Source organism: Vibrio sp. 10N.261.55.A7 (genome assembly GCF_002877365.1).
Lineage (GTDB): Bacteria > Pseudomonadota > Gammaproteobacteria > Enterobacterales > Vibrionaceae > Vibrio.
The window spans coordinates 1-48,825 of the sequence record NZ_MCWZ01000113.1 but is presented as its reverse complement, the minus strand read 5'-3'; the positions used below and the strand labels follow the sequence as shown (position 1 = coordinate 48,825).

The 48,825-nt window shown below is 43.0% G+C and carries 55 protein-coding genes and 2 pseudogenes; 12 read left to right on the top strand and 45 right to left on the bottom strand.

Translation table 11 applies throughout. From position 1 onward, the window contains the following. The 9 genes and pseudogenes from BCU12_RS23105 to nadE form a co-directional block, all read right to left on the bottom strand. Window positions 1-448: pseudogene (locus tag BCU12_RS23105) on the bottom strand (O-antigen ligase family protein); the annotation flags it as partial. A 28-nt stretch (window positions 449-476) separates the two neighbouring features. Then, window positions 477-1,448, bottom strand: coding sequence for an NAD(P)-dependent oxidoreductase (locus tag BCU12_RS08395; protein WP_102403887.1), 972 nt, complete (start codon window positions 1,446-1,448; stop codon window positions 477-479). Window positions 1,449-1,454: 6 nt separating this feature from the next. Next, window positions 1,455-3,683: a polysaccharide biosynthesis tyrosine autokinase gene (locus BCU12_RS08390; RefSeq protein WP_102403886.1), complete on the bottom strand. Its 2,229-nt coding sequence runs from the start codon at window positions 3,681-3,683 to the stop codon at window positions 1,455-1,457. 11 nt (window positions 3,684-3,694) lie between these two features. Further along, window positions 3,695-4,225, bottom strand: a complete 531-nt coding sequence (locus tag BCU12_RS08385; RefSeq protein WP_102403885.1) for a polysaccharide biosynthesis/export family protein — start codon at window positions 4,223-4,225, stop codon at window positions 3,695-3,697. A gap of 2 nt (window positions 4,226-4,227) precedes the next feature. Then, a complete protein-coding gene (locus BCU12_RS08380; protein WP_206748375.1) occupies window positions 4,228-5,460 on the bottom strand; it encodes an outer membrane beta-barrel protein in 1,233 nt (410 codons plus the stop codon). 36 nt (window positions 5,461-5,496) lie between these two features. Beyond that, on the bottom strand, window positions 5,497-6,897 hold the full coding sequence (locus BCU12_RS08375) for an undecaprenyl-phosphate glucose phosphotransferase (RefSeq protein ID WP_102403883.1): 1,401 nt from the start codon (window positions 6,895-6,897) through the stop codon (window positions 5,497-5,499). Between the two features lie 532 nt (window positions 6,898-7,429). Next, on the bottom strand, window positions 7,430-8,434 hold the full coding sequence (locus tag BCU12_RS08370; protein WP_133153834.1) for an acyltransferase family protein: 1,005 nt from the start codon (window positions 8,432-8,434) through the stop codon (window positions 7,430-7,432). A 123-nt stretch (window positions 8,435-8,557) separates the two neighbouring features. After that, on the bottom strand, window positions 8,558-9,613 hold the full coding sequence (locus tag BCU12_RS08365; RefSeq protein ID WP_102403881.1) for a glycosyltransferase: 1,056 nt from the start codon (window positions 9,611-9,613) through the stop codon (window positions 8,558-8,560). A gap of 224 nt (window positions 9,614-9,837) precedes the next feature. Continuing rightward, window positions 9,838-10,668 (bottom strand): ammonia-dependent NAD(+) synthetase, encoded by an 831-nt coding sequence (nadE, locus tag BCU12_RS08360; RefSeq protein WP_102403880.1) that lies wholly within the window; start codon window positions 10,666-10,668, stop codon window positions 9,838-9,840. Between the two features lie 133 nt (window positions 10,669-10,801). Between nadE and BCU12_RS08355 the strand changes: the two genes are divergently transcribed. Beyond that, window positions 10,802-11,314, top strand: coding sequence for a nicotinate-nicotinamide nucleotide adenylyltransferase (locus tag BCU12_RS08355; RefSeq protein WP_102403879.1), 513 nt, complete (start codon window positions 10,802-10,804; stop codon window positions 11,312-11,314). A gap of 38 nt (window positions 11,315-11,352) precedes the next feature. After that, entirely contained in the window at window positions 11,353-11,847 is a 495-nt protein-coding gene (locus BCU12_RS08350) for a hypothetical protein (RefSeq protein ID WP_102403878.1), read from the top strand. A gap of 113 nt (window positions 11,848-11,960) precedes the next feature. Here the strand turns inward: BCU12_RS08350 and BCU12_RS08345 are convergent, their stop codons facing one another. From BCU12_RS08345 to BCU12_RS08330, 4 genes are all read right to left on the bottom strand, one after another. Then, window positions 11,961-13,238, bottom strand: a complete 1,278-nt coding sequence (locus BCU12_RS08345; protein ID WP_102403877.1) for a cytosine deaminase — start codon at window positions 13,236-13,238, stop codon at window positions 11,961-11,963. A 9-nt stretch (window positions 13,239-13,247) separates the two neighbouring features. Further along, window positions 13,248-14,489 carry a cytosine permease gene (gene codB / locus BCU12_RS08340; protein WP_102403876.1) on the bottom strand — a complete coding sequence of 414 codons (1,242 nt, stop codon included), beginning with the start codon at window positions 14,487-14,489 and terminating at the stop codon, window positions 13,248-13,250. A gap of 388 nt (window positions 14,490-14,877) precedes the next feature. Beyond that, complete coding sequence (locus tag BCU12_RS08335; RefSeq protein WP_102403875.1) at window positions 14,878-15,792, bottom strand: AraC family transcriptional regulator; 915 nt, start codon at window positions 15,790-15,792, stop codon at window positions 14,878-14,880. Window positions 15,793-16,198: 406 nt separating this feature from the next. Further along, entirely contained in the window at window positions 16,199-16,984 is a 786-nt protein-coding gene (locus tag BCU12_RS08330; RefSeq protein WP_102403874.1) for a TOBE domain-containing protein, read from the bottom strand. 307 nt (window positions 16,985-17,291) lie between these two features. Between BCU12_RS08330 and modA the strand changes: the two genes are divergently transcribed. The 3 genes from modA to modC are packed head-to-tail and all read left to right on the top strand — an operon-like array spanning window position 17,292 to window position 19,875. Next, window positions 17,292-18,083, top strand: a complete 792-nt coding sequence (gene modA / locus BCU12_RS08325; protein ID WP_102403873.1) for a molybdate ABC transporter substrate-binding protein — start codon at window positions 17,292-17,294, stop codon at window positions 18,081-18,083. Further along, window positions 18,083-18,775 carry a molybdate ABC transporter permease subunit gene (gene modB / locus BCU12_RS08320; RefSeq protein ID WP_102403872.1) on the top strand — a complete coding sequence of 231 codons (693 nt, stop codon included), beginning with the start codon at window positions 18,083-18,085 and terminating at the stop codon, window positions 18,773-18,775. Before modA ends, modB begins: the two co-directional genes overlap by 1 nt. Continuing rightward, a complete protein-coding gene (modC, locus tag BCU12_RS08315; protein WP_102403871.1) occupies window positions 18,769-19,875 on the top strand; it encodes a molybdenum ABC transporter ATP-binding protein ModC in 1,107 nt (368 codons plus the stop codon). Before modB ends, modC begins: the two co-directional genes overlap by 7 nt. A gap of 73 nt (window positions 19,876-19,948) precedes the next feature. Here the strand turns inward: modC and yjeH are convergent, their stop codons facing one another. Together yjeH and BCU12_RS08305 are read right to left on the bottom strand one after the other, a co-directional pair. Continuing rightward, the gene (gene yjeH, locus BCU12_RS08310) at window positions 19,949-21,208 is read right to left on the bottom strand and encodes an L-methionine/branched-chain amino acid transporter (RefSeq protein WP_102403870.1); all 1,260 of its coding nucleotides are present in this window, start codon (window positions 21,206-21,208) and stop codon (window positions 19,949-19,951) included. Between the two features lie 196 nt (window positions 21,209-21,404). After that, window positions 21,405-22,088 carry a pyridoxamine 5'-phosphate oxidase family protein gene (locus BCU12_RS08305; protein WP_102403869.1) on the bottom strand — a complete coding sequence of 228 codons (684 nt, stop codon included), beginning with the start codon at window positions 22,086-22,088 and terminating at the stop codon, window positions 21,405-21,407. Between the two features lie 164 nt (window positions 22,089-22,252). Here BCU12_RS08305 and BCU12_RS08300 point away from each other — a divergent pair, with 164 nt between their 5' ends. Together BCU12_RS08300 and BCU12_RS08295 are read left to right on the top strand one after the other, a co-directional pair. After that, window positions 22,253-23,680, top strand: a complete 1,428-nt coding sequence (locus tag BCU12_RS08300; protein ID WP_102403868.1) for a PLP-dependent aminotransferase family protein — start codon at window positions 22,253-22,255, stop codon at window positions 23,678-23,680. A gap of 112 nt (window positions 23,681-23,792) precedes the next feature. Beyond that, window positions 23,793-24,239, top strand: coding sequence for an Lrp/AsnC family transcriptional regulator (locus tag BCU12_RS08295; protein ID WP_102403867.1), 447 nt, complete (start codon window positions 23,793-23,795; stop codon window positions 24,237-24,239). Between the two features lie 213 nt (window positions 24,240-24,452). Here BCU12_RS08295 and BCU12_RS08290 read toward each other — a convergent pair whose 3' ends face one another. The 17 genes and pseudogenes from BCU12_RS08290 to BCU12_RS08210 all read right to left on the bottom strand — a co-directional run bounded on the left by BCU12_RS08290 (window position 24,453) and on the right by BCU12_RS08210 (window position 33,851). Further along, the gene (locus BCU12_RS08290; RefSeq protein WP_102403866.1) at window positions 24,453-24,992 is read right to left on the bottom strand and encodes a DUF924 family protein; all 540 of its coding nucleotides are present in this window, start codon (window positions 24,990-24,992) and stop codon (window positions 24,453-24,455) included. A 264-nt stretch (window positions 24,993-25,256) separates the two neighbouring features. Further along, entirely contained in the window at window positions 25,257-25,607 is a 351-nt protein-coding gene (locus BCU12_RS08285; RefSeq protein ID WP_102403865.1) for an antibiotic biosynthesis monooxygenase, read from the bottom strand. Window positions 25,608-25,740: 133 nt separating this feature from the next. After that, on the bottom strand, window positions 25,741-26,358 hold the full coding sequence (locus tag BCU12_RS08280) for a LysE family translocator (protein ID WP_102403864.1): 618 nt from the start codon (window positions 26,356-26,358) through the stop codon (window positions 25,741-25,743). Window positions 26,359-26,437: 79 nt separating this feature from the next. Then, window positions 26,438-26,881 carry a GNAT family N-acetyltransferase gene (locus tag BCU12_RS08275; RefSeq protein WP_102403863.1) on the bottom strand — a complete coding sequence of 148 codons (444 nt, stop codon included), beginning with the start codon at window positions 26,879-26,881 and terminating at the stop codon, window positions 26,438-26,440. Window positions 26,882-26,892: 11 nt separating this feature from the next. Beyond that, complete coding sequence (locus BCU12_RS08270) at window positions 26,893-27,354, bottom strand: RidA family protein (protein WP_102403862.1); 462 nt, start codon at window positions 27,352-27,354, stop codon at window positions 26,893-26,895. A 33-nt stretch (window positions 27,355-27,387) separates the two neighbouring features. Beyond that, window positions 27,388-27,786 (bottom strand): hypothetical protein, encoded by a 399-nt coding sequence (locus tag BCU12_RS08265; RefSeq protein ID WP_102403861.1) that lies wholly within the window; start codon window positions 27,784-27,786, stop codon window positions 27,388-27,390. Between the two features lie 226 nt (window positions 27,787-28,012). Then, window positions 28,013-28,414, bottom strand: coding sequence for a GFA family protein (locus BCU12_RS08260; RefSeq protein ID WP_102403860.1), 402 nt, complete (start codon window positions 28,412-28,414; stop codon window positions 28,013-28,015). 61 nt (window positions 28,415-28,475) lie between these two features. Next, window positions 28,476-28,825 (bottom strand): annotated as a pseudogene (locus BCU12_RS23690) (cupin domain-containing protein). A 47-nt stretch (window positions 28,826-28,872) separates the two neighbouring features. Continuing rightward, complete coding sequence (locus BCU12_RS08250; RefSeq protein ID WP_102403859.1) at window positions 28,873-29,160, bottom strand: carboxymuconolactone decarboxylase family protein; 288 nt, start codon at window positions 29,158-29,160, stop codon at window positions 28,873-28,875. A 160-nt stretch (window positions 29,161-29,320) separates the two neighbouring features. After that, window positions 29,321-29,701 (bottom strand): hypothetical protein, encoded by a 381-nt coding sequence (locus tag BCU12_RS08245; RefSeq protein ID WP_102403858.1) that lies wholly within the window; start codon window positions 29,699-29,701, stop codon window positions 29,321-29,323. Window positions 29,702-29,817: 116 nt separating this feature from the next. Continuing rightward, on the bottom strand, window positions 29,818-30,138 hold the full coding sequence (locus tag BCU12_RS08240; protein ID WP_102403857.1) for a DUF4144 family protein: 321 nt from the start codon (window positions 30,136-30,138) through the stop codon (window positions 29,818-29,820). 151 nt (window positions 30,139-30,289) lie between these two features. Continuing rightward, complete coding sequence (locus BCU12_RS08235) at window positions 30,290-30,757, bottom strand: hypothetical protein (protein ID WP_102403856.1); 468 nt, start codon at window positions 30,755-30,757, stop codon at window positions 30,290-30,292. Between the two features lie 47 nt (window positions 30,758-30,804). Continuing rightward, window positions 30,805-31,263 carry a GNAT family N-acetyltransferase gene (locus BCU12_RS08230; protein ID WP_102403855.1) on the bottom strand — a complete coding sequence of 153 codons (459 nt, stop codon included), beginning with the start codon at window positions 31,261-31,263 and terminating at the stop codon, window positions 30,805-30,807. Between the two features lie 94 nt (window positions 31,264-31,357). After that, window positions 31,358-32,293, bottom strand: a complete 936-nt coding sequence (locus BCU12_RS08225; protein WP_241909778.1) for an alpha/beta hydrolase — start codon at window positions 32,291-32,293, stop codon at window positions 31,358-31,360. A gap of 98 nt (window positions 32,294-32,391) precedes the next feature. After that, window positions 32,392-32,844 (bottom strand): DUF3465 domain-containing protein, encoded by a 453-nt coding sequence (locus tag BCU12_RS08220; protein ID WP_102403854.1) that lies wholly within the window; start codon window positions 32,842-32,844, stop codon window positions 32,392-32,394. Window positions 32,845-32,863: 19 nt separating this feature from the next. After that, complete coding sequence (locus tag BCU12_RS08215; RefSeq protein WP_102403853.1) at window positions 32,864-33,172, bottom strand: DUF2834 domain-containing protein; 309 nt, start codon at window positions 33,170-33,172, stop codon at window positions 32,864-32,866. A 220-nt stretch (window positions 33,173-33,392) separates the two neighbouring features. Then, window positions 33,393-33,851: a GNAT family N-acetyltransferase gene (locus BCU12_RS08210; RefSeq protein ID WP_198599284.1), complete on the bottom strand. Its 459-nt coding sequence runs from the start codon at window positions 33,849-33,851 to the stop codon at window positions 33,393-33,395. 233 nt (window positions 33,852-34,084) lie between these two features. On the opposite strand from BCU12_RS08210, the gene BCU12_RS08205 reads away from it, so the two are divergent. Further along, window positions 34,085-34,804: an SDR family NAD(P)-dependent oxidoreductase gene (locus tag BCU12_RS08205; RefSeq protein ID WP_102403852.1), complete on the top strand. Its 720-nt coding sequence runs from the start codon at window positions 34,085-34,087 to the stop codon at window positions 34,802-34,804. A gap of 9 nt (window positions 34,805-34,813) precedes the next feature. Here the strand turns inward: BCU12_RS08205 and BCU12_RS08200 are convergent, their stop codons facing one another. Together BCU12_RS08200 and BCU12_RS08195 are read right to left on the bottom strand one after the other, a co-directional pair. Then, entirely contained in the window at window positions 34,814-35,119 is a 306-nt protein-coding gene (locus BCU12_RS08200; RefSeq protein WP_102403851.1) for an NIPSNAP family protein, read from the bottom strand. A 123-nt stretch (window positions 35,120-35,242) separates the two neighbouring features. Beyond that, window positions 35,243-35,458 (bottom strand): TIGR02450 family Trp-rich protein, encoded by a 216-nt coding sequence (locus BCU12_RS08195; RefSeq protein WP_102403889.1) that lies wholly within the window; start codon window positions 35,456-35,458, stop codon window positions 35,243-35,245. A 231-nt stretch (window positions 35,459-35,689) separates the two neighbouring features. On the opposite strand from BCU12_RS08195, the gene BCU12_RS08190 reads away from it, so the two are divergent. Beyond that, window positions 35,690-36,481, top strand: a complete 792-nt coding sequence (locus BCU12_RS08190) for a ferredoxin--NADP reductase (protein WP_102403850.1) — start codon at window positions 35,690-35,692, stop codon at window positions 36,479-36,481. Window positions 36,482-36,553: 72 nt separating this feature from the next. On the opposite strand, the gene BCU12_RS08185 is transcribed toward BCU12_RS08190, so the two are convergent. From BCU12_RS08185 to BCU12_RS08170, 3 genes are all read right to left on the bottom strand, one after another. Continuing rightward, window positions 36,554-37,171, bottom strand: a complete 618-nt coding sequence (locus BCU12_RS08185; protein ID WP_102403849.1) for an HAD family phosphatase — start codon at window positions 37,169-37,171, stop codon at window positions 36,554-36,556. A gap of 198 nt (window positions 37,172-37,369) precedes the next feature. After that, window positions 37,370-37,864, bottom strand: coding sequence for an ATP-binding protein (locus tag BCU12_RS08180; protein ID WP_102403848.1), 495 nt, complete (start codon window positions 37,862-37,864; stop codon window positions 37,370-37,372). A 679-nt stretch (window positions 37,865-38,543) separates the two neighbouring features. Beyond that, on the bottom strand, window positions 38,544-39,353 hold the full coding sequence (locus BCU12_RS08170) for a sulfite exporter TauE/SafE family protein (RefSeq protein ID WP_102403847.1): 810 nt from the start codon (window positions 39,351-39,353) through the stop codon (window positions 38,544-38,546). Between the two features lie 322 nt (window positions 39,354-39,675). On the opposite strand from BCU12_RS08170, the gene BCU12_RS08165 reads away from it, so the two are divergent. Next, window positions 39,676-40,650, top strand: a complete 975-nt coding sequence (locus BCU12_RS08165; RefSeq protein ID WP_102403846.1) for a DUF1852 domain-containing protein — start codon at window positions 39,676-39,678, stop codon at window positions 40,648-40,650. 31 nt (window positions 40,651-40,681) lie between these two features. Further along, entirely contained in the window at window positions 40,682-41,716 is a 1,035-nt protein-coding gene (locus BCU12_RS08160) for a methionine synthase (protein ID WP_102403845.1), read from the top strand. Between the two features lie 232 nt (window positions 41,717-41,948). Here BCU12_RS08160 and BCU12_RS08155 read toward each other — a convergent pair whose 3' ends face one another. From BCU12_RS08155 to BCU12_RS08120, 8 genes are all read right to left on the bottom strand, one after another. After that, a complete protein-coding gene (locus tag BCU12_RS08155) occupies window positions 41,949-42,818 on the bottom strand; it encodes a PhzF family phenazine biosynthesis protein (RefSeq protein WP_102403844.1) in 870 nt (289 codons plus the stop codon). A 66-nt stretch (window positions 42,819-42,884) separates the two neighbouring features. Beyond that, window positions 42,885-43,187, bottom strand: coding sequence for a hypothetical protein (locus BCU12_RS08150; RefSeq protein WP_102403843.1), 303 nt, complete (start codon window positions 43,185-43,187; stop codon window positions 42,885-42,887). Between the two features lie 323 nt (window positions 43,188-43,510). Next, the gene (locus BCU12_RS08145; protein ID WP_102403842.1) at window positions 43,511-43,918 is read right to left on the bottom strand and encodes a GFA family protein; all 408 of its coding nucleotides are present in this window, start codon (window positions 43,916-43,918) and stop codon (window positions 43,511-43,513) included. Window positions 43,919-44,021: 103 nt separating this feature from the next. Continuing rightward, window positions 44,022-44,645 carry a class I SAM-dependent methyltransferase gene (locus BCU12_RS08140; RefSeq protein WP_102403841.1) on the bottom strand — a complete coding sequence of 208 codons (624 nt, stop codon included), beginning with the start codon at window positions 44,643-44,645 and terminating at the stop codon, window positions 44,022-44,024. An 80-nt stretch (window positions 44,646-44,725) separates the two neighbouring features. Next, a complete protein-coding gene (locus BCU12_RS08135; RefSeq protein ID WP_102403840.1) occupies window positions 44,726-45,016 on the bottom strand; it encodes a hypothetical protein in 291 nt (96 codons plus the stop codon). 121 nt (window positions 45,017-45,137) lie between these two features. Beyond that, window positions 45,138-46,106, bottom strand: a complete 969-nt coding sequence (locus BCU12_RS08130) for a serine hydrolase (protein WP_198599283.1) — start codon at window positions 46,104-46,106, stop codon at window positions 45,138-45,140. Between the two features lie 165 nt (window positions 46,107-46,271). Next, the gene (locus BCU12_RS08125) at window positions 46,272-46,703 is read right to left on the bottom strand and encodes a hydrogenase (protein ID WP_102403838.1); all 432 of its coding nucleotides are present in this window, start codon (window positions 46,701-46,703) and stop codon (window positions 46,272-46,274) included. 172 nt (window positions 46,704-46,875) lie between these two features. Continuing rightward, entirely contained in the window at window positions 46,876-47,469 is a 594-nt protein-coding gene (locus BCU12_RS08120; protein ID WP_102403837.1) for a Crp/Fnr family transcriptional regulator, read from the bottom strand. 618 nt (window positions 47,470-48,087) lie between these two features. On the opposite strand from BCU12_RS08120, the gene BCU12_RS08115 reads away from it, so the two are divergent. Next, window positions 48,088-48,825: IS110 family transposase (locus tag BCU12_RS08115; RefSeq protein ID WP_102403836.1), on the top strand; the 738-nt coding region annotated here is incomplete at its 3' end.

Genomic DNA, 48,825 nt, shown 5'->3' with positions numbered 1-48,825 from the left:
CTTCCCCAGTATATGAAATCACTACCGTTTTATCAGAGCTTAGTGCCCATAAAATCACGAGTATTAGGCTAATTGTTAACGTTGAAACAATCACTTCTTTTTTAACACTGTATAGAAGTGAGACACAGATCAATGTGGTGAGGAACATTTGAATGCCACGCTTAAGTGACATCATTGGAAAATCAGACCATAGTGTCGATAGAATGGCAATAAGAGAGAATAAGAAAAGTGGATAACACTGTTGTATTGCGGCTAGCGTATACCTCAATCGAAAAACGGAATGAAAAAGACCTGCCATTAAAAAAATGAGTACAGCAATGTAACCATATAGGCCACACAATAGGAGGGAAAGCATGATTACTGTAGAAATAAAGTAATCATAGCGGACAGCCATTGGATGATGCTTATATTTCTGATCCAAATTGAGCATGTCTTGGCTAGTATCCACTATATTCATCTTCTATAGTTTGTACGATTTAATCGTACTTACCCGACGTATGTTCAGACCAATCGTTCAATGACGTTTTTAGGGTGTAGCGATAGGTGTAGCCGTTACTTGCCAAATAGTCAGCATCTATATTAGTCGAGCGAACGAGTTTAGTGATTCGTTCTGGGTTTATTCCAAGACCAAAGCCTTTAAAGCAGGCAATCAACTTTGCAGCCCCAAAGATAACCTGTTTAGGAATACAGATTTTTTTAACGCTGGGAAAAGAAACTTCAGTAAAGGTGTCAACGATTTGCTCAATATTGTACTTTGTTGGAAACGCACCGTTAAACGTCGCTACGTTTTGTTGAGCCATCTCAGAGAAGTGTGATGCGTGGACAAATTCAATTGCAGCTAATAGTTCTTTTACGTAGATGCATGCTTTGATCGTGTCTTTTCGTCCTGGGAATGGGAAATAACCCTTGCGTAAAACCGTTGCTAGTCGAGTAAAGTTGCCACCTTCTCCCTCACCAAATACGACGGCAGGTCTCACAATAGTGAGCTTACGTTCTTGATCATCATGTGCCCACGTCTGATGGATGACTTCTGCTTGAGCTTTAGAGAATCCATAGGCGGAATTGGGAGTGAGTGGTGAGTCTTCACTGCGACTCTCTTCATTTGGCCCATAAACGGAGATAGAACTGGTGAATATGATCTCTTTAACATCATTGCGTTTCGCGTATTTGGTCACTTCCAATGCACCAAACACGTTAGTATCAAAGTACTCTATGTCTTCATGACCAGGCGTTGTATGAACGGCTGCGAAATTGTAAACGCGTTCTATTTTATCGTTTATCGATAATTGAGATAAGTCACGGACATCAGCGGTAATGTACTCAACATCTGCATGTGTTTCACGAGGTGGCAAGATATCTAAAGCAAAGACTTTGTGCTTCTCTTCAACGAGCTGGCGAATTAAGTGAGTACCGATGAAGCCACTCGCTCCGGTGATTAATATGTTCATAGAGGCCTATGCTCCCTGCTTAGTAGACTTAGAATTCGCTTTGTACGCGTAGCTAGCGTAATAGGCGGTTGATTTACGAGAGCTTGGCTCTTTACTTTGATTTAAAATAACACCGTCAATTTTAATATCGTGGTTCAAGATGTCTGAGAGTGTTTTTCTTACATGTTTTGTTTTGGTTGAGCCAGCTTTAACAACAAGCATCAATGCCTGAGTTAAGTGACCAATGAGCAAGGCATCACTGACGACCATTGCTGGAGGGCAATCGATAATGATTTTGTCAAAGTGCTGCTCAAGTTTGGCTAATAGCTGCTCAAATTTCTTACTGCCTAACAGCTCTTGAGGATTAGGGGGAATAAAACCAGCAGGCAATACCGACAAGCCCGTTTCTTTATCGTAATAAATACAAGCATCAAGCTCTTCATCGAGCAATAGATGATTACTGAGACCGCTGCGACTCATGGATAAACCAAATAGTTTACCTAGAGAAGGTCGGCGAAGATCGGCATCAATTATGATGACGCGCTCCATCTTTGTTAGAGATAGTGCTAAATTGGTTGCCATTGTGCTTTTACCTTCAGCAGGAAGCGGAGAAGTAATGGCAAATAATTTACGTCCGGTATTTGCTGCGTTGAGCAATAGTCTGGTACGAAGGGAGCGAATGGCCTCAGAAAAAGCGCTGTTTTCAGTCATGGCAAAGCGTTCAACTTCTCGATTGGGTTTAGAAAACCATGAGCGTTTGAGTTTTGGCACCGATCCAATAGGTGATAACCCAATTTTCTCTTCTATATCACTAGCAAGCTCTAGGTCGTTACGCACAGACTCTCTTAAAATAACGATAGAACAGAGAACGATAACAGTCAGTATCGTGGCGATTAGAACGATTTTGAGTTTGCTAGGCTTAGTGGGTTTAAGCGGCATCAATGCATGGTCAGTAATACGAGCAACAGCTGCTTGGTAGTCACTTGTGACAGAGGTTTCTTTCTGGCGAGTGAGGAACAGGTCGTAGAGTTTTCTATCATTAAGAACTTCTCGCTCAAGCTTTTCAAACTCAGTGCGCTTTAAGGAAAGGTCTTGGAAATCGAGCTTCTTACTGTCAAGCTCTGAGAGCAGAGCTTGCTCTTGCTGTTTGGCAGCCGAATATTCTTTTTCTATTCCTTTTGCTAACTGAGATAGTACAAGAAGTGAACGATCTCTAATTGATTTAAGCTCGGCTTTTGCTTGAATCATCTTGTCATGCTTAGGGCCGTAACGCTTTGCTAATTGAGATACTTGTTTTTCTTGATCCGCTTCATTAAGCCTGAGATCGCGAATTTGAGGGTGGTTAGATATCTCAGTGATAGCGTATAAGTTAGCAATATCTTGGTTTCTATTTTGCTTTAGGACTGTATACAAAGATTCTGCTGCTAGACGACGATCTCGAGCATTTGCAATTTGAGTGGTAAGGTAGGTCAACTCGTTTGTTTGTAGTGAGTCGATGCCTCTTGCATCAACAAGGCCTTGCTCTTTTTGGAAGCGAGTCAGTTTAGCTTCAGAAATATTCAAGCTATAAGCGAGCTCTTCCAGTTTTTCGGTTATCCAATTCGTCGCTTCTTGGTTAATGAGTAATCTAGCTTCGATATTACTGTCTATGTAGGCTTGTCCAACTGCGTTTGCCAACGTTGCTGATGTAACCGGGCTGTATGACTCAAAAGAGATGTTGACCAATTGAGTTTTACGAATAGGGATGATCGAAAGTTTACTTTTAAAGTTTTTAAGAACTAAGCGTTGAGTCTGTATTGACTGGTTGTAGTCATCAGCCTTATCGGCAGTGTTATCTTGTGGGATAAGCAAGTTACGAAATGCGTAAATGTAGTGGAATACAAACCCTCGGATGCTAAAGTAACTGGCTTCTCCATTGAATTCTGGATTATTACCCAGCTGGAATTGCTTAATCACTTTTTCAGCAATGTGATTAGAACGCATGATCTCGTACTGCGTTTGATAATACTCTTGTTTGCTAGAATCGATACCGACTATCTCTTCAATCGATACCGCTTTGCTCGCTTTTGCTTCAATCAGAATTGTCGCTGTAGCGGTATAAATGGGAGACATTTGCTTGGTTACAAAATATGTGAATGCTCCAACAATCAGCGCTAGCGTTAGAATGACGACAGAATGTCTTTTCAATGCCGAGATATAGCGGCTGATATCAATGACACTTTCTTCTATTTTGAAATGTTCGTTGTTTTTATTCATGTAGTGCTAGCTTAAAAAAAGCTTTCCTTGATCGTAATAATGTCACCAGGACGTACATTCTTGCTCAACTTAATTTGAGCTGATTGGATGCCAGAGGCATTATTCGTAATTGTGATGCTATTTTTAGCTGCTCTATCGGTAAAGCCACCGGCCAATGCAATAGCTTTATTAACCGTAAGGCCAGGCTGATACTCGTATCCGCCAGGATTTTTTACCTCACCGTTAATGTAGATCTTTCTGAATGACAGAACACTTACCATGATCTTAGGCTCGATTAGGTAGTCGCCTTTCAAGCCTGATGTGATTTCATTCTTTAATTGTTGTGTGGTTTTATTTAGTGCTCGAATTTGACCAAGATATGGGTAGTCGAATACACCATCTGAGCTGATAAACAACTCTTTGAAAGAAAGCTCCGGTTCGCCATAAACGTGGATTTGTATTTTATCTCCAGCACCTAACACGTAGTTACTATCGCTAGAGAAGCCAAAGGATGAATAGAGCGCGCTAGTCGCAATAATGAGTAGATGAATAAATATCTTCATAGTTACAGTTCAATTTTTGTATAGAGTCCAATCAACCGCTGCTTATAACGGTATATGTCTCGGTTCGAGTCTTTGTCTTCCGATGATAGGTAGACGCCGAAATTGATAATGTGGCTGAATTGATAGTTCATGTCTAATTTGTACAAATATGTGTCATCTACTCGGCTTCCAGCTTGATTGCTTGCTGTGAAATCATCATTCTCCCAACCCATTAGAATCGTTGTAGAAAAGCGCTCAAACCACCCTTGTTTCCAACTTAGATTTGCGATGGTTTCATTCACATAGTCACCAAACTGGTCAGGATCTTCGGCTGATAGAGACGCGATTAATGAAAGCTTTGTGTGGCGTTGTGGTAACCAACCTGTTTTAACTTTCCAGCTTAAACCTGTGAAATCACTTCGGTTCTTAGAACTAAAATCTTTGTTTTGTAGTCCAACTGACAATTCTCCATATGTTTTCTCGGAAATATCCCAAAGAGTACCAATTGAGTAATAGTCGTTTACATTGTCACGACTTGGGTTAGAGGAATGCGCGTATTGGTATTGTTTGTCATTTCTTTCTAGCGAAAACACCATTTTCGTTGATGCTCTTACGCGATAGATAAATGCCGCAGAGTAGAGGTTTGCTGAATAGTCACTGAACTGGCTACCAAACTCACTATTTCCAGAAGTGTAAAGTCGGAAATTGTTGTAGCTTTTGTTTTGGTAACCAATACCGGCTTTTATCTGGCCAGACGCATTTTTTGAGCCGTATGTATATCCTGCTGCCACATCGTGTATGTCATAGCTAACTGGCTCTTCGAGGTTAAGGCTTGCGAGTACACCTTCACTTAACTCGGTTCCACGTTCTTCATGCGTTGAGTGGTAGGAATAAATGAGTGATAGGTTGTTTCTAGCATTGAAGCTGAATAAGTTATTCGTTTCTAAATAATGATCCGTATAGTTATCTTCACTGCTACTGAAATAATGACCGGCATCAATGGTATATAGAATACTAAAACGACTTGCTGAAGGTTTGTATGTATAGGCAATGCCCGGCATGACCTTTACAAATGTAGAGTCGATAGCAGCTTGGCTAGAAGCTTCTCGGGTTAAATTGTCGTTATAGCCAGTATCAATATGAATAATCGGTGTGAAGGGTGAGTCTCTAAATTCATTAAAATCAAAATTTATAGGATTCGCCATCAACGTGAAGTGAACGCCAGTTAATACAGCGAAGGTCAGAACTTTCTTCATATGTGTAGATATCCGTATCATAAAGTTGCCAACTGACTAATAAGCATTCTTGCCAGTAAATCCTTTGAATATGGTCAAAAATACAATTTTGATGTCCATCCATACTGACCAGTGATGAATATAGGCAAGGTCAAACTCTACGCGCTTTTCCATCTTGTCTAGTGTGTCAGTTTCACCGCGGTAACCATTAACCTGTGCCCAGCCGGTGATCCCGGGTTTAACTTTGTGTCTCAACATGTAACGATCTACGATTTGGCGATATTCTTCATTGTGAGTTACCGCATGAGGGCGAGGGCCAACAATAGACATTGTTCCGCCTAGTACATTGAAGAACTGTGGTAGTTCATCTAGAGAAGTACGGCGTAAGAAGCTACCTAAAGGTGTGATTCTCGGGTCGTTTTTTGTTGCTTGTTTGACATCTTTTCCTTGCTCCATAGTACTCATAGAGCGGAATTTCCAAACCTTGATTTTTCGGCCATCTAGTCCGTAGCGGTCTTGCTTAAATATGACAGGACCTTTCGATGTTGCCTTCACGGCAATAGCAATGGCGATTAGCACTGGAGAAATCAAAGTGACAATAATCGAAGATAATATGATGTCTTCTAAGCGTTTAACCCATGATGCAATACCAATAAATGGTGTATCGAACACACTTAGTGTTTGTACGTGTCCGACTTGGTCCCAGCGAGAGTGCAGCAGATTGTATGTGAAAAAGTCCGGAACAAGATAAGTATTGGCTGTCGTGTCGGAAAACTGGTTTAGGAATTTGGCTATACGCTCATTCGCATGCATTGGCATCGCGATGTACACATAATCTACTGCACCACTTTTCGCTTGATCTAGGGCATCTTGAACGTTACCTAAGATTGGGTAGTCATTTTCAGAATCAGAACGAAAGGCATTTCGCTCATCGTAAAACCCTTCAAACTTAACGCCGTGGTATGGGCGGTTGACGAGTTCATTCGCTAGGCTTATTCCTTGGGACGTATGGCCAACGATAATGGCACGCCTTGCGTTATAGCCTACATGTCTTAGCGAATTAAGAGTGATGCGAATGACACTGCGCCATGTAACGAGTGTCAAAGGAGCAGCTACAAACCAACTGCCTAGTACGACACGCGAGAACTGGTCACTGGTTCCTGTAAAATAGATAACTGTGACGATCGTAATCCCACAGATTAACCAACAGCTGAATGTGGTCACCACGTGGTCACTTAATGACGTGGTTCTCCATGAACGATAAAGGTTAATTGTTTCACCGAACAGCAAGAACAGTAGTGCCCCTAATGCGCCGATTAACAAATAGTCTTTCGTAAAGGTAGGAAGGTAGAAATGCCCAATGAAAAGCAATAGAGAAAAGATGATGCAAACATCGGCAATGCGATAAAGAAATGCAAAGCCTGTCTCATGTGAACGTATTAACCCAGATTGACTCATAGTCTTATTCCATTTGCTTTCCTGCACGCTACCGCCCATGAGTTATGGTTCTCAGCTTCCGTACAGTTCTTCCTTGGCTAGTCACGATCTCATTTATTTCGTGGCTAGAAATGTGCTGCTAGTTTAGTAATTTGCAGTTATCAAGGCAGTGGAATAAAGAATGAATTTTAGACTTTCGGATAATAGGATTTGTTAGTTATAAAGTCGTACTTGAGAATGGTGTTATGGAAAAAGTATGGTAAATGCACTAGTTGAAGTAAAACTAAAGGTCTATCTAAGAGGCGAATCATAGATAGTAGGTCTGAGTATATGGGGAACCTACTATCTATGCGGGAAACGATTAATCAGTCTGTTCTTTTAGAAATATTTAACAAAGTAAAGTCGATTAACATTAAAGGTGATCTAGTTATTTAGTCTTAGAAAGGATGGTATGTGCATGCTCACCCTCTGAGACTAGTCTTTGCCTGCAAAAGCAATCTTTGCTTATTCCATTGGAACTGAGCCGTTAATAAAATATTGCGTTTAACAATACCTATCGCCCCCCCAGTATCACAGATGAAAAGTTAGGCAAGAGTTTTTTAAACGGTTTAACGAGTGATATACACAACAGAACCGTAATGATTGGAGCGAATACCCAATAGATGTAATAGGGAAGCTCTATAGGTAACTTTTGGAAAACAATCCACAAAATCAATATTATTGGCCCGTGCGCGAGAAAGGTGACAAAACTAAAGCGACAGTTAGATTTGAGAAAACCATGAGCTTTAGTTTGTTTGACGAGTGACATTGCAGGCCAGATTAAAAACGGTGATAGTAATCTGAAAAGCTCCAAATTGGTGATTTTGAAGGTAACAATACCAATGCAAAATGCCAAAAAGATGAAAAGAAGATGTTTAGCATATTTGTCTAGGGAAGTAAGCGACCAAGACTGCTTTGCTGCCAATCCACCTAGATAAAAGCTTACTAACATGCCATTACGAAGAACAAAAGGACCTTCTAAATTAAAGTAGTAGACGATGAGCACAAGGCACAAACCCAAGTAAGGTATTCGTTTTAACAAAAAACCAAAGAGGGGAGATAACAATGAAACAGCAAATAAATCACGTAGAAAATTCAAAGGGTAATTAGCTGGTGATTCGAATAATCCTACTAAGGCGTTTATCCAGCTCAATGCATCAAAGGGGTACAGAGTATCGCTAAAATTATGGGACAGTAATCCATAGCGCTGAGAAAGGTAGATTGCAACTACAAATGGTATATTCCAAATAATCAGTGGGAATAGTACGGTTTTTACTTTTTTAGAGACTAACTTAACCGGTTCCAAATATAAGCCTGATTGAAAGACAAGGTATCCCGAGAGTACTGTTAAAACAGGCACGGTCGCTCTAAAAACGCCATGAGTAAAAAATGCTTTTATGTGATCGAATACTGATATGACTTCGTTCAAAGGTTGTGAAGGTGGTAAATGCAGTATGATTATCCCAATAACCATGAAGTATCGTGTTATCCAGATTCGTTCACTTATCTCTTTGTCCAAAATATACTCCGTTAAATTTTTGGTGGTTTGCGCTTTAAATATGATGAAATTTTTCTTAACGAAGCAAGAGTTAGATCGTCGTGTATCTGATATGACCTAGCAACTAGTTCGAGGGTTATCTTTCTAATTGTTCATTATCGTTTTATATTCTGAAAGGTAGCGTTTCCCAGCAATTTCTAATGAGAGAGTAGATTGAATGTACTCCCTAGGCTTAAACGTGAATAACTGCGAAATGAAAGCATCACAAGTTGATTCAAACTGTTCGATTTTAAATCTCATCCCGCAGCGGTCATCGAAGTAAGGTACAGATGACGCCTTGACCGTAGAAGAATTGTATTTAGCTAGCTTTGGGTCGATGATTTTCTGTTCATCCCAAGCTAAAACGGGAATATTGGATGCTAAGGCTTCTTGATAGGCTAGACCTTGAGTTTCATGCTCATTGACATAAAGAAGGGCCTTTGATGATGACAGTGCTTCAAGGTAATCAGAGAAGCGGTGTTTACCATAATGTATGGTTTTATAAGCAAGACCGCGTTTATCGAGGTGCGCCTTTATTCTATTTATAACTAGTTTATCTTTACTTGCTCTATTCCAATGGATTTTGTCATAGATAAGAAAATCAAACTCTTTTGGTTGGCACGAAAGGTCTACCAATTTTTCACTATCAATCCCAGAAAACCAAGACATCGTTTTACCGCCACAATATGGCTTGTAAATATTCGAAAACCAATCACTAGGCTGAATCAGCTTAATAAAGCTGGGGTCGTTAACCACACGATGGGCCTCTTCAGGTAAACCATAATCCCCTGGACCAAAAATTTTGGGATTACATAGTGTTACGTTGTCTAGTACAGATGGGAAGCCTGCAATGCCGATAGGGTAGCTTGGGTGTTTTTTGGCTAAGTTGAAATCATTGATACGAACATCGCAACCAATGGACTCTAGACTTTTGATTAATCCCAAGAAGGCTGAGTAAAACCCCGTATGTGACTGCTGTTTGAATAAAGCGCGCTTGAAATTGCGAGTTCTGTGGTGAACAAAGGAGTAACAATTTCCGAGGATACCTTCTCGCGCTTTTAGGTCGTAACCATCAAAAAATAGAAGTACGAGTGGTCCTTTCTTTGTTTTAATCAAGCCATCAAGACTTGTCTCTTGTTTATCTTTTAGGATAGTGCCCATCCAATGGCTCCTAGGTCCAATACATAAGGACGAAAATTACGCACAGTTTACTCGGGCTTTTAGGTAGGATAAATCGGCCAAAACTCGTTTGAACGATTGGGCTAGTATGGATTTAGTACTAAATTTGAAGTCAGATTAGTGTTCTGCGTTTTTCTATACTAGTTTCGAGTATTGGTAAACACTTTAAGAAAGCGCTCACCAATACGATTGAAAACATTAGTCGATTAGTCGTAGACGGTTGGGATAGGTAAGCGCTTATGTTGAGTTGCTGAGTAAATGCCGATCAAGCGTTCTGAAACTTCCTTGCTGACAGGCTTACCTTCTAGGAAATCATCAATTTGATCGTACGTTAATCCTAAGGCGGTTTCGTCAGCTTTTTGTGGGTCAAGTTCTTCCAAGTCGGCTGTCGGTACTTTCTTAACGAGTAGCTCTGGCGCACCCAATGTATTTGCCAGTTCACGAACTTGACGCTTACTTAAGCCAAATAAAGGTGCTAGGTCGCAGGCGCCGTCACCAAACTTGGTATAAAAACCTGTAATGTTTTCCGCTGAGTGGTCAGTCCCTAAGACAAGGCCTCCGACATAACCGGCGATTTCATATTGAGCAACCATACGTGCTCTGGCCTTGACATTACCTTTTACAAAATCAATCTTAGCTTGTTCCTGAGGCAGCAAGCCTGTTCCTTCTAGAGCAATATGAGTTGCCGCGTGGATACCGTCAACGCCTTGTTTGATATCGACAGAAACAGATTGCGTCGGTTTGATAAATGATAGCGCTAATTGTGCTTCGTCTTCATCTTTTTGGACTCCATATGGAAGTCTAACAGCAATGAACTGATAGCCGTTGTCAGATGATTGTTCGTTAAGCTCATCAACCGCTAGTTGGGCTAAGCGACCGCATGTTGTTGAATCCACACCACCACTGATCCCTAATACTAGAGACTTACAACCTGATTGTTGTAGCTTCGTTTTTATGAATCCAACACGGCGCGAAATTTCAAAAAGTGGGTCAATTGAAGGGAGTACGCGCATCTCATCACGAATTATCTGTTCCATTAGTTTACCTTTCCTGCAAGCGATAAAGTTTAAATAGTTATTAACCTGATCTCAGGTTATTTAGTATTATCATACCTTAAAGACTGAGTGAGAAAACTGAGAAAAGAGTTTTCATTAAAGAATAGGATGTTAAATGAGCAAAATAGCGGTGTTTGGTAGTGCGTTTAATCCGCCAAGCCTTGGCCATAAAAGCGTCATCGAGTCGCTTGCGCATTTTGATCAAGTGTTGCTCGTACCAAGTATTTCCCATGCGTGGGGCAAAGAGATGTTGGATTACACTATTCGTTGTCAGCTTGTGGATCTGTTTATAGAGGAGCTATCCACTAAAAACGTCGTTCGAAGTGATGTTGAAGAGCAATTATTTGTTCCCAACCAGCCAGTCACGACCTTCTCGGTACTTGAAACACTGCAAAAGCAATTCCCTGAAAGTGAACTGACCTTTGTCATCGGCCCCGACAATTTGTTGAAGTTTGGGCAATTTGCGCGCTCAGATGAGATTCTAGAGAAATGGAATGTTTTAGCATGCCCTGAGAAGGTGAAAATTCGCAGTACCGATATTCGCTCGAAACTTGCTCACGCTTCCAGTATTGAAGGTTTAACCACACAAAAAGTCGCGATTTTATTGAAAGAATTGTCAGTATATTAGATTATACGACCAAAGTATGATGTAACCGGAGTAAGTGAATGGGACGCTTAAAAGCAACTTTGATGTTGCTAGTATTCACTTCTTTTGGAGTGAATGCGTGTCACCTTTTTGAACCAACCCCTAATTATGGCGTTGATTCAGTAGTCATGAGTGATACCACTGGTGTGTGTTTTTCTGTAGATGAAACGCTAAATTATGCCCAAAAACAATGGCTAGCGCTGAGTAATGTGTTAAATGACGAACCTACGACGATAGGCTCTTATTGGGATGACTGGGTATTGAACTCGGCAGCCGATCCTTTTATGACACAGAATATCTCGAGCAACTACTTTGGATTAGGGGTTTGGATGCCTCAACACCTAGAAGATGAATTAAGTTCCATGAGCGCTGAAGAATGGTTGATGAGCCATGGAGTGCAATTTAGTGTGGGATTTGGAGACAAAAAGTCAGGACAGCCAAGAATGCGTTTAGATTATCGATGGCATGAGAAATATGATCGTGATGTCATGATGCAGGTGGAAGTACCTTTCTAAAACTTTCTTGCTGAGTATCGTTCAAATAAAGAACTGGTTTTATGGAAAAGGGAAATGAATGCCTCTGGTTAGAGTTAGCATCATTTCCCTTTGTTGTTTTTGTGAGTTGATTATTAGCGTTTGAAAGTGACCTGTTCACTTTCATCAAGTGTAATCATCGTTTCCGCTGGTTTTGTTTCAGCGATCACTTTGCCCTGTCGGATAGAGTAGCGAACAGGCACTTGACGACGGACGGCATCGAAACCATTTTCTGCTGGCAGAATGATAAGGTTTCCAACCTTGCCTTCCTCAATACCATACTGGTCTTGAATATGAAGTGTTCTCGCTGAGTTCGTGCTTATCAGATCTAGTGAGTTGTTGATCTGGTCATATCCCATGACTTGGCAGACATGAAGCCCCATGTGCAGAACCTGAAGCATATTCGCTGTGCCAAGCGGATACCAAGGGTCAAACACATCATCGTGACCGAAACAGACGTTGATATTGGCAGCCAACATTTCTTTCACTCGAGTGACACCACGACGCTTCGGATAATCATCAAATCGACCTTGTAGATGAATATTTACTAAAGGGTTCGCAACAAAGTTAACGCCTGACATTTTCAATAATCGAAACAAACGTGACGCATAGGCGCCGTTGTATGAGCCCATCGCTGTCGTGTGGCTTGCGGTGACCTTCTCACCCATCTCAAACTTGTGAGCGAGTGCCGCGAGTGTCTCCAGAAATCGAGATTGTTCATCATCGATTTCATCGCAGTGAACATCAATCAGACGATCGTATTTTCTAGCAAGGTCAAAGACATAATGGAGGGATTCAACTCCATATTCACGAGTGAACTCGAAATGTGGAATTGCACCAATTACGTCAGCGCCTAGTTGTACAGCTTCTTCCAGTAACTCTTTGCCATTTGGATAAGAGAGAATGCCTTCTTGAGGAAAAGCGACGATTTGTATGTCAATCCACTCTTTCATCTCTTCGCGCACTTCAATCATGGCTTTTAGCGCAACTAGGGTTGGGTCAGAAACATCAACGTGCGTTCGCACATGCTGCACACCATTGGCGATTTGCCACTTCAAGGTTTGCTTAGCGCGAGACTTTACATCCTCAATCGACAACGTTTTTTTGCGTTCAGACCAGCGTTCAATGCCTTCAAACAAGGTTCCAGAAATGTTCCAGCTTGGCTCACCCGCAGTTTGAGTGGTGTCCAGGTGAATGTGTGGCTCACAGAAAGGAGCTATCGCCAAGCCGCCATCTGCGTCTAGGGTTCGGCTAACCGATGGAGTCGACTCATCACTGGCGAGAATACGAGTAATGACGCCGTCCTCAATGAGAATTTGGCTAAAATTGTCATCATTATTGAGTCGCGCATTTCTAATCAATAGGGTTGTCATGCTTGTTCCTTACGCCACGGACTTTTCAGTGTGAGCTTCTTTGTTAAATAGAGCGTTTAATGCAATGTAGCTTAATGCGCCGCCTAATACAGCATTAATAGGGACGACTCCCGGTAGAAAGTGTCCGGCTGACACGCCAATGGCGACGGCAATAATGCCTGCCCAGTTGATGGTTTTGAACTTGGCCTCAGTAAAGTTTTTGTATCGCTTACGATTGAGAATAAAGTCGGTAATGATGACGCCACCAATAGGTGGAATGGCCAGAGATAAGAACGTTAGCCAGCCAACAAAATTATTGTATAACCATAACGCGCACAAAGTACCAATCACACCATTCGCCATTGAAAGGTATTTACTTGGCAATCCTGTGATGTTCGAAAAACCGAGACCAGAGGCATAGAGCGCATTGTCATTGGTCGTCCAGATGTTCAGACCTAGCACGATGATCGCGGGAATCAGCAAGCCTTGAGCCATCATGACTTCAGAGATGTCTGATTGGCCCGTTGCTGCAGCGCCAGCCGCACCAAAAATGAACATTAACGAGTTGCCGATGAAGAATGCAATCATAGTAATTAGGACGGCACTCGCTGGCTTTTTGCCAAAGCGGACAAAATCAGCGGTTAGCGTTCCTGCACTGATAAACGAACCCACAACCATCGCGAGTGCAATCGAGAAATCAATGGGTTGCTCTGGCTGAATTTTTTTCAACTCTGCCACGCCCCCAACACTGTCAACTGCTTGGAAGACTGAAAAGCCACCGAGCAATGCTATTGCGGGTACGGCAATGGCAGACAATACCATCAGTGCTGAAATGCCGAAGTAAACCGTCGCTGTCATTAACAAGCCAGAAACAATGATCAATGTATTAGTATCAATGCCTGTCGCCATATGGACTGGAATGGCAAACATAGCGACGCCCACGCCAAACCAACCCACTTGCGTGCCACCAAGTAGTGCGGATGGCAGCCATGACCCTTTCGAGCCAAAAGAGAATCGCGCTAAAAGGTGGGTAGACAGGCCTGTCGAAGCGCCAATGTAACCAAGTGCAGAGGTATAAATACCGAGAATGAGGTTACCGATCAGAACCGCTAAGAAAAAGTCGTTGAAGGTTAAGCCCGTGCCAAGCGAACCACCTGTCCACATACTTGCCGAGAAAAAAGTAAGCCCTAGCATGACCATGGTTAAAGGCAGCATGCCCTTTCTTGCCGATAAAGGCACAGGACCTAGACCGTAGTTATTATCACCAGACATATACTTCTCCACATTAGTTAACAGTAAACACGTTGACCGAATTTCAGACAAACGCGAGGATTATGATGGCAAAAATAAGAGTGTCAATCATGTTTTATTCATGGAAACGTTTGCTTGATATTATATTGATATAATTGTAATTAAAATCAATCACTTGGTTTTTATGAAAATATATAATTGTGAAATACGTTAGATTTCTGATGTTAACCATGGGTTGTGGGCGTGCTGTACAACTGTAATGAAAAGATAATGGAGATGTAGAAGCTGCTCAACCAGTTTAATACTGCGATACTGACACAAGATAAAATGATTGAATTTAACGGAAGGATTGTCGCTCTATGAGAGGAATATAGAGCGACGGACAAAGTGCTAAGGGGGATATGGATTGCTATCGGACAGCGGTACAAAAACTCACGTCAGCGGTGCCAGTTTTCTGATCGTAGCTATGATAAAGCTCAAAACACGGCCGATCGTCACTTTCAATGCCTTGATCGACAATTTTAGACATTAGAAGATCCCAAGTTAATGAATACTGAGATTTATCCGTGATTGTTGTTCGCATTACGCCATATTTCCCACCAGGAAAAGCCTGGGTTTCAATGCCGCTTTCCGAAGAAATGTCGTCATTCACGAATAGACATATATCGGTACGGCACTTCTCATCTGGAGTGATTTCGGGATTGTCGTGATAAATGAATATGTTGGTGTTTCCCGCAAATCCATTGGGTCCCGCCCAATTATAGAGCTTGCCCATAGCAGGTTCATAATTCTCTCCATATGGGCCATTGACACGCACATAAGCAAGCTTGGAAGGCTCAAAGGTTTGTATTTCCATTTTTTCTATAGTCATCTTATTACTCCTTGCTGTTAGGTTAGGAGAATTATAAGAATCGTTGCTTGGTGTGGCGTGTCCAATCTTGCGTAACGAGTGTCCTATCTTGCTATTTTTCAAAAGGGTAGAGACTTCGTTGATGCTTGCGCACTCGCGTATTTGGCTGGGCGTAAGGTTAAAGTATTGTTTGAAGGCTTTGGCAAGGCTTTGTGAGCTTGAAAAGCCGAATTCAAGCGCAACATTGGTCACTGCTGGTTTTTTGTAAAATAATTCATTGGCGACTTGTTCAAGCCTTAAACGGCGTAAATAATCATTGAGCGTTTCGCCAGTAACGGCTTTAAATATTCGGTGGAAATGGTAGGGGGATAGGCAGGCTAGCTTTGCTACTTCTTCTAAATTTAAAGGAGAGTTGTAGTGCTTTTCCAAATGCCGAATGACTGGTGTTAATCGTTGGCTATAATCCATCGCCATGTCTTACTCTCAATAAACATAATTAGAGAGTATGATTGTACTTATGATGGCTAAAATTGCAGTGGTCGAATGCGAGATTTTGAACATTGAGCAAACTGCGAGCAAAAAAATAGCCAACGGCAAATCAGGCAATTGGCTTATATATAGTGTGAACAAAAAGGTTCACTAACAACGTCAGTTGGCTAGGTGACCCTCGGCTTAAGAAGGGTCATAATTAGTATTGCACTATATGTGCCAAGTTTTAGAGTGCCTAATTGACTGCAATTGCACTGACTAAACAGAGGGATCACAGTATTTATTCCCAATATGGTTTGCATTATGCGGCTTGGTTTCTATTTTGCGATCCATATATGAATCTGGATTTATTTGCTCCATTCTTTCCTGTAGTTGATTGTCCGACACTGAATTATTCATCCATACAGGCGATGATGGTTTGGGAGGCGTCGAAACACGCGTAATAATCGTTTGTCAGAACAAAATCATTTTCTACCTCAGAAAGTGGCATAACAGAATAGATCACCTGTTGGTTTTTTAAAGCCAGTGACAATTCTATGTGTGTATCATTCTTGCTGATGTTAGTCAGTTGTCCAGCCAACTGATTGGTTGAACATGTCTTGGATGGGTTCGTACAGATGGAGACAGTTGGCGCTTTGAATAACAGTAGAACAGCCTTTCCAAGGCTAAGGTTTAGATTTTGACTGCTGATCTGCGTTATCGCGACGTAGATAATTTGATCATCACCAATGCTGACACCAATTTTATTCATCGCTCCTTCTAATTGGATCGAGGCGACCTGGCCATTGATTTGATTCCTAGCGCTGGTTTTCAATGAAAAATGTGCCATGAGGCTCATTAGATTGTCCATCTGTATTGTTTCATCAAGCAGGGCGGTCAAGGCCATGTTTTGTACCTGAGTGGTTAGTGAATACACCTGCAACAAACGTTGACCAAATGGGGTGAGATGAGCGCCTCCTCCGCCTTTGCCACCTTTCTCACGGGTTACCACCTCTTGGTTGAGCATTTGGTTCATCTCTTTGATGGCATCCCAGGCTGCTTTGTAACTTATGCCCGATTCCTTTGCACCCTGGCTAATGGAACCAGTTACCGCAATTTGCTCAAGCAAAGCAATGCGCCTTGGGTTTGCAAAGGTTTTGCTGTCTTTGGAGAGAGTAAGAAGGGCATTAAGATCCATTGTGTATGGCTTCCTCATTGATAAGTACGCTAGCGGAAACTCCTCGCAGCGAAGAGAACATCATCAGACGTTAAAGCTGAGCAGTATAAAGCTAAGTAGTACAAAACTAAGCAGTTTAAAGGTGGCTCTGTATTTTAATCCAAGCTATCTCACCACAATTAGCCCCTTAGGATCGATACGATCAGTAAAGTATTAGCGTTGAGAGAACTATCGTTATATAGTTTAGTATATAACGATAGTTCTGAACCAGAAAGCCAAATTTGAGTGTGTGGACATTCATATAAAGACCGTGAGGCGAAATTCAAACGTGAAATATTTTTATAAGGCAAAGAAGCGCCTTGTTTTGGCGCTGGTAACTTTGGTTGGCCTTGTTCCGAATGTGTACTCCCAAGATACCGTCACCGTATTTGCAGCGTCGTCACTAACCAATGCTTTAACAGATATTGCAGACAGTTACCAAGCGACTCATGATACGAAAATACGCCTTTCTTTTGCTTCATCATCGGCTCTTGCCCGTCAGGTGGAGTACGGTGCGCCTGCGGACATCTATTTTCCCGCCAATCAAAAATGGCTCGATTATGTTATTGAGAAGCAAGCGGTTGACGCAAAAAGTCGAGTCACGCTTCTGACCAATAGATTGGTGTTAATTGCGCCCAATGGTTCCGCATTGGCTGCCAACCCGAGTATAGAGAGCGAGCCAGGTTCCTCATTGCTGGATTTGTTAGCGGGTGGACGTTTGGCCTTGGGTGACCCTGCGCATGTTCCCGTTGGCCAATACGCGAAGCAGGCTTTATATTACTATCAGCAATGGGATGAATTGGAGCCACAGTTGGCTCGAGCAAATAACGTTCGCGGCGCACTCGTTCTTGTCGAAAGAGGGGAGTCGCCTTTGGGTATTGTTTATCAAACGGACGCTGAAGTATCGACGAAGGTTGCTCAGATAGCGACATTTCCAGTAGAAAGCCATTCCCCCATCGAATACCCAATGGTGATGGTCAGCGAGAAACCATCGAAGTCCGCGATGCAATTTTATCAATACTTGCAAAGTGAAGAAGCGCGAGTTGTATTCGAGCAATACGGATTTGGGGTTAATCAGTGATGCTGACTGAATATGAAGTGTCGGCATTGTTGCTCAGCATGAAGGTATCCAGTGTTGCTGTTCTTGTTAGCTTGCCATTTGGCATATTAGCCGCGTGGGTTCTTGCTCGGCGAGAGTTTCATGGAAAAGCCTTGCTTGATGGGGTTATTCATCTTCCATTGGTGTTGCCGCCCGTTGTCATAGGGTATTTGCTATTGGTTGCGATGGGCAGGCAAGGCGTGATTGGACAATGGCTGTATCAAGTGTTTGGTGTCAGTTTCTCATTTAGTTGGCAAGGCGCAGCATTGGCTTCAGCCGTCGTTTCATTCCCTTTAATGGTGAGAGCGATTCGCCAAGCGATAGAATCTGTTGATACGCGTTTAGAGCAGGCGGCAAGAACCTTGGGTAGCTCACCATGGCGTGTATTCTTAACGATAACGCTCCCGTTGACAGCCCCTGGTATCATTTCAGGAATGATCATTGGCTTTGCGCGTAGCCTTGGTGAGTTTGGCGCAACCATTACCTTTGTTTCTAATATTCCAGATGAAACCCGTACGATACCTTTGGCGATGTATTCGTTTATTGAAACGCCAGGCGCAGAGTTTCAGGCTATGCGCTTGTGTATTATCTCGATTGTCATTGCTCTGGCGTCTTTGGTGGCTTCACAATGGCTCACTAAAAAAGCTCAGCAAAAAGGGGCTGCATCATGCTAAGCATTGATATCCAAAAGCAACTTGGCGATTTTCCCGTCAATGTGAAAGCCGAAATTCCTATGCAAGGTGTGTGCGCCATTTTTGGTCGATCTGGAGCGGGAAAAACATCCTTGGTGAACGCTTTAGGGGGATTGGCGACGCCAGATAGTGGCCGGATTCTACTGGGCGATAGAGTGCTTTTCTCTAAAGGGTCTCTTGGACAGTCAGACATCAATTTACCGCCAGAGCAACGAAAAGTAGGGTATGTCTTTCAAGAAGCGCGTCTGTTTCCACACTATACCGTCAAAGGAAACTTAATGTATGGTGTTGTCGAGTTTGACCAAAATCAGTTTGATAAAATAGTTCACCTACTTGGGTTAGAAACCTTGTTAGAACGCTACCCTAAAGCGCTATCGGGTGGTGAAAAACAGCGAGTGGCTATTGGTCGTGCGCTGCTAACCTCTCCGACAATGTTGCTGATGGATGAGCCGTTAGCATCTCTTGACCTACCTCGTAAAAAAGAGCTGATTGCTTACCTACAATCTCTCGCAAAAGAGCTTAGCATTCCGATTGTTTATGTCAGCCATAGCCTGGATGAAATCTTGCAGCTTGCTGATCATATGTTGGTGTTGAGCGCTGGGAAAGTGGTGGCACAAGGGCCGTTAGCACAGGTTTGGAACAGTGATGAGATGCGGCCTTGGATTGAATCGCAGGATCTCAGCTCACTGCTTCATGCCAAAGTGATTGAGCCACACGCACAATACCCGATGACGCGTCTTGAGCTTAAAGATGGTAACCACCTATGGGTAAACGGCGAATTGGACTCGAGTCTAAGAGGTTGTTTTATAAAGGTAAGAGTTGAGGCGAACCATGTGTCTCTTTGTACCTCTTTGCCCAAAAACACCAGTATTCGAAATGTGTTACGTGGAAAGATAAAAGAGATGCACCCAAATGAAAAAGGCGATCAGATACAAGTCAAAGTGAGGTTTGGAGAAGACGAACTTTGGGCGAATGTGACGGCCTGGGCATGCGATGAACTGAACCTGGGTTGTGATTCACCGGTTTATGCTCAGATCAAAGGTGTATCAATGGGACCGGCGGATATCGCTCAGTCCCATTAAGTTTAAAAACCTTTTGGCGCTAATTCATGTCGTAGTCTTAGTCTGCTTAGTTCACTAATCTAACTAATCTAACTTAGCTCATTTGGTGATTGCTGCGTTTAAACCAACGCTGCCAAGGTAGGCTAAGTAGTGTGAAGATGCTGACAGCGTACAGCATAGACCAACCCAAACAGACAAAGACCAAGGTACATAATATCAGTGACACCAAAGCAAGCTGCTTCTTGTAACCACTTAGCAGCTTAAAGGCGGCTAACATAGCGAGTAAGTAAACAAGCACGAAGATACCATTGGCCAGTTTTAGGAAGAATTCTAAATCAAGCCCAGAAATCTCTCCCCCAATCGATGATACGAGCAAGATCAAGCCGACAAGTAACGTCGCATTCGCTGGCACACCTCTTGATGACACTTTGGCAATGGCGCCTTGAGGGCGGTACTCTCTTGCTTGCGCCCAAACCATTCGAGACAAGCTTTGCGTGTAAAGATTAACGCTGGCAAAACAGGCCGAGAAACCAAGAATACTGATCAATAGTGCAAATTTAGGCCCAAACAATAAGTCACTCAGATAAGGAATTGAGGCGTGGTCAAACTCTGCGCTGCCATAAGCTGAGAACTTTAGAATAACCACCGAACAAGCCCAATAGGTTGCCCCCGCAATGAAGCTTCCGATGAGAATGGCGATAGGAAAGTCTCTCTGTGGGTTCTTAAACTCTTCCCCCATATGGGCAAATGCCTCTATGCCGACAAAGCACCAAAACATAACACCGAGTGCCGCGGTTATAGGCCAGATTGAATCTACAGACATGGCAGGCATGACAATATCGTCAGTGGTGATCTCGCCTTTCCAAAGGAATGCACCAATTAAAGCGAAGATGCTGAGCGCGATGACAGTTTGAAGTCGCCCTGAGGATTTACTGCCCATTAAGCTGACAAAAATCAGAATGAACACGGTTAAGATCTGTGTAAATAACGATGAGTTAAGCGGCGCTGGTAATATCTGCTGTAAGAAACCCGCGGCAAGAGCGACAGCAGCAGGAACACCGACAGGAATGACACTGACAAATAGCCACGCGACGCTGCGTTCTAGTCTACGACCAAACGCTTGACGAACAAAGTAAGCCGTTCCACCCGCGCTTGGATATTGTTTACCGAGCTCTGCGAAGGTGAGCGCGATCGGGCATATCGCAATGAACAGGAAGAGCCACGCCCAGAGAGACATGTCAGCGGCAATGCCTGCTGCAATGGCAGGAATCATGAACAAGCCTGTTCCCATCAAAGTGGTAGAAAGTTGGCCAATGCCAGAGATAAGGGTGATTTCTTTTTTTAGTTGGTTCATACATCGCTCCATGATTCTGATGTGTAGCTTAGCGCTTCTGTTCTTCAAACACATCTAGCAATTTGTCTTAGTTGGGCGTCAAATTGACGGTTTCTCATCATCTAAACCGTCAATTTGGCTATTCCTAACTCTTGCCTCTCTTTCTTGGCTCTATGCCCTAGCAGTTGGAAAGCTGCCAATAATGGCTCAGTCAGCGCTAGTTTTTTATTGAGTTCATCGCTGAATGTTCGTACCAACGCTGATCATAAGCACCTGAGTAGTCTGGGTCGGAGATGGATGAAGGAAGATCATCGCAACGCTCTAACGGGCCGACCACGGTTCTGTAAGGTAAAACCCCGGCCCAGACGGGAACATCAAGATCGGCATTATCATCATTTACGCCAAAGTTGCTGATTTTAACGGAAGCTTCAGTCAGTGGAATGGCAAGCAGCTCAGTCGCATTGAGTTCTTTTTGGTTACTCAGTCTGACTTCTGAACATCGGTTCGGCGCGATTTGCTCAATGAAATGATTCAATAAACGATCTTTCTCATCATTATCATCAATACGAGAAAACTGCCCTAAAACCACGGCAGACCGGTAATGGGCACTGTGGTGAAACGCTGAGCGGGCAAGTACCCATCCGTCAAACAAAGTAAAAGTAAGACAAGTTTGTTTCGCCTCTTTGAGCTGTCTTAGTAATCGACTGTTTTTGGCACCATGAATATAGACTTGATCCTCCACACGCCAAGCCAGCATAGGGATGACGATTGGTCCTTTGTGATCTTCAATTGCAATATGAGCGATAAGGCTCTCATCAATAATTTGATGTAATGCTTTTGGATCGAACACGGCCTTTCTTTCGCCTTTTTTAATCGTTGTTCTTTCTGTTTTGGATAACATAGACACTCCTTTTGATTGCTTCCTATTTGTTCTATTTGTTTTGCTTTTATCTAACCGTCCTACTGAGTCATGAGCATTTGAATTATTGAGAGCAGATACTTGCAATAATAATGTTAACTGGTAGCTTAAATAGAACCACTTTTTAAATAAAAGTAGATCCAGTTATGCAGCCCATCGATATTGGTGATCTCTCATTTGATCGCACGGCTTCCTCTCTGCAAAAGCAGTTGTTTTCATCCATTCGCGAAAAAATAGCGACACACCTATGGCCTAAAGGAGGAAAGCTTCCTTCTACGAGAAAATGCGCGACTGAACTTGCAGTGAGTCGAAACACGGTGATTGCGGTGTATGAACAGCTGGCCTCGGAGGGGTATTTGGAGTCAAAGGCTGGCTCTGGCTACTATGTCGCGATTGAGCTACCCGATTATCTGTTTTCATCAAAAGTGGCTATTGCCCAGGGAGATGTTCAATCCGGTAAAGCTGAAGCTGATATCAATCGCAGTTTTGCGCCTGGTGTCCCAGAGCTGAGTAGCTTCCCAATGGTGAAATGGAGCCGATTGCTGCAAAGACATGCTACAAGAGTTAGCCTACTCGGCAATCAAGAGCTTCAAGGCGACAGTGGTTTAAGGCATGCGCTTTGTGATTACCTATCGAGTAGCCGTTCGGTGAATTGCAGTGCCGATCAAATTATTATTACCTCCGGTGCGCAGCAAGCATTGTCGCTGGCGGTCATGTCTACAGTGAACTCCGAAGACAGCATACTGATGGAAAATCCTGGTTACGTTCAAATGAGAAAGGTGATTGATCTACTAGGGATAAATTCAGAACCCGTCTCAGTTAGACCACGACTTGGGTTGGATCTTTCTCAGGTGAAAGCGAGTCGGGCGAAAGTACTTTATGTGACTCCGAGTAATCAATACCCGATGGGGACAACAATTGATTTGGAGCAGCGCATAGAGCTGATTCGTTGGGCGAAAGAGCAGGGGCGATTCATCATTGAAGACGATTATGACAGCGAGTTTCAATTTGCCCATCGGCCATTCCCAAGCCTTCAAGGGCTATCTGTGGAAGTTGGCGCAGATGCCAGCGTTCTGTATGTCGGTTCATTAAGCAAGGTGATGTTTAACGGCTTACGTTTGGGGTATTTGATCGTCCCTAAACCTTTGCTTTCGCGCTGTTTGGAGATTAAAGATGCGCTTAGCGGGGATACCGCGACTCACGTGCAAGCAGCGCTAACGGATTTCATCGTCGAGGGAGATTTTTTGCGCCATGTGAGAAAAATGCGGCGTATCTATAAACAAAAACACAGTCTAATTGTGGAGGCGATTACGCATCATTTTCCTGAAGAGGTTGAAGTGATCAGTCAGGCTGCAGGTCTTCACGTCACGCTCAAATGGCTACATGGCATCAATGAGATGGAGTTCTGTGAACAAGCAAAAATGAAAGACATTATTGTGCGCCCATTGTCTATGTATGAGAGAGAGCCGATGAATCACCGAGTGTGGCAAGGCGCGGTGTTGGGATTCGGGAACATCAATGCAGGTGATATCGAGAGTAAGATAATGGAACTTGCACAACTGTTTCAAACATGAATAATTGACGTTAATCGACAAGGGTTGTTTTTGAATTAATTTCGCACAACTTCAGAGTGTTACGATGTACCAGTTAGGGTAGTGAGACGCGTTTATACGCAGAAGGGAATCAATGGACAAGTTTGATCAAATCATCGTCGATATCTTGCGACACGATGCACGACGTTCCGTCAGTGATATCGCTCGAGAGGCCAATTTATCGCGTTCAGCAGTGACGGCAAGGATTAAAAAATTAGAAACAGAACAGGTCATACTGGGCTACCATGCTCAACTGGCTAAAGGGAAGGAAGAGTCTTTAATCAAAGCCTATTTAGCACTCAAGTTTGATACCTCAAGTTCGGCGCATCATTGCGAAAAGTACGCCAATCAAATCTATCTTATTGACGGTGTAAAGTGGTGTCATGCCATTAGCGGTGAGACCGACATGATGATTTTTATAGAGACGCCGAGCATGGAAAGGCTGAATGAAATACGTGATGAGCTAAATGCGATTCCTGAGTTGAGGCACCTAATCACGCATACGGTGTTGACTGAATTTTTTAACACCTCTTCAAAGTAAAAACCGGCAGTAAAATCGGATAGACTGCGTAAACGTGTCCCCGTTTCTTATTAGAGCTTCTTATCAGAGTTTCGTGTTGGATTTTCAGATTAGAATTGATTCGATTAGAGAGTGATCTCAGCGCGAAACGGGCCTTTGTTTCATTTTGAATAGCTCGCTATCCAATCCTGCGGGATAAGATAGCGAGTAACAAATGGTCTAGGGCAACAAACGCTAGAAAGAAGAGTTAGGTTGCTTTAGAAATTCCACTTCTGCCTTAGTTGAAAGACGATTTAAGATGATATTTCGATGAGGGTAACGTCCAAACCGCTCAATAATATCGCGATGCTTTTTCTCAAACTCTATGTTTGATTCCACACCATTCTTTTTGAACAATTCAACGGCAATGTCATGGATGGCCAGCGACTCGCTGTGCATAAAAGGCATATAGAGGAAAGTACGTTCAATTTGAGTTAGAGGCTCATCTAGGCCTTGGCGAACGGCTTCTTGAGCGAGCGACAACGCTAATGTGTCTGAGGCAAAAGATTTGGGAGAATCGCGGTACACATTCCGTGAGAACTGGTCGAGAACAATGATCTCAGCTAAGCGCCCATGAGGCGTCGTACGCCATTCAAAGAGCTCACACTGGGAGGCTTGAGCGAGCAAAGTACCAAACTTCTTTTTGATAAGGTTATCTACGTTTTCGTCCTTAACCCACCACTTTGATGGCCCTAGTTCTTCGAACCAGAATGTTAGAACATTGCGGTAATCCATAAAACTGTCCCTCTGTCATACGATACGCTTGAAACGGCCGCTGGCACTAATATTTTTGCTAATGCTGTCACGTCGTTCGAGTTATGTTAGATAGGCACCAACCCAATGCAAACTCGTTGCCAAAATAGAGTTAGCTTGGTGCCTCTGCTATGGCTCGGTTTACATGACACTCGCCGCTTTGTACTTAATGCGCATACATTGAATAACGTGTGTTATTCGAGATAGCTGCTGAACTGAAACAGCAGCCTCATGAAAGATTAATGCTTATTCAAAAACAGGCGCGTCGTAATCGTAACCTTCATCGGAATACGCGGTCACCATCGCGTCTGCGACTAAGCCAGTTTCCGCTTTCACTTGTGTCTCGAAAAAATGTTGGATTTGCTTACGACGACCATGTGCAGACCATGACTCCGCATCTTCCCAAATCTCGTTGAATACGATTGGGTATTCGTTATTGGTTGCACTTGCGTGTTTAATCTGACGAGTGAGCATGTATTGAATACAGCCTTGCTCACGGTATGCATCGGGTTCAAGGGCTTTCAGAACCTCGAACAACTCAGACTCTTTCCCTTCTTTAGGCTTAAATTGTGCTAATACGTAAACGCGACTTGTCATGATAATTCCTAGTTTGCTCAGAAAGTTACACTGATGTTAGTTGAAGTTGAAAGCCGTTGGCAAGAGTTGTCGACAACGAACCTCTCAATTTATCCGCGTTGTGAGGCTACTGCAGCTTTGTATGGCAGATTGATTACGATTGCTTCGTCGCCAATAGAACACCACAAGAAGCTAAGAACCCGCCAGAGAGTTTGTTCAACAATTGTTTGCTGCGTGTACTTTGAAATAGACCGCTAGCACTCGAGCCTGCCCACGCGTAAAGCGCGAGTACGCCACCAACAGAGAGAGTTACGATAACGATGATGCTGATAATGCCAGACAAAGAGAGCGTTCCCATATCAATAAAAGCGGGGAAAAACCCCATGTAAAACAATATGGCTTTCGGGTTGGCAAGGGTCGTCAGTAAACCAGTTAAAATACTCGATCTTGTGATTTTACTTTCAACCTCAGGCTTTGGCTCTGTTGCTGTACTTGCCGTCCATGTTGTGTAAGCAAGCCAGAAAAGGTAGGTGATGCCAATGTATTTAAGCAATGAAGCGAATTCTCCCATAATGGCAGACACCGCAGAAAGCCCAGTTAAGGCGAGGGCGATAAAAAGGTAGTCGGCCAATAGAACACCAACGATCACCAGAAAGCCTTGTTTAAATCCATTACTTATCGAGCGTGATAGCACGGCAAGTACACTTGGCCCTGGAATTAAGGCAGATAACGCCATGGCAATGAATAATGCGACAGTTGCTGAGAGAGACATGATGAGTCTTTTTCCTATTTTAAGATGATTGATTCCGTATTAAAAAGAGCGAACAAAGTCGTTCGTTTCAATCGCTGCTTTACCGACTAAGCGCCATCGGCACAAATCGAATACCATTGAAATTGGATTCGTCGCTGGTGGCTTTAAAACCATTGGTTTGATAGAAATCGACGGCATTGACTGACGATCGAAGACTAATATTGTCGTTGTTTGTTGAGACGAGCAGCGCGTTAAGGAGTTGAGTACCCACACCTAGCCCCTGTGCTTCTTTGGATACAAATATATGAGTAATATAGTTTTGATCTCTGATTGCGCCAAAGCCGAGAAGGTTTCCTGAACTCATGACTTTCAGTGTGACGAATCGTTCTTTGTTGAACGTTGTTGTGAGATCGGGAAGAACTGAGCTTTCATATTGTTCTTTTCCCTGTTCGTTGAAGTGGGGAAGGATGTCAACGTTTGATACATCACGAACAAGTTTGCTGATCGCTTCAGAATCGTGCTCAGTGGCAATGCTTATGTCCATAACGTTAAGCCTCAGTCCTGAATTTCAAAGATGGAGTCAATAATAATAGGCAAATTGCCTCTCACTGACATGGCCCCAAACACAGAACGTGCGTGAACGCCTTTATGGCCAAACACTTCTGCCATCAAGTCAGAACAGCCATCGAGCACTTTGGGGTGTTGCTCAAACTCTTCCGTCGCGTTGATAAACCCTTGTAATTTAACGACTCGGCTTACTTTATCGAGTGAGCCTAGTTCAAGTTTTACCGCTGCTAAAATGTCTAAACCAGTGGCTTTGGCAAATTCATAGCCTTCTTCTACCGTATACGTTTGACCGAGTTTTCCTTTTGGCACGACAGCACACCCTGCCACTGGCCCTTTTCCTGAAACATAGAGTAAATTGCCCGTCCGAACGCTATTGCTGTAACTCCCTTGGGGATTACTGGCTGTTGGAAGTGTTAAACCAAGTTCAATCAGTCTATTTTCTATCGTCATATGAATTCCTTTTCTGACATATTTTTTTCTAGTCTATGAGCATTCGCTGAGTAATAGTTGCCATTCTTTAGCCGTGACCCAAGATTGATACACTTTTATTCGATAGTATCCATTTTTCGTGAGGGATGTGACCCTAATGTATGGACGGCCTAAGAGTGGTTCCTTGTATCGTAGTGCTGCAATGAGACCATGAAGGTAAATCTCCCCATCTCTTACCGTTAAGCGGCTGTTATTGTCTTGTTGTAGGAAGCCTGCTCGTTGCATGAAGTATTGTGCAATCGTAAAAATAAAGGGGAGTAGGATTGAGGCGAAATTGAGCTCTTGATGGAAAAAGAAAAGAGTGATGATGCCGCCGATGCATGTACCAATTAAAACAAAGACGCTGTTTGAAATAGCTTGTGCCTGCTTATTAAACTCTATCTTCTTTCTCACCCTGTTTGCTTCCTTTCAATGCCTGCCAACGAATTTGATATTTTTAACGAGCGAAAACAATTGTCTAGACTGGAAAGGTATGGAGTGCGATGCATATCAAATATTTGGGGTAGGATGAGAGAGTTGGTGTAAAGGATAGAAGCGCTTGAAACTGAAGGAAGTGGGAAGCCTAAGGAAACACATTCATTTCAATGGATTACGAATGTGTACCCGAGGCGGAGTTCAGTTAACGTCCTTCAGGAAAGGTCGTCAGGTTCTCTTGGGTTGGGCACCAATTCGCCTTATAGCTAGTGTAGATCTGGGCATCGACTGTAACGGGAATGTCTTCATCAAAGGTACTGATGGCGAGTTCGATTTGTTCGAGTGGCGCGTCTTTTACTCTAAACCCAAGGCTAGAGCCGCAATGGCTGCAAAACGTTCTCGTCGTGCCATTTGAGGCCACATATTCTTTCACCCATTGCTGACCAGATAACCATTTAAAATCGGACACACCGACCAGTGTCCCGAACGCAGCGCCATGAAATTTCCGGCACATGGTACAGTGACAGTTTGCAGCGAGCTGGCTAAATCCACTCACCGAGTAGGTTGTCTCACCACACAAACATGATCCTTTATAGCTTTTTTCCATGCCTTAATTTTCTCCCTTTATAGGCGAGCGATAGGTTAACGAAACCACGCATTATTCTCGCTTACTTGAGGCTGGCTTGAATAATTAACAGTTCAATGTCTTTGTCTGAGTTATTGACTAGCCCATGAGTGCCAAACCTCTGATTGACGATCATATCTCCGGCAGTCACGTGCTGTTCTTGACCCTCTATGGTCATAGTGCCTTCCCTTTGAGTATGACATACATCTCTTCGTCATCTCCGTGAGAATGTTCGCCCATTGAACTGCCGGGAGGCATGACCACTCGAATAGCGAAGTCCCATGCACCGTCAAAGCCTTTGCGTCGAAAGGCTCTATAGATTTCAATTGAGCCCTCGCCATCGTGACTGTTTTGATCAATCTCTTTGTCGCAATGGTAGAAATTTCTAATCATTCAGCTCTATTCTCAATTAATGAATCATGAATAGTAATGTCTCTGGATTACTCGAAAGAGTCTAGGTCTATCTTGTATTTATTCAGGACTTCTTGCATTTGCAATTTTTTCTGACCGGCAGAGACCGCCATCACCTTAGCGGTAACGTCGGATATTTCTCCTTTCGTAATCCCAGCACTTTTTGCTTGTGTTAAATAGTATCGCGTACAAGGCAAACAGTTCATTGCCATCGCTGCGGATAAACCAACCAGGAGTTCGGTCTTAGTGTCTAAGTGTTCGTTTTCGTGAGTAGAACGGTAGAAGTTGCTGTAGGCGTCTTGATGTTTTCCTAACATGAGGGATCCTTGCTTGGTGTTATTCGCTTCTATAACACATTGAATAGTAATGACTTGAGGCAGTACCTCTGACATTACTGATTTTTCGCCAAGGAATGAATGCGGATTCGACGCTATTTGTACTGGGTTTGATCTAGGTTATGAAATGGATATCTTAGGGTTAGCTTCTGGCTAATGCCGTCAGCCAAACACCCCAACTCAAACTATGGAGAATGCCTGCGACAGTCATTACTGACCAAACGAACGACAGGAGATGACGCCTCTTCAATACATGTTGTATCAGTACGACAGATGGAAAAACTGCTGTGAGCAACAAAGAAAGTGGTGGAATGACATGGCCAACCTGTGGGCCAAAATTGACGATCATAATCAGGCTAGAGATAAGAGACAATGATAGGAAACCCATTATCAAAGTGCGTTGATTCTTTAATTTGAACGCAAAGACGAATGTGAATAGATAAAACACGATGGCGAAATAAGGCAGCTTCAGAATGCCGCTGATGCTAAGTATTGAGTCGGGAAAAAGCGTCCATAGATTCATACATCAATCCTTGATTATTGGTCGGCAATCAAACTGGCAATGGGCTGACCAGAGCAACAGGCAATAGATTCATTAAATCATTCTTTGGCGGCAAGTTTCACCACGTTCATTCTAGTTCAGTGCTCAGAAGCCATAGACTTAATCGCTTCGGATATAGATGAAAAGTGGATCTTTGTCAGACAGAGTTCTGCTTGACTGAACTCATGAGCTTGAATGAGCGTAGTTACGTATTCTAAGTCCAGTGTGTTGCCTGTTTTGATGAGGTTAATAGTGCCGACGCTTTGCTGTATTTGATAGCTAACGCCTTGTGAGTCAATGGCAATGTCTTCTTCATCCATGATCAAATCATGACATTCACGCATCAGTTCGGATTCAGATTCTAGGTAAACAAGCTCGTCGTCACCATTGAGTTTAAGTAAGCACGGCCAATCAATCATAGGAAAAATTCACTACTGAGTAGGTTAGTTGAAATTAAGGTCAATATAACCGCTCACCTTATTGTTGAGAACCCTCAGCACATAAATGGTTGAGGTGGCGACTGTGCTGGCTCAGTTCATTACTTCACTCAGCCATGCACAGTCATAGTCTTTAGGCCTTAAGGTTAATAATTGCTGCTGAACGAGTGCTGATGCGGTCAAGATACCAAGTGCCTTTACAGGGGCCATTGGTTAAATGCCACTTTCCTTTGATGCTGTTATTACTCGCGGTTGCAGAAAATCGGTAGTCCCATTGTCGGTGGCTCGCGTACAGTTTTAGCTGGCCATCTTCAGATACCCAGCCCTGCAGTGACGTTCCGTTGTAGGTTAGGCGAAGAGAGGCTTTTCCATTAACGATCTTTCCTGTGATTGTGGTCCGTTCGCACAGATTGTTGCCCGTCGTATTAATCCGTCTCCCTGTCCAATCACCGTCAAATTCTGTGGAGACGGAAAAATCGGGCTCTTCTGGCAATTGTGGAAAAGAACCATCATTGCCCGAAGTAAAAAGATTGAACTTGCTACCGATAACGACAAACAGGATGAAGCAGATTGATACCGCTAAGAGAAAGCCTTTCTTCACTATTCTTCCTTTTGGGTCATTGAACTAATGTTGATAGAACTGCATCTCTAGCTAATCGACAAGCTATACGAGTAGTATTTGGTGTCTTTCACAAACCCGATCTTTTCGTAGAGAGACTGCGCGGTCAGGTTGTCTTTGGCGGTACCGAGATCGACACACACCGCTTCTGTCTGTTTGGCCAGATCAATGGCACAGTTAATTAGCCCTCTCGCAACGCCTTTTCCACGGGCACTTGGAACAACGAACAGATCATTCAATACGATGACCTTACCAAGTGATAGAGAAGAAAAAGAGTGATAATTCAGTACAAAACCAACAGGCTTCCCAATAGGATACGCATCTGAATCATAGGCAATATAGACTGTTGCTTCGTTACTTTCTAAGCGTTGGCTAAGGTATTCACGAAATCTTTTGGGGTTAGAGGGCTGTTGATAAAAAGCCATGTATTGTTCGAATAATTCGGTGAGGTCGTTTAATTCAAGTGTTGTTATTTGCTTGTAGTTCATACAGTTCCTTTGCACTGAATAGTTAAAGTATGGTGATAAGTGAGCTTGATTGTTCGAACTTGATCGATGCAGTCAAGCTTGTTATCTCGATTAGTTATTGACGGAAAAATTCATCTATTTCGTGTATTAACTGGCTGGGTTCTTCTTCGATAACGAGATGACCTGAACGTGGAATAGTCACAAGTTGTGAGCCTTTAATCTTACCTTTCAGTAAGTAAGCTTGCTCACAAGGGATCCAGGTGTCTTTTTCGCCCCATAGAATCAAAGTAGGAGCCTTAACTTCATCAAATCGATGTTGAAACTCATCCGTGAATTTGGAGTCGGCTTGCGCGATCTGTCGGTAGAACGCTTTTTTCCCAACCTCACCAGACCAAGGTTTAAGAATGCCATCTAGGGTTGATTGCGGTAACGCTTGGTAGGCCGCCGTTTTTACATACGCTTCGACAATTGCAGTGTGTATGTAGTCCGGAACGCCTGAAAATGCTGTCTCATGTTGCTCGATGTGTTTGAAAAATGGGGAGCCCCAGGGTGATAGCGCAACTGGGTCAATCACGACCATTTTTTTATATTGGCATTGGTTCAGTATGTGACTTCTTAATACCGTGGTTCCGCCAAAGTCATGGCCAACAATGAACGGTCGTTCTAAACCCCAGTGTTGTATTAATGCAGCCAATAAACGGTTTTGTACGCCAAGAGACACATCGGCATCGCTTTTATCGGATTCACCGTACCCAAGAAGGTCAAAGAAATAGACTTTATAGTGTCTGGCTAATCCATCTATTAGGTGGCGCATATTGTACGATGACCAAGGTGTTCCATGGACGATGATTAAGGGCTCGCCTTCCCCTTTAGAATCGTATTTTACGGTTCTTCCATCGAAAGAGATTGTGTTGGTTAACGTCCAGTTGTTCAATGTTTTTTCCTTGGGTTTACCTACTAAAATAGTGGCGATTAAAGGGTTGGGCCTTTGTTCAAGGTAAATAATAACCTTGCCATTGGCGAAAACCAACGCCATTACCGACGCTTTCACAGGCTTTTCGTATCAATACACAGAATTGAGATAATCGGCGTCAGTGACGGTAATGTTGCCAACAAGAGCAGCGGGCAAGTCTTCCTGGCCATTCGTGATTACTCGTAAACTTTATCTTCATGCTTAAGCCAACCGTGAATGTGTCGGTTTCCAGGATCTTTGTGAGTCCAATGTATGACACCGCCCTTATTGTTCCACTCATAAACGCCATAAAATTCAATATGATCGCCCACACGTAATTTTTCGATTCTCGGAGCTAGGTCAATATTATGGGCAACTAAAAGGGTCTGCTTGCTTTTCAGCTTAAGGATGAATTTTTGGTGACGAGAGCCTCGGTTATCATCAGGAAGGATGCGGGTGACATTTCCTGCCCCAAGAACCTGCATTTCACTTTGGTGATTCTCGAATGCGTGTTTAAGTTTAACGTCATCTGCGAAGGCGCTAAACGCAACGCTGCTAAGTACAAGGCCGCTAATTACAAGGCTACTGAGTACTGTGCCGCTAAGTACTCTGCTCAGTGTCAGGCAGAATGTGGCTAGAATCTTTTTCATTTAATCTCCGTATCCAAGTTTAAAGTGATTGTTTTTCTTTTAGATATAAGTAGAGAGGCAGACCGCACGACACACCAACAGACAAGGTACCTATAACAGCAATGTAGCGATACCGAATGTTATTTCTTTTTCCATCTACCATGATGAACCCGAGCAGTGCGATGGCCGAAACAAAGACATCTAACCACGCAAAAATGCTGATAGGGTTCACAATGGCATCTTCGAAAAGTCGGAAAATATCAACGCCATGGATAAACAACCAAGGCAGTAAAGCGGCATAAGGTAGAGCGATACCAACCAGAGTAAGAAATAAGTAAAATTTTGCCATTTCGAGGTCCATGACGTTAGGATAAATGATTCTGTCACCAGAATAATGAGTTTAAAATCGCTTTCAACGGCCTAACTGTCGTAATAATGATACTCGTGCAGTTTCACTATAAACATAGGTGTCATTGCTTGCAGTAGTACGAATTTCTTTGTTTTACCCTGCCTTGCTTTGTTTTCTCCGATCAGCGACATGTCTTGAGTTTTGCTGATGGCATTAATAACTATTCTGCATCGCTCAGGTCAATATACAGTCTCAGCATATCTTTATGCTGGATACCATCCTCAAAAATGGGCTCAGGGTAATGGTCAATAAAGTGATTTTTGGCAACAGCGTCTACTCTGAACCCCGCTCTTTGATAGTAGGTGAGTTGGTGGCCAAAGGCACCGGTACCCAACTCAACCCGCACAAAGCCTTTATTGGCTAATTGTTCTAGAGAATAGCGCAGTAAACGTGTCCCTATGCCGCGCTGTTGATGGTCAGGGGAGACCGAAATATTGAAGATCTCGATGACATTCTTATTTGTTGGCTTAGCGATACAGGCGGCCACAATGTCTAGGTTCTCTTTTGCAACAAAACAGATACCTCCGTTTATATAAGACTCAATACTGGCTTGGCTGGGATCTGCCTCAAGGAGAAGCGACATAGGAATGGCATTGGAATGTTCTTGTGAGTAATCCATGATGAAACCTTTGATATGCAGGGAAGGATATCGTATCTAAATACGCTTAGCATGTGTGATAAAGTGGAGTAGAAATCGATTATTTGCTTAAGATTCCGTTATCTCACTAGGTGCAAGTCGATCTTGCTAGCAACGATTTGTGACTATGCGTGAATTTGGACAGTGGGAGATCGGGTGCACAACTCTTCATCCTGCTCTATGCTTACTTAAACGTTTATTTCGGGTGTAATTAATTGAAAATACTGATTATTGGCGGAACAGGTGGGATTGGTTCTGCTTTAGTGGACCACTTTCTAAAAACCAACCCGAGCGCAATCGTGTTTGCGACTTATCATTCGAAACAACCTCAAAAAGATCATGATCGCCTTCAATGGTTTCAGTTAGACGCCACGTCGGATCTAGAGGTTCAAGCGCTTGCCGCGCGGCTATCAAAAGAAACCAAAAACTTAGACATTTTACTGAATACAACGGGTTTTCTGCATAATAATGAGCGAAAGCCAGAGAAAAGCATCAGCGAATTTGACCCAGATTTCTTTTTACTCAATGTACAAAAGAACGTGCTTCCGACGATGTTGCTGGCGAAACACTTCTCAAAGTTATTGAAATCAGATAAAAACACGCATTTTGTGTCGCTGTCTGCTCGGATTGGAAGTATTGAAGACAATCGTATTGGCGGTTGGGTGAGCTATCGATCGTCGAAAGCGGCACTGAACATGGCAATTAAGACAATCAGCATCGAGTGGCAGCATAAGTTGTCCAAATGTCGAGTGTTCGCGTTCCACCCAGGAACAACGGATACGGATTTATCGAAACCCTTCCAAAAAAATGTGCCCGAATCAAAGTTGTTCAAACCTGAATACGTGGCACGTTGTTTAGCGGAATTCATTGAATCGTCTGACACCAAGAAATCGGGACACTTGTACAGCTTTGATGGGAGTGAAATTCCTTGGTAGCGTGTCTATTTACTCGAAAACTGGGCGGAAGAAGCTTCGTTCATAACTGAGGATACAGCCTGTTGTCTCGGCAAATTTGAATGCCGTTATACAGTCAGCATCCTTGAATGATTGTGTGCGGTAGGCTTCATACGCGGCAAGGCTTGGGAAGGTGAATAGCGCGAGGGCGATGTTATTTGCGCCTTCGGAAGGCAAGAAGTAACCATTGTGTTGGCCACCGAACTTGTTCACCAAAGGGATCCACATCTTGGCGTACTCTTCAAAGTCGCCGATTTTAGTTGGGTCGAGTACATACCGTAAATAACATGTCACCATTGTTGTATCTCCATTACGTTGAAGGCCACTATTTTGCTGCCATAACTTTATCGGTCATAGCTTTAACAACCAAGCTCTAACAGCCATAGCTCTTTAGGCCAATGCTTAATCAAATTGGGTTGCTTATTTCCATCCTTGTGCCCACTGGCTAGCGTCTTTTAACTCATGCCAATCTATCGGGTATTCATTCTTCGATAAAATGGCTTCTATCGTACAAGATGTAACCAAACCTTCTTCATCAAAACTTACTTCAGAGATCAGAAAGTGCTTCTCTCTATTGAGTGGTTTGATGGCGGTCCATTTGCTATTAAACAGCTTTGCGGGATTTATTCTATTCATAGTAATGCCTGTGTAGTGAGTTTTCACCTGATTTATACGCACAAGGTCGGTGAAAAGTTCAGTCGAACTCGAATAATACTTTTCACTAATCAGTAGGTTAAAACAATCACTTGGGTTGCAGTGCCAGTAAGCGGGTGATTCACGTGAAAGATCTTTCAAACTGAAGGTTAAATTTCCACCATTTACCCCGTATGATGATAGTGCTGATGTTTTCTTCATTAGGAGGTAACGATGTCAAATGTAGGTAACAGTCCAAATATAGGTAACAGTTTGGTAGAAGGGCGCGTTGTAGGGAGAAAGCAATGGTCTACCAAATTGTTCAGTCTAGAAATTGAAGCTCCCGTAGAGACTTACGTTGCAGGCCAGTTTACTAAGTTGGGGTTAACAACTGACAGTGGTGAATGCATACGTAGAGCCTATTCCATGGTCAATCACCCAAATCACGCACACGGCTCTCACCGTATGGAATTCTTAATCATCGCCGACGATAATGGCCAATTGTCACCCAGGCTAAATGCTCTTGACATAGGCGATTCTTTGTATGTTGGTAAACAGCCGTCTGGGTTTATGACCTTAGAGGAGATCCCAGAATACGCCGACGAACTTTGGATGCTTGCAACCGGTACTGCAATAGGGCCGTTTCTTTCCATGTTAGAAGATGAATCGATGGAGAGTCGATTCAAGAAAATTGTATTGGTTCACGCCGTTCGAACAAAACAAGAGTTGGTGTATTCGGATTCGATTGCTGAACGGAAGCGCGCGCTTGGCGACAAGTTTCACTACGTGTCGGTCGTATCCCGTGAAAATGATGATTTAAGTTTGAGTGGGCGAGTGCCAGAGTTATTGAAACATAAAGAAATTCAACGCCGAGTCGGAAGTGATCTTACTGTTCCAAGTAGCTTTGTTTACATATGTGGTAACCCAGTCATGGTGAAAGACACAAGTGCTGCGCTTATTAATCTAGGGCTGAGCAAGCATTTACGTCGAAAACCTGGGCACTTCTCGAGCGAAAACTATTGGTGAAATATTGGTGAAACCAGTCGCTATCACTTGCTACCCGTTGGAATCCAATTTTCAACGGGTAGCAGTGTTCACTTAAAAGCTCAGGCCCAACGCTTTTAGGTCATTTTCACACTGAGCGGAGTTCTTAAACTGTATAGCAGCAAGGCCTACTGAGATAGCACCCTCAACGTTATGCAGCATATCGTCGATAAAGACAGATTCTGACGCCTCAATTCGATTTTGGTCGAGCAGTGATTGATAAATCTCAGCTTGCGGTTTTAACAACCCAACGTCAGCAGAGACGATACCCCCATTAAAGATCGGCCAGAATGTATAGGTTGACTTAAGGTAGGCAACAATCTCGTGAACATTGTCTGTCAGCGCGTAGATCTTGTATCCGGCTTGTTTTAGCCGTTGCATCAATTCAACCGTCCCGTAAATAACAATCTGGGTTTGCTTTATGTAATAAAACAGGCGATGACATTCCAGTTCGCTGAATCCTAAATCACGTTGGTAAATTGCGCTTGCTTCTTCCTCTGACATGAGACCTTTATTGAGATTAAGCCATGTCTCTGATTGGAAAACAGCCTTAGCGAGATCTTCTGAAGATGCGGTGTCCCCGAAGGTCAGCCGAATGATCTCCAGTGGTGACCATCGGACAATAACGTTCCCAACATCGAACACAACGTTCTTAATTTGACTTTTATTCATAGTAATTCCTGGTGTTAACGCTGAGCTAAGCAGTGGTCGCGCTCACGCTGAAAAAGCCCATACATGATCGTTGTATGGATGAAATAAGCGGTATGGCAAAAGCAGATTGCGTGTCATTTTATATGCAATCACCAAGCATAACGGTATAACAAATATAACGTTTAGCTCAGTGAGAAGCACTGGCGCTGCTAACCATGATTATTTTTGTACGGTTAAGCCATGGATGAGTTCTTCAGCCGTGGGCTCTTCAAACCTTGGTTCCATGAATTCAAACATCATATCGGTCACTTCGAATGCATAGACACTGGGATCCATTTCGGTGTTTCTCTTTTTGACACGTGCTTTACGTACCTCTTGAGCGACACTCAAGTAGTGGATTTCAGCGTCGATACCTAACGCGTTGGCTTTGCTTACAAATAGATCGCGTTGCTCTTTCGTCGTGAACCCTAAGTCCAATAGTACGTTCCCATCGAGTTTTAATATCTGTTCACTGACTTCCCAAATCTGCTCATAGCATCGGGTAACACGTTCTATCATCCATTCGTAATCGAGAGAAGTCATGTCACTAGCGAATAAAGTTTGCATCCATGGATCGATGGAGAACTTTACCGCGCCCACTTCTTTGCTAAGAGAGATTGAATAGGTTGTCTTTCCTGCCCCAGTTGGGCCACTGACCAAAATAAGCCTTGGCATCGGTATTCTCTCCATGAGTTCAAATGCTATTTGAGTATAAGGTACCGTGTCAGTTATAAAGCATTTACTGGGGTATCACCATTGTAATAAATGGCGCTTTCTAGCGAATGAGCATCGCTCTCATTGTTAATACAGGTTTCGATTTCAAGGCTCTTTTCCATGGCTGAACGAAAAAGTTGGCTCATAGACAAAATTCAGCCCCCAGTATACTTATTCAACATGACGCAACAGGTCAGAAAGAAAGAGAGTATAAAGGTCAATTGCCATAAGCCATCAACATAGAAAGACATCCGATTATCGGACCAAACTCTAAGTGCGATATTAAACAGTTCACCTTTGAGACCAAGAACGATAGCTGTGGCAAGGTAGTATTTCAGGAACTCTAGGAGCAGCTTTTTACCGCTCGATAGATAGGTATTCAAAACAGTTCTCTCTGAAGTATTAGCTTGTTCATTCATCATAAACAAGGGTAGTACCCATTTGGAACCTGTCTGCTTTGTTATGCGAACGACCTCTAGGTAGAGAGTTTGGATTGAGTCTTAATGGGGCCTAATGGGAACGGCGTTCTTGAATCTGTCTATTGAATTGAATAGTGAGGCGCATAAAAGTGAGTGGGGTAACCAAAGCTCCAATCCCCCAACGTTTTGGGGAATTGGGCGGTGATTCGATGATATATCGACTACTTGGTCAACATGTTTGCAGCCATAACCACCAACAATGCCGCGAAGATTTTCTTTATTGTAGGAACAGGTAAATGCTGCGTCGATTTAGCGCCTAGTGGGGCTGTAAACCAAGATGTGCACACAATGCCTAGCAAAGCCGGCAAGTAAACGAAGCCTGCAAACCCATCTTCTAAAGCAAACTGACTGCTGCCTGAACTGATGTAACCGACAGAGCCAAACAGAGCAATGACGATGCCACAAGCAGAGGCACAACCAATCGCTTTTTTCATGTCTAGGGAGAAAAACGTCAGTAATGGAACGAGGAGTGCACCACCGCCAATGCCTATCATGGCTGACAATCCTCCGGTGATTGTGGTGAAAATAGTCAACAGACCTTTATTGGGCATTTTGCGTTCTTTCGGAGCGTCACTCTTACTGCTTAAGAACATTTTGAGTGCAATGAGTACGACACAAACGGCAAAGATAATGCGAACAATCTTTTCTGGTAAGAGTGCAGCCATGAAACCACTAATTAATGCGCCAAAAGCCACCCCCATCATTATCCAAGGGGCAATACCCCATGGCACATTGCCATTTTTATGGTGAGCAATGGCGGAAGAAGTGGACGTGAACAAAATCGATGCCAGTGATGTGGCAATCGCAGCCACAACGACTTGGTTAGCTGGTAATACCTCAAAGTGAAGCAAAATGCTGCTCAATACAGGGACAATAACGAGACCTCCGCCGATACCTAATAGCCCAGCCAGGAAGCCAACAACACTGCCCAATATTGCGCAGAATACAATTAACAATAGCAATTCACTCACTCATTTCACCTTATATTAATTAGGGGTAATTACGTCTAAAAATAGTCATGTTCAAATTAAGCTAGCTAATATAACTTTTTAAAAAATAATGAAACATGAATATTTCTCATGTTGATCGTGAAGTAATACCATTGTTAATCAAAGACCGATCAACGCTATAAATGAGGCTCTTCTCTCAAGCACATTTATTTCACTTTATGAGATTCCAATAAAGAAAATAAGTCGAGAATAAACTGGGAACATAAAGAAACAAAAAATAAACCCCAGCGAGAGTAAGGAATAAAGTCAGCATTTCTCTCAGGACATAGGATATCGGAACACGATGAATAAAGAATTCAATTTTTCAATTAAGAGCATTAGTCTTGATGAAAACTATCAACCTTCAGACAGCACGCGTATCACGACTAACTTCGCTAACTTGGCGAGAGGAAACTGCCGCCAGGCAAACTTGCGTAACGCGCTAAAAATGATTGATAACAGTTTCAATGCCTTAGCGCATTGGGATAACCCAAATGGTGACCGCTATTCTGTGGAGCTTGAGATCGTATCCGTTGATATGGATATTGAAGGCAGTGGCGAAGCCTTTCCTTCTATTGAAGTGCTAAAAACAAACATTCTAGATCGTGAAACGAACGAACGTATTGAAGGTATTGTAGGAAATAACTTCTCTTCTTATGTGAGAGACTACGATTTCAGCGTCTTACTGCTAGACCATAATAAAGAACAACCGAAGTTCAGCATTCCAGATAATTTTGGTGAGCTGCATGGGAAATTGTTTAAATATTTTGTGAACTCGAATGTTTATAAGCAGAATTTTAAAAAATTACCGGTTATTTGTCTGAGTGTTTCAGATAATAAAATTTATCACCGAACGGAGAATCAACACCCTGTTTTAGGCTTTGAGTATCAACCCAATGAATCGTCGCTGACGGAACAGTATTTTAAGAAGATGGGCCTACAGGTTCGCTATTTCATGCCGCCAAATAGTGTTGCGCCATTGGCTTTCTATTTCTTTGGTGATCTACTGAATGATTACACAAACCTAGAACTCATCAGCACCATCAGCACTATGGGTACGTTCCAGAAAATCTACCGCCCTGAAATTTACAATGCGAATGCGGTGGCAGGAAAACGCTATCAGCCAAATTTGAAGAATTTAGATCACTCGTTAACTCAAATCGTTTATGACCGTGAAGAGCGTAGCCAATTGGCTAAAGAGCAAGGGAAGTTTGCCGAAGAGCACTTCATCAAACCATATCAAGTTGTACTTGAGCAATGGTCTGCGAATTACGCTTAATCATCCATCTAAATAGGCAGCGGCATATACTATGAAAACATTATTACCTACTTCGACGGCTGGAAGTTTACCTAAGCCGTCTTGGCTTGCACAACCAGAGACACTTTGGTCTCCTTGGAAACTGCAAGGCGAAGAACTCACAGACGGAAAACACGATGCTTTGCGCGTGTCTTTGCAACAGCAACAGCAAGCGGGCACTGATATCGTCAGCGATGGTGAGCAAACTCGCCAACACTTCGTGACGACGTTTATTGAGCACCTCAGCGGTGTTGATTTTGAGAAGCGTGAAACGGTGAAAATTCGTGATCGCTACGACGCAAGTGTGCCGACGGTTGTAGGTCCTGTGAGCCGTCAGAAGCCCGTGTTTGTGGAAGACGCAAAGTTCTTACGCAGTCAAACAGACAAACCAATCAAGTGGGCATTACCTGGCCCTATGACCATGATCGATACGCTTTACGATGATCATTACAAAAGCCGCGAGAAACTTGCTTGGGAATTTGCCAAAATTCTTAATGAAGAAGCGAAAGAACTTGAGGCCGCAGGTGTTGATATTATCCAGTTTGACGAGCCAGCTTTTAACGTTTTCTTTGATGATGTTAATGATTGGGGAATTGCTTGCCTAGAAAGGGCGATTGAAGGTCTTAAGTGCGAAACTGCCGTTCATATTTGCTATGGCTACGGTATCAAAGCCAATACAGATTGGAAGAAAACGCTAGGAACTGAATGGCGACAATACGAAGAAGTCTTTCCTAAGCTGCAAAAGTCGAACATTGATATTATCTCGCTCGAGTGTCATAACTCTCACGTCCCGATTGAACTACTAGAGCTTATTCGTGGAAAGAAGGTGATGGTTGGCGCTATCGATGTTTCGACGAATGATATTGAGACGCCTGAGGACGTCGCCAATACGCTTCGAAAAGCGCTTGAGTACGTTGATGCAGACAAGCTTTACCCTTGCACTAACTGCGGTATGGCACCGTTAGCACGCCCTGTCGCTGCAGCCAAACTGAACGCGTTGAGTGCGGGGGCTGAAATAGTGAGAAAAGAGTTGGCTGACAAGTCTTAATTCAAGTTAAAGTACAATCAGTGAGAGGGTGTGGTGGCAGGAATGCGCTTTGAGGGCAGGGCGGTTCTTTAATCTGCACCACAATCTATCAATCATATTCTGGCTAACGTAGGGACTTTTTCTATTGTTAGCCAGAGTTTTTTAATTGCCACTGCATTGCGATCGCTTAAACAAGCTGCGGCTCTATTCTTCTATTCCTATATTCCCACATTCTTTCCAGGCGTTCAATCGGCTAAATCGAGACTCTTTGCTTCCCAACCTCATGAGCAAAACCACCAACTAAAACCTGAGTTATTCCGAGTTCATTCGATTGAATTTCAGCGCTAATCACGGAAGTACAGCCCATCTTTCTGCCTTGTTCAAAAGTAAAACTCTTGGCATGTTCATCGAAAAGATATTTAGTTAAATAACATGCTAGTGCACCACTTGCGCTGCCTGTCGCGGCTTCTTCTGCAATGCCAAATAACGGAGCGAAGTTACGACAATTTGCGGTTACATCGCTGCTCTTATCGCACATTTCAAACGCATGGATCCCGATAACACCGTGTTCTAGACAAAAGCGGCTGAGCAAGCGTTCATCAATTTGGATCCTATCTAGGTATCCTTGTGGCACTGGAACAATAATGTCAGGCAAGCCTGTCGAAACCACTTGAATGGGTAACTGGGTAGATTCAAGGATGTCTGATTCGATACCGATGAGTTCTGAAATCGTGTTGCAATCTAATTGTTCAGAATACTCAGGTAATTTTTGCTCCATGATGACTCGCCCCGTTGATTCTATCGTTACAGAAAGTAGCCCCGCTTTCGTACGCTGAGTGTATCGCTTGTCGGCGATTAGCCCTCTTTGATGCATGATGGAAAAGGCAGCCAAGGTGACATGGCCACAGAAATCAACTTCATCGGTTACTGTAAAAAAAGACAACTCAAAGTCGGCATCGTGAGCATTAGAGACGAATGCGGTTTCTGAGTGGCCGACAGATTGGGCAATTTTTAGCTTTTCATCGTTGGATAGAGTATCGGCATTTAGAACAACCCCAGCAGGGTTTCCACCAGTCCCATTAGCAGTAAAGGCTTGAACTATAAAGGCTTCCACTGTTTTCACTAGTATGACTCCATGTTTAAAAAATAGCGGTCACATGTTCGAAAAAACGTGATTATATGCTGCGATTTAGTCGGCGTTAAACCTTTCTTCATCTGCGGTCGATAAATTCTCAGCTAAGCCGATTTCACCAACGATGTACATGGCATTTGTGAGAGTTTCTATCGTTTTATTGCCCTCTCTGACGGGGGCGTCACCCGGATTAGGCACCACTTCTTTTTCAACTAGGGAGTTACATACGACGCTTTCACAAACAACACGTTGTTCTTCCATTACGGTAGAATCGGTCGCTTCATATTCATACGTCGTAAGATTTGGTGAACTGTGCGCCAACGCGGAGAAAAGGGAGATGAGAAAAACCCATGCTTTCATTTACTATTACCTCTCGAAATGATTCATTGCAGTTATGAATTATATCTGATCATATTAACCATGAACAGTGTTTCATACAGCTGTGTCATTATTGAAAGCGGACAAAGTTAAGACGGGGTTCAGATTGAATATTGCCCTAAAAGCGAAGCACAAGCCGTTCCCTTTTTTATCGACCTTAAAATGACCTAATGGCAAGTTAACCGGCCGAGAGAAGCGAGCTTATGTATTAGGCAATCAGTAATCAGTAATCAGTAATAGGTAATCGATGAATAAGCGGAGACCTCGAGCATTGAATGGGTCAGTCGAGTGTCATTTAATAGCGTTTACTTTCTACCCGCTTCATGGGCTTCGCTACGTGGAAGGTCTGCATCCAAATCTTCCCAGTTTGCTTTTGAAGTAACGAAATTATGCGAAATAGGGCGCTCTGATATATCACTGTCGAGTATACCCAAGCGAATCCGAAGTCTTTGAGGCGATGTGGAATTTGAGCTATAGATTGGGCTACCGCACGTTTTACAAAAGTATTTACGCTTACCTTCACTGCTTTCGTAAAAAGTAAGCGTGCCGTCCGCATCCGTTACTTTTAAGCTGTCGGCTTCAATAAAAGCGTTAGTCGCATAGGCGCTTCCGCTCGCTTTACGGCACAAAGAACAGTGGCAATGGATTATATCGGTCATTCCACCATTCAAGGACAACTGGATCGAACCACATAAACAACTTCCCTTGTACATTCTCTCTCCTTAGCTCTGCTCAAATCTTGGATTAATTGCTTGGTTTCGTCATTAGCCACGCCAAAACAGATTCAAATTTATCATTGAAATCCTTGAAGCTAAACTAAATTGAAAGACTTGTTTTGGCTTGTGCGGTACGCTTTACCGCAATCACGGAATACGTGTGCCAATGTTTTATTCGACCTAACGATGTTTTAGCTTGCTCGTCACGCTCAGAGAACTTTACGATTTCGAAGCCTGAGAATAAGTCTCTAACTTGTGACTCTGACAAAGGCGTTGTGGGGCTGCGATAATCTGATGCCCAACTGTCTTTCTTACCCATGAAATCACCTGCAAACACGCCACCAATTTCAATCGATGATTTGATGTTGTTCCAAGTGGATTCAAAATGGTTCGGATCAGCAAAAAATAGACTCGAGTTGGCTATAATCACCCCAACTTTTGGGTAATGAAAAGATTCAAATGAAGACTCCGAAATTTCGACGGCAGACTTAGACCCAAATCGATCTCGACAAATGACGATAGAGTCGGGGTTAACATCAAACCCATAGACTTGGTAACCTCGTTGTTCTAAATACTCAATATCGCTTCCAGTCCCGCAGCCACAATCAATCGCTACGTTGAGGTTTGATTCATTAAGTTGGGCGGCAATCTCAGTCCGTTTCGAGTGTGGGCGAGATAATGCCTTCTCATAATATTGACGCCAAATTTCACTGTTGTTATCCATAAGAATGTGATCTCTCGTAAAGTACATAACGCCTAGCCAAGTAAATAGTTAGCCTAATGGAATACCCATTTATTGGTGCATTAGCCAATTGGCTTACATGTCCCTAAGAATGTGCTGTCGTACTGATAAGAATCGATGACTCCATGTCTATCAGTAAAAAAGGTATAGGTGCAACTATCACTGAAGATCTTGTACTGCACTTCAATCTCGCCATGTTCATTTTCACTTTTTTGATGTGGTTCTCCCCAATGAGCGATTAGCTCATCAACATGGTGGCCTGACCAATTTTCACCAAATGAGTTTTCACTGACAAAGAGTGAGCAACCAGAGATTACCGCTGACAAAACAAGCACGATCAGCTTAAGCTTCATAAAGTTCCTTTATAGATGTGTTCAATGAAACAGACCAGAACATATCAGCATTTTATACGAGTAGAAAGAGGGGGGATATTAAATCGTTATTCTTGAACCCCATGTAACATTGCAATGAGCATCAAAGAAAAATGGGTTCGATGCGCTTTCTTATTAGTTCAATTCGATCTTTAGCTCTTGGTTTGAATTGAGAGGTGATAGCTACAACCATTTCATGTTGGGTTGATACGTAGAGTATATTTCCACCATCGCCTATAGCAGCGTAAGTGCCTGTTCTATCGTCAATAACCCACCACAAAAATCCATATGCTTTATCGCCCCACGTGCTTTGTTGACTCACGCTCTCTGTTATCCACTTCGAAGACACGATTTGTTTGTTTCTCCATCGTCCTTTATTTAAAAGTAGCTGACCGATTTTAGCCATATCACGCGTCGTTAACGTAAGCCCCCAGCCTGCAGTATTTACACCCTTTGGATCAGCAATCCATCCGCTACCGGTACTCTTTTTAAGAAAGGCTAGGTAATCGTCTTTATGTCGGATTCTTATATTCCGTGACACCTCGATATTTAATGGGGCAAAAAGATGTTTGTGGGCAAAAGTGAGAACGGATTGATTGGTTGAGTTTGCGATGACTCCCGATAAGACTTGGATACCAACCGTCGTATATTTAAATTCGCCTATTTCTCGCTTTCCCCCTAAAAGGTCTAACGCCGCGGTTGTCCAATCCTCGCTCGAATATACCTTGGTGTACGGCTCTGATTTAAATTTGTACGGCGCATTCATGGTTAATAAATGCCTCAGTGTGAGCTGTTGTATCGTTTTCTCGCCTCGCTTTACCTTGTAAGAAGGAAAGTAATTCAACACGTTATCTTCAATGCTATTTATATACCCTTTGTCTACGGCAATACCCAAGAGAATAGAAAGAATACTCTTAGTAACAGATGCAACATGCACCGTACTGTTTTCATCATACCCATCAGAGTAGTACTCATGTTCAAGTTGACCTTTAATTAGAATGGTAAGACCAGACAAATTCGAATATTCATTCCTAATAATAGTATTTAGGTTCTTCTTTCTTTCACTCATCATCAACCTCCCTCGTTATTATCGATAGTGGAAGAAAGGGTAAAGAGAATAATTTTAATTGTATAAATAAATTTCAAAATATTTATACAATTCAACCGACTTTGGCTGGGTGAACTCGAAGAGAGATAACGTTGCGGCTTGTACTGATGTGTCGCGCATCTATTTCGATTATCGAAGTATTGGCAGTAATCCAAAAACCAACAAAGTGCAGGCGATCAGTGATAATAGTGAACCAGTACGTACCAGTATCTTAACCGTAATCTCGGTCGTGACGGTTGCTGAAAACCCAGCGCCAGCGATTGGAAGCGCTTTACTTGCACCTGTTATAGAGGCAATAGTAATTCCCAACCAAATCAGTATAAACCCCAATGCAGAACCATAAGCCACAAATGCGTCTAAAGATAAAGGCAGCTCAACCAGAGACCAGATAATCCCAAAGATCGCCAGGGCCATTCCGCACTGAATCGCTGTCACGTGACCAGAAAGAGCCATCCGAGAATTTTCTACAGTCGGTATCAATGCCCCCTGTATTAAGCCGACAAGAAAAAAGACAATGCCAGTGAAGATGAGGTGTGCGCCTACCTGTGTAAGTTCTATCATGATGCTCCCCAGGTAGATAAAAGGCTAGGCTCAGTGACGTTGCTGATATTCCTGAAGTCACCTAAGTAAAATCGGGCGCTTTGTTCATATTGGTTTCTATATTTTTGACAGGTATTCATTGTGAGTCTCCATTGAAAAAACACATGGTAAACAACGGAATACCAAATTTCATTCACCTAGATTCATTTTTTAATTTACTCAATGTCTGGGGAGCGACACCGAGATAAGAGGCGATATGATAAGATTTAACTTGGTCAAATATAAAAGGGTATTCGTTAAGTAAACGATCATATCTTTCCACCGCAGTCTCTGACATGAGTGAAAGGACACGCTTGTAAGTTGCAGAATAATACGTGTCATGTATCCATATCTTCGCTAAATGCTGCCACTTTTTTTCTTGTGATAGGAACGTATTGAGTTCTTCCAATGACGCCACATAAAAAACCGAATCTTCAAGTATTTCAAAGCTAAGCATTGACCCTGTTTGTTCAGAATAACTGACACTATCGTCCATAAAGTGGTTTAAACCATGTTTACTGTTACCGCGGAAATAGAGTTGCCAAGTGTGTTCTTTGCCATTCATATCACTAAGATACGATCGGGCTAAACCACTTTTAATAAACCATATTTCACTAAACACTTTACCAGCGCGATGTATCGTTGTTCCTTTCTTGACATGTTTTATTTCAAATATTCCACAAGCATGCGCCCACTCATCATCATTGACAGGAATATAGTGCTCAATCATTTTTCTATAATATTTCATAAGCTTACAGTTATAGATTTCTTAGTTTAATGCCTTGCTAACTAGTGGGGTATGTTTTAGAGGTCCACTTTAGTAATTTGTTAGCCGGTGGCTTTGCCATTGAATGCTGATTATTGGTGCAACCCTTATTATTTGAACCAATGCACGATATTTGTAGAACTTACTTAGGCAGCAACTCGGCATTTGACTCGGCCAAACGAAGCGCCCTAAATTGAACATTAACATCATGCGATCCAGTAGCGCCAAAAAACGTTGCCAATAAAACAATACGGCGAAGGTTACTGAGCCAACTTTAACCTTAAAACCTTTCAAAGCATTAAACGACTAACGCCGCATTAAGGTGTGACGCGCGCTTGCCATACTGTGAGCGAAGCGAAACCGGCAAGCGTAAGGAATCACTCTTAAATGCTTGTATGGATAATAAGCACTCCAATCGGGTAATGTGAGACCCAGGCTTTAGCTGCAACTAAAGCTTTCTATGTAGCAGTTCGTTTAAATGCTGGCTCCTCTATCGAGAGACCGATAACAAACATGAACGCTACCTAGGACTCCAAGCCTAAACCTCGAATAGTCGACTGGGTCTCGAACCCGCATTACGCAAGCAAGAGTTAGCTTATTATGAATACCAAAACCAATCAAAGCATCAATGTTGGAGTTGATACCGGCAAATCACAATTAGACATCCACATCAGGCCACTAGACCTATTTTTCTCTGTAGAGAATACAGAGAAAGGGATCAAAGCGGCACTCAAAAGAATCAAGAAGCACGACCCAGTTCGCATTGTTATTGAAGCGACAGGGCGTTTAGAAATGCCTTTTGTGCTCGCATGTTCCGAAGCACAACTACCTATCGTTCGAGCCAACCCTGTCCACATCAAGAGGTTTGCCGGTGCAATTGGACGACGTGCAAAGAACGACCGACTTGATGCGGAGCTTATTGCTCACTACGGTGAAGCGATTCAGCCCAATATTACTCAGATTAAGCCTAAAAACATTCGTTTAATGAGCGACTTAGTCATTAGAAGAAACCAGTTGCTCTCAATGCAAACGATGGAGAAAAATCGACTTCAGATATTACCGAAGGAGCTACATTCATCCATCAAACCCATGCTGACCGCAATGAAAAACCAAATCAAAAAAATAGAAGAGAAGCTCTTAAAGCTAATCGAAGAGAGCCCAGAGTACCAGGCTAAGAATGCACTTCTTCAAAGTGTTCCTGGGATTGGAAATATAGCGGCCTCGTCAATCATCAGCAACGTACCTGAACTTGGCTATATCACCAATAAACAAGCCGCTTCACTAATCGGTGTAGCACCAATAACCAAAGAGAGTGGTCGGTATAAAGGCAAGCGAGTC

What these genes read in the sequence shown, in the direction of transcription:
- BCU12_RS08395 (WP_102403887.1), bottom strand. Translation starts at nt 1,448, where the DNA reads ATGAACATATTAATCACCGGAGCGAGTGGCTTCATCGGTACTCACTTA.
- BCU12_RS08390 (WP_102403886.1), bottom strand. Translation starts at nt 3,683, where the DNA reads ATGAATAAAAACAACGAACATTTCAAAATAGAAGAAAGTGTCATTGAT.
- BCU12_RS08385 (WP_102403885.1), bottom strand. Translation starts at nt 4,225, where the DNA reads ATGAAGATATTTATTCATCTACTCATTATTGCGACTAGCGCGCTCTAT.
- BCU12_RS08380 (WP_206748375.1), bottom strand. Translation starts at nt 5,460, where the DNA reads ATGAAGAAAGTTCTGACCTTCGCTGTATTAACTGGCGTTCACTTCACG.
- BCU12_RS08375 (WP_102403883.1), bottom strand. Translation starts at nt 6,897, where the DNA reads ATGAGTCAATCTGGGTTAATACGTTCACATGAGACAGGCTTTGCATTT.
- BCU12_RS08365 (WP_102403881.1), bottom strand. Translation starts at nt 9,613, where the DNA reads ATGGGCACTATCCTAAAAGATAAACAAGAGACAAGTCTTGATGGCTTG.
- nadE (WP_102403880.1), bottom strand. Translation starts at nt 10,668, where the DNA reads ATGGAACAGATAATTCGTGATGAGATGCGCGTACTCCCTTCAATTGAC.
- BCU12_RS08355 (WP_102403879.1), top strand. Translation starts at nt 10,802, where the DNA reads ATGAGCAAAATAGCGGTGTTTGGTAGTGCGTTTAATCCGCCAAGCCTT.
- BCU12_RS08350 (WP_102403878.1), top strand. Translation starts at nt 11,353, where the DNA reads ATGGGACGCTTAAAAGCAACTTTGATGTTGCTAGTATTCACTTCTTTT.
- BCU12_RS08345 (WP_102403877.1), bottom strand. Translation starts at nt 13,238, where the DNA reads ATGACAACCCTATTGATTAGAAATGCGCGACTCAATAATGATGACAAT.
- codB (WP_102403876.1), bottom strand. Translation starts at nt 14,489, where the DNA reads ATGTCTGGTGATAATAACTACGGTCTAGGTCCTGTGCCTTTATCGGCA.
- BCU12_RS08335 (WP_102403875.1), bottom strand. Translation starts at nt 15,792, where the DNA reads ATGGCGATGGATTATAGCCAACGATTAACACCAGTCATTCGGCATTTG.
- BCU12_RS08330 (WP_102403874.1), bottom strand. Translation starts at nt 16,984, where the DNA reads ATGGATCTTAATGCCCTTCTTACTCTCTCCAAAGACAGCAAAACCTTT.
- modB (WP_102403872.1), top strand. Translation starts at nt 18,083, where the DNA reads ATGCTGACTGAATATGAAGTGTCGGCATTGTTGCTCAGCATGAAGGTA.
- modC (WP_102403871.1), top strand. Translation starts at nt 18,769, where the DNA reads ATGCTAAGCATTGATATCCAAAAGCAACTTGGCGATTTTCCCGTCAAT.
- yjeH (WP_102403870.1), bottom strand. Translation starts at nt 21,208, where the DNA reads ATGAACCAACTAAAAAAAGAAATCACCCTTATCTCTGGCATTGGCCAA.
- BCU12_RS08305 (WP_102403869.1), bottom strand. Translation starts at nt 22,088, where the DNA reads ATGTTATCCAAAACAGAAAGAACAACGATTAAAAAAGGCGAAAGAAAG.
- BCU12_RS08300 (WP_102403868.1), top strand. Translation starts at nt 22,253, where the DNA reads ATGCAGCCCATCGATATTGGTGATCTCTCATTTGATCGCACGGCTTCC.
- BCU12_RS08295 (WP_102403867.1), top strand. Translation starts at nt 23,793, where the DNA reads ATGGACAAGTTTGATCAAATCATCGTCGATATCTTGCGACACGATGCA.
- BCU12_RS08290 (WP_102403866.1), bottom strand. Translation starts at nt 24,992, where the DNA reads ATGGATTACCGCAATGTTCTAACATTCTGGTTCGAAGAACTAGGGCCA.
- BCU12_RS08285 (WP_102403865.1), bottom strand. Translation starts at nt 25,607, where the DNA reads ATGACAAGTCGCGTTTACGTATTAGCACAATTTAAGCCTAAAGAAGGG.
- BCU12_RS08280 (WP_102403864.1), bottom strand. Translation starts at nt 26,358, where the DNA reads ATGTCTCTCTCAGCAACTGTCGCATTATTCATTGCCATGGCGTTATCT.
- BCU12_RS08275 (WP_102403863.1), bottom strand. Translation starts at nt 26,881, where the DNA reads ATGGACATAAGCATTGCCACTGAGCACGATTCTGAAGCGATCAGCAAA.
- BCU12_RS08270 (WP_102403862.1), bottom strand. Translation starts at nt 27,354, where the DNA reads ATGACGATAGAAAATAGACTGATTGAACTTGGTTTAACACTTCCAACA.
- BCU12_RS08260 (WP_102403860.1), bottom strand. Translation starts at nt 28,414, where the DNA reads ATGGAAAAAAGCTATAAAGGATCATGTTTGTGTGGTGAGACAACCTAC.
- BCU12_RS08250 (WP_102403859.1), bottom strand. Translation starts at nt 29,160, where the DNA reads ATGTTAGGAAAACATCAAGACGCCTACAGCAACTTCTACCGTTCTACT.
- BCU12_RS08245 (WP_102403858.1), bottom strand. Translation starts at nt 29,701, where the DNA reads ATGAATCTATGGACGCTTTTTCCCGACTCAATACTTAGCATCAGCGGC.
- BCU12_RS08240 (WP_102403857.1), bottom strand. Translation starts at nt 30,138, where the DNA reads ATGATTGATTGGCCGTGCTTACTTAAACTCAATGGTGACGACGAGCTT.
- BCU12_RS08230 (WP_102403855.1), bottom strand. Translation starts at nt 31,263, where the DNA reads ATGAACTACAAGCAAATAACAACACTTGAATTAAACGACCTCACCGAA.
- BCU12_RS08220 (WP_102403854.1), bottom strand. Translation starts at nt 32,844, where the DNA reads ATGAAAAAGATTCTAGCCACATTCTGCCTGACACTGAGCAGAGTACTT.
- BCU12_RS08215 (WP_102403853.1), bottom strand. Translation starts at nt 33,172, where the DNA reads ATGGCAAAATTTTACTTATTTCTTACTCTGGTTGGTATCGCTCTACCT.
- BCU12_RS08210 (WP_198599284.1), bottom strand. Translation starts at nt 33,851, where the DNA reads ATGGATTACTCACAAGAACATTCCAATGCCATTCCTATGTCGCTTCTC.
- BCU12_RS08200 (WP_102403851.1), bottom strand. Translation starts at nt 35,119, where the DNA reads ATGGTGACATGTTATTTACGGTATGTACTCGACCCAACTAAAATCGGC.
- BCU12_RS08195 (WP_102403889.1), bottom strand. Translation starts at nt 35,458, where the DNA reads ATGAATAGAATAAATCCCGCAAAGCTGTTTAATAGCAAATGGACCGCC.
- BCU12_RS08190 (WP_102403850.1), top strand. Translation starts at nt 35,690, where the DNA reads ATGTCAAATGTAGGTAACAGTCCAAATATAGGTAACAGTTTGGTAGAA.
- BCU12_RS08185 (WP_102403849.1), bottom strand. Translation starts at nt 37,171, where the DNA reads ATGAATAAAAGTCAAATTAAGAACGTTGTGTTCGATGTTGGGAACGTT.
- BCU12_RS08180 (WP_102403848.1), bottom strand. Translation starts at nt 37,864, where the DNA reads ATGCCAAGGCTTATTTTGGTCAGTGGCCCAACTGGGGCAGGAAAGACA.
- BCU12_RS08165 (WP_102403846.1), top strand. Translation starts at nt 39,676, where the DNA reads ATGAATAAAGAATTCAATTTTTCAATTAAGAGCATTAGTCTTGATGAA.
- BCU12_RS08160 (WP_102403845.1), top strand. Translation starts at nt 40,682, where the DNA reads ATGAAAACATTATTACCTACTTCGACGGCTGGAAGTTTACCTAAGCCG.
- BCU12_RS08150 (WP_102403843.1), bottom strand. Translation starts at nt 43,187, where the DNA reads ATGAAAGCATGGGTTTTTCTCATCTCCCTTTTCTCCGCGTTGGCGCAC.
- BCU12_RS08145 (WP_102403842.1), bottom strand. Translation starts at nt 43,918, where the DNA reads ATGTACAAGGGAAGTTGTTTATGTGGTTCGATCCAGTTGTCCTTGAAT.
- BCU12_RS08140 (WP_102403841.1), bottom strand. Translation starts at nt 44,645, where the DNA reads ATGGATAACAACAGTGAAATTTGGCGTCAATATTATGAGAAGGCATTA.
- BCU12_RS08135 (WP_102403840.1), bottom strand. Translation starts at nt 45,016, where the DNA reads ATGAAGCTTAAGCTGATCGTGCTTGTTTTGTCAGCGGTAATCTCTGGT.
- BCU12_RS08130 (WP_198599283.1), bottom strand. Translation starts at nt 46,106, where the DNA reads ATGATGAGTGAAAGAAAGAAGAACCTAAATACTATTATTAGGAATGAA.
- BCU12_RS08125 (WP_102403838.1), bottom strand. Translation starts at nt 46,703, where the DNA reads ATGATAGAACTTACACAGGTAGGCGCACACCTCATCTTCACTGGCATT.
- BCU12_RS08120 (WP_102403837.1), bottom strand. Translation starts at nt 47,469, where the DNA reads ATGAAATATTATAGAAAAATGATTGAGCACTATATTCCTGTCAATGAT.